General features: G+C 72.1%; 47 protein-coding genes (2 of these 47 cut by a window edge). 19 read left to right on the top strand and 28 right to left on the bottom strand.

Annotation, left to right across the window (positions count from 1 at the left end; all coding sequences use genetic code 11):
* The 4 genes from ruvB to AB0K08_RS09780 form a co-directional block, all read right to left on the bottom strand.
* Window positions 1-104, bottom strand: partial view of a Holliday junction branch migration DNA helicase RuvB gene (gene ruvB, locus AB0K08_RS09795; RefSeq protein WP_363353843.1) — the beginning only. 1,033 nt of this gene lie to the left of the window's left edge; 104 of the gene's 1,137 nt are visible here — the first part of the coding sequence; it begins with the start codon at window positions 102-104; the stop codon falls past the left edge of the window.
* A gap of 18 nt (window positions 105-122) precedes the next feature.
* Window positions 123-761 (bottom strand): Holliday junction branch migration protein RuvA, encoded by a 639-nt coding sequence (gene ruvA / locus AB0K08_RS09790; protein ID WP_363353841.1) that lies wholly within the window; start codon window positions 759-761, stop codon window positions 123-125.
* Window positions 762-830: 69 nt separating this feature from the next.
* The gene (ruvC, locus tag AB0K08_RS09785) at window positions 831-1,529 is read right to left on the bottom strand and encodes a crossover junction endodeoxyribonuclease RuvC (RefSeq protein WP_363353839.1); all 699 of its coding nucleotides are present in this window, start codon (window positions 1,527-1,529) and stop codon (window positions 831-833) included.
* Between the two features lie 8 nt (window positions 1,530-1,537).
* Entirely contained in the window at window positions 1,538-2,293 is a 756-nt protein-coding gene (locus AB0K08_RS09780; RefSeq protein WP_363353837.1) for a YebC/PmpR family DNA-binding transcriptional regulator, read from the bottom strand.
* Window positions 2,294-2,406: 113 nt separating this feature from the next.
* Here AB0K08_RS09780 and AB0K08_RS09775 point away from each other — a divergent pair, with 113 nt between their 5' ends.
* The gene (locus tag AB0K08_RS09775) at window positions 2,407-4,422 is read left to right on the top strand and encodes a M3 family metallopeptidase (RefSeq protein WP_363353835.1); all 2,016 of its coding nucleotides are present in this window, start codon (window positions 2,407-2,409) and stop codon (window positions 4,420-4,422) included.
* Here the strand turns inward: AB0K08_RS09775 and AB0K08_RS09770 are convergent.
* Window positions 4,419-5,762: an alpha/beta fold hydrolase gene (locus tag AB0K08_RS09770; protein ID WP_363353833.1), complete on the bottom strand. Its 1,344-nt coding sequence runs from the start codon at window positions 5,760-5,762 to the stop codon at window positions 4,419-4,421. The genes AB0K08_RS09775 and AB0K08_RS09770 overlap by 4 nt on opposite strands.
* An 88-nt stretch (window positions 5,763-5,850) precedes the next feature.
* Between AB0K08_RS09770 and msrB the strand changes: the two genes are divergently transcribed.
* From msrB to AB0K08_RS09740, 6 genes are all read left to right on the top strand, one after another.
* Window positions 5,851-6,306 carry a peptide-methionine (R)-S-oxide reductase MsrB gene (gene msrB / locus AB0K08_RS09765; protein WP_363353831.1) on the top strand — a complete coding sequence of 152 codons (456 nt, stop codon included), beginning with the start codon at window positions 5,851-5,853 and terminating at the stop codon, window positions 6,304-6,306.
* On the top strand, window positions 6,303-7,397 hold the full coding sequence (locus AB0K08_RS09760; protein WP_363353829.1) for a beta-eliminating lyase-related protein: 1,095 nt from the start codon (window positions 6,303-6,305) through the stop codon (window positions 7,395-7,397). The genes msrB and AB0K08_RS09760 overlap by 4 nt, the downstream gene beginning before the upstream one ends.
* A gap of 10 nt (window positions 7,398-7,407) precedes the next feature.
* Window positions 7,408-8,010 carry a DUF3000 domain-containing protein gene (locus AB0K08_RS09755; RefSeq protein WP_363353827.1) on the top strand — a complete coding sequence of 201 codons (603 nt, stop codon included), beginning with the start codon at window positions 7,408-7,410 and terminating at the stop codon, window positions 8,008-8,010.
* Window positions 8,011-8,041: 31 nt separating this feature from the next.
* On the top strand, window positions 8,042-9,265 hold the full coding sequence (locus AB0K08_RS09750) for an HRDC domain-containing protein (RefSeq protein WP_363353987.1): 1,224 nt from the start codon (window positions 8,042-8,044) through the stop codon (window positions 9,263-9,265).
* A gap of 88 nt (window positions 9,266-9,353) precedes the next feature.
* Window positions 9,354-11,513, top strand: coding sequence for a 3-hydroxyacyl-CoA dehydrogenase NAD-binding domain-containing protein (locus tag AB0K08_RS09745; protein ID WP_363353825.1), 2,160 nt, complete (start codon window positions 9,354-9,356; stop codon window positions 11,511-11,513).
* 34 nt (window positions 11,514-11,547) lie between these two features.
* Complete coding sequence (locus tag AB0K08_RS09740; RefSeq protein ID WP_363353823.1) at window positions 11,548-12,063, top strand: Rieske (2Fe-2S) protein; 516 nt, start codon at window positions 11,548-11,550, stop codon at window positions 12,061-12,063.
* Between the two features lie 7 nt (window positions 12,064-12,070).
* Here the strand turns inward: AB0K08_RS09740 and AB0K08_RS09735 are convergent, their stop codons facing one another.
* From AB0K08_RS09735 to AB0K08_RS09705, 7 genes are all read right to left on the bottom strand, one after another.
* Complete coding sequence (locus tag AB0K08_RS09735; protein ID WP_363353821.1) at window positions 12,071-12,346, bottom strand: PLD nuclease N-terminal domain-containing protein; 276 nt, start codon at window positions 12,344-12,346, stop codon at window positions 12,071-12,073.
* Complete coding sequence (locus AB0K08_RS09730; RefSeq protein ID WP_363353819.1) at window positions 12,346-13,320, bottom strand: aldo/keto reductase; 975 nt, start codon at window positions 13,318-13,320, stop codon at window positions 12,346-12,348. The genes AB0K08_RS09735 and AB0K08_RS09730 overlap by 1 nt, the downstream gene beginning before the upstream one ends.
* Before the next feature lie 14 nt (window positions 13,321-13,334).
* Complete coding sequence (locus tag AB0K08_RS09725; RefSeq protein WP_363353817.1) at window positions 13,335-13,832, bottom strand: hypothetical protein; 498 nt, start codon at window positions 13,830-13,832, stop codon at window positions 13,335-13,337.
* Window positions 13,829-15,826, bottom strand: coding sequence for a 1-deoxy-D-xylulose-5-phosphate synthase (gene dxs / locus AB0K08_RS09720; protein WP_363353815.1), 1,998 nt, complete (start codon window positions 15,824-15,826; stop codon window positions 13,829-13,831). The genes AB0K08_RS09725 and dxs overlap by 4 nt, the downstream gene beginning before the upstream one ends.
* Window positions 15,827-15,965: 139 nt before the next feature.
* Window positions 15,966-18,668: an aconitate hydratase AcnA gene (gene acnA / locus AB0K08_RS09715; protein ID WP_363353813.1), complete on the bottom strand. Its 2,703-nt coding sequence runs from the start codon at window positions 18,666-18,668 to the stop codon at window positions 15,966-15,968.
* Window positions 18,669-18,879: 211 nt separating this feature from the next.
* Window positions 18,880-20,337 (bottom strand): class I SAM-dependent RNA methyltransferase, encoded by a 1,458-nt coding sequence (locus tag AB0K08_RS09710; RefSeq protein ID WP_363353811.1) that lies wholly within the window; start codon window positions 20,335-20,337, stop codon window positions 18,880-18,882.
* Window positions 20,338-20,424: 87 nt separating this feature from the next.
* Window positions 20,425-22,431: an APC family permease gene (locus AB0K08_RS09705; protein ID WP_363353809.1), complete on the bottom strand. Its 2,007-nt coding sequence runs from the start codon at window positions 22,429-22,431 to the stop codon at window positions 20,425-20,427.
* A 124-nt stretch (window positions 22,432-22,555) separates the two neighbouring features.
* On the opposite strand from AB0K08_RS09705, the gene AB0K08_RS09700 reads away from it, so the two are divergent.
* The 3 genes from AB0K08_RS09700 to AB0K08_RS09690 all read left to right on the top strand — a co-directional run bounded on the left by AB0K08_RS09700 (window position 22,556) and on the right by AB0K08_RS09690 (window position 26,010).
* Window positions 22,556-23,311, top strand: a complete 756-nt coding sequence (locus AB0K08_RS09700) for a TrkA family potassium uptake protein (RefSeq protein WP_363353807.1) — start codon at window positions 22,556-22,558, stop codon at window positions 23,309-23,311.
* Window positions 23,308-23,982 carry a TrkA family potassium uptake protein gene (locus AB0K08_RS09695; RefSeq protein ID WP_363353805.1) on the top strand — a complete coding sequence of 225 codons (675 nt, stop codon included), beginning with the start codon at window positions 23,308-23,310 and terminating at the stop codon, window positions 23,980-23,982. Before AB0K08_RS09700 ends, AB0K08_RS09695 begins: the two co-directional genes overlap by 4 nt.
* Window positions 23,983-24,093: 111 nt before the next feature.
* A complete protein-coding gene (locus AB0K08_RS09690) occupies window positions 24,094-26,010 on the top strand; it encodes a DUF222 domain-containing protein (RefSeq protein ID WP_363353803.1) in 1,917 nt (638 codons plus the stop codon).
* A gap of 48 nt (window positions 26,011-26,058) precedes the next feature.
* Here the strand turns inward: AB0K08_RS09690 and AB0K08_RS09685 are convergent, their stop codons facing one another.
* The 4 genes from AB0K08_RS09685 to dut form a co-directional block, all read right to left on the bottom strand.
* Window positions 26,059-26,769: a DUF3159 domain-containing protein gene (locus AB0K08_RS09685; protein ID WP_363353801.1), complete on the bottom strand. Its 711-nt coding sequence runs from the start codon at window positions 26,767-26,769 to the stop codon at window positions 26,059-26,061.
* On the bottom strand, window positions 26,753-27,070 hold the full coding sequence (locus AB0K08_RS09680; protein ID WP_363353799.1) for a hypothetical protein: 318 nt from the start codon (window positions 27,068-27,070) through the stop codon (window positions 26,753-26,755). The genes AB0K08_RS09685 and AB0K08_RS09680 overlap by 17 nt, the downstream gene beginning before the upstream one ends.
* 7 nt (window positions 27,071-27,077) lie before the next feature.
* Window positions 27,078-27,836, bottom strand: a complete 759-nt coding sequence (locus AB0K08_RS09675) for a DUF3710 domain-containing protein (protein ID WP_363353797.1) — start codon at window positions 27,834-27,836, stop codon at window positions 27,078-27,080.
* Between the two features lie 75 nt (window positions 27,837-27,911).
* Window positions 27,912-28,364 (bottom strand): dUTP diphosphatase, encoded by a 453-nt coding sequence (gene dut / locus AB0K08_RS09670; protein ID WP_363353985.1) that lies wholly within the window; start codon window positions 28,362-28,364, stop codon window positions 27,912-27,914.
* Window positions 28,365-28,502: 138 nt separating this feature from the next.
* On the opposite strand from dut, the gene AB0K08_RS09665 reads away from it, so the two are divergent.
* A complete protein-coding gene (locus AB0K08_RS09665) occupies window positions 28,503-29,018 on the top strand; it encodes a DUF3093 domain-containing protein (protein WP_363353795.1) in 516 nt (171 codons plus the stop codon).
* A 123-nt stretch (window positions 29,019-29,141) separates the two neighbouring features.
* Here AB0K08_RS09665 and AB0K08_RS09660 read toward each other — a convergent pair whose 3' ends face one another.
* Entirely contained in the window at window positions 29,142-29,441 is a 300-nt protein-coding gene (locus tag AB0K08_RS09660) for a DUF4193 domain-containing protein (RefSeq protein WP_363353793.1), read from the bottom strand.
* 323 nt (window positions 29,442-29,764) lie between these two features.
* Between AB0K08_RS09660 and sepH the strand changes: the two genes are divergently transcribed.
* Window positions 29,765-31,072: a septation protein SepH gene (sepH, locus tag AB0K08_RS09655; protein WP_363353791.1), complete on the top strand. Its 1,308-nt coding sequence runs from the start codon at window positions 29,765-29,767 to the stop codon at window positions 31,070-31,072.
* Between the two features lie 23 nt (window positions 31,073-31,095).
* On the opposite strand, the gene AB0K08_RS09650 is transcribed toward sepH, so the two are convergent.
* Genes AB0K08_RS09650 through AB0K08_RS09640 form a run of 3 tightly spaced genes read right to left on the bottom strand, consistent with a single transcriptional unit; the run spans window position 31,096 to window position 35,797 of the window.
* The gene (locus tag AB0K08_RS09650) at window positions 31,096-32,313 is read right to left on the bottom strand and encodes a nucleotide pyrophosphatase/phosphodiesterase family protein (protein ID WP_363353789.1); all 1,218 of its coding nucleotides are present in this window, start codon (window positions 32,311-32,313) and stop codon (window positions 31,096-31,098) included.
* On the bottom strand, window positions 32,310-33,053 hold the full coding sequence (locus AB0K08_RS09645) for a DUF5998 family protein (protein WP_363353786.1): 744 nt from the start codon (window positions 33,051-33,053) through the stop codon (window positions 32,310-32,312). The genes AB0K08_RS09650 and AB0K08_RS09645 overlap by 4 nt, the downstream gene beginning before the upstream one ends.
* A 20-nt stretch (window positions 33,054-33,073) precedes the next feature.
* Window positions 33,074-35,797 carry a GNAT family N-acetyltransferase gene (locus AB0K08_RS09640; protein ID WP_363353784.1) on the bottom strand — a complete coding sequence of 908 codons (2,724 nt, stop codon included), beginning with the start codon at window positions 35,795-35,797 and terminating at the stop codon, window positions 33,074-33,076.
* Window positions 35,798-35,848: 51 nt separating this feature from the next.
* Here AB0K08_RS09640 and AB0K08_RS09635 point away from each other — a divergent pair, with 51 nt between their 5' ends.
* A complete protein-coding gene (locus AB0K08_RS09635) occupies window positions 35,849-38,545 on the top strand; it encodes a DNA topoisomerase (ATP-hydrolyzing) (protein WP_363353782.1) in 2,697 nt (898 codons plus the stop codon).
* Here the strand turns inward: AB0K08_RS09635 and cydC are convergent.
* The 3 genes from cydC to AB0K08_RS09620 are packed head-to-tail and all read right to left on the bottom strand — an operon-like array spanning window position 38,532 to window position 44,703.
* On the bottom strand, window positions 38,532-41,987 hold the full coding sequence (gene cydC / locus AB0K08_RS09630; RefSeq protein WP_363353780.1) for a thiol reductant ABC exporter subunit CydC: 3,456 nt from the start codon (window positions 41,985-41,987) through the stop codon (window positions 38,532-38,534). The two genes, AB0K08_RS09635 and cydC, sit on opposite strands and share 14 nt — an antisense overlap.
* A 44-nt stretch (window positions 41,988-42,031) precedes the next feature.
* Entirely contained in the window at window positions 42,032-43,069 is a 1,038-nt protein-coding gene (cydB, locus tag AB0K08_RS09625) for a cytochrome d ubiquinol oxidase subunit II (RefSeq protein ID WP_363353778.1), read from the bottom strand.
* 14 nt (window positions 43,070-43,083) lie between these two features.
* A complete protein-coding gene (locus AB0K08_RS09620) occupies window positions 43,084-44,703 on the bottom strand; it encodes a cytochrome ubiquinol oxidase subunit I (RefSeq protein WP_363353776.1) in 1,620 nt (539 codons plus the stop codon).
* Window positions 44,704-44,810: 107 nt separating this feature from the next.
* Between AB0K08_RS09620 and AB0K08_RS09615 the strand changes: the two genes are divergently transcribed.
* From AB0K08_RS09615 to AB0K08_RS09595, 5 genes are all read left to right on the top strand, one after another.
* On the top strand, window positions 44,811-45,149 hold the full coding sequence (locus AB0K08_RS09615; protein WP_363353774.1) for a BlaI/MecI/CopY family transcriptional regulator: 339 nt from the start codon (window positions 44,811-44,813) through the stop codon (window positions 45,147-45,149).
* Window positions 45,150-45,179: 30 nt separating this feature from the next.
* Window positions 45,180-46,181 carry a M56 family metallopeptidase gene (locus AB0K08_RS09610; protein ID WP_363353772.1) on the top strand — a complete coding sequence of 334 codons (1,002 nt, stop codon included), beginning with the start codon at window positions 45,180-45,182 and terminating at the stop codon, window positions 46,179-46,181.
* A gap of 145 nt (window positions 46,182-46,326) precedes the next feature.
* The gene (locus tag AB0K08_RS09605) at window positions 46,327-47,349 is read left to right on the top strand and encodes a 3-oxoacyl-ACP synthase III (RefSeq protein ID WP_363353770.1); all 1,023 of its coding nucleotides are present in this window, start codon (window positions 46,327-46,329) and stop codon (window positions 47,347-47,349) included.
* Entirely contained in the window at window positions 47,346-50,102 is a 2,757-nt protein-coding gene (locus AB0K08_RS09600) for an alpha/beta fold hydrolase (RefSeq protein ID WP_363353769.1), read from the top strand. The genes AB0K08_RS09605 and AB0K08_RS09600 overlap by 4 nt, the downstream gene beginning before the upstream one ends.
* Window positions 50,099-51,094: an NAD-dependent epimerase/dehydratase family protein gene (locus tag AB0K08_RS09595; RefSeq protein WP_363353768.1), complete on the top strand. Its 996-nt coding sequence runs from the start codon at window positions 50,099-50,101 to the stop codon at window positions 51,092-51,094. The genes AB0K08_RS09600 and AB0K08_RS09595 overlap by 4 nt, the downstream gene beginning before the upstream one ends.
* Before the next feature lie 26 nt (window positions 51,095-51,120).
* On the opposite strand, the gene AB0K08_RS09590 is transcribed toward AB0K08_RS09595, so the two are convergent.
* Both AB0K08_RS09590 and AB0K08_RS09585 read right to left on the bottom strand, forming a co-directional pair.
* A complete protein-coding gene (locus AB0K08_RS09590; RefSeq protein WP_363353767.1) occupies window positions 51,121-51,762 on the bottom strand; it encodes a class I SAM-dependent methyltransferase in 642 nt (213 codons plus the stop codon).
* The gene (locus AB0K08_RS09585) at window positions 51,743-53,863 is read right to left on the bottom strand and encodes a DNA topoisomerase IV subunit B (RefSeq protein ID WP_363353765.1); all 2,121 of its coding nucleotides are present in this window, start codon (window positions 53,861-53,863) and stop codon (window positions 51,743-51,745) included. The genes AB0K08_RS09590 and AB0K08_RS09585 overlap by 20 nt, the downstream gene beginning before the upstream one ends.
* Before the next feature lie 307 nt (window positions 53,864-54,170).
* Here AB0K08_RS09585 and AB0K08_RS09580 point away from each other — a divergent pair, with 307 nt between their 5' ends.
* The gene (locus AB0K08_RS09580; protein WP_363353764.1) at window positions 54,171-54,398 is read left to right on the top strand and encodes a hypothetical protein; all 228 of its coding nucleotides are present in this window, start codon (window positions 54,171-54,173) and stop codon (window positions 54,396-54,398) included.
* 98 nt (window positions 54,399-54,496) lie between these two features.
* Here the strand turns inward: AB0K08_RS09580 and AB0K08_RS09575 are convergent, their stop codons facing one another.
* The 3 genes from AB0K08_RS09575 to AB0K08_RS09565 all read right to left on the bottom strand — a co-directional run.
* Window positions 54,497-55,783, bottom strand: coding sequence for an RNA polymerase sigma factor (locus AB0K08_RS09575; protein ID WP_363353762.1), 1,287 nt, complete (start codon window positions 55,781-55,783; stop codon window positions 54,497-54,499).
* 289 nt (window positions 55,784-56,072) lie between these two features.
* Window positions 56,073-57,314 carry a DUF4192 family protein gene (locus AB0K08_RS09570; RefSeq protein ID WP_363353760.1) on the bottom strand — a complete coding sequence of 414 codons (1,242 nt, stop codon included), beginning with the start codon at window positions 57,312-57,314 and terminating at the stop codon, window positions 56,073-56,075.
* Window positions 57,315-57,420: 106 nt separating this feature from the next.
* Window positions 57,421-57,671 carry the end of a PAC2 family protein gene (locus AB0K08_RS09565; protein ID WP_363353758.1) on the bottom strand. Its footprint extends 763 nt past the window's final position, so only the last 251 of its 1,014 coding nucleotides appear in the window; the start codon falls outside the window, past its right edge — the gene reads right to left on this strand; it ends in the stop codon at window positions 57,421-57,423.

Here is a 57,671-nt window from a genome sequence, read left to right as displayed (position 1 = left end):
CCCACGAAGTCATCGAGGTTCTTGGGCCGCAGGGCAGCCTCGAGCTCGCGCTCCTCGCCCTCGGCCCCCCCGGCCACGATCCGGCCGTCCGGCTGTTCCGTCATGCGCCGTCCCCCCGCGTCCTAGCGGCCCGACCGGGAGGACTGCCCCTGGCCCAGGTGCCGCAGGGTCGCCTTCAGCACGCTGGCCACGTCACCGGCCTCCTCCAGCTCGGGCTCGTGCCGGACGGTGTCCCGCACGGCCTTCTCGGCATCCTTCTCGGTCCACCCGAGGCCGGTGAGGGCCTCGAGGACCCGGTCCATCCACGGCTGCTCCACGACGCCGCCACGGTCTCCGTCCGCCCCGGCCGTCGGGGCCCCGGTGGGGACGAGCTTGTCGGTCAGCTCCAGCACGATGCGCCGGGCCCCCTTGGGGCCGATGCCCGGGACCTTGGTGAAGGCCTTGTCATCCCCCGAGGAGGCCGCCACCCGCACCGCCTCGGGCTCGTGCACGGCCAGCACGGCCAGAGCGAGCCGCGGCCCCACGCCGGAGACCCCGAGCAGCACATCGAAGACCTCCCGCTCGTCCTGGCTGGCGAAGCCGAAGAGCGTCATGGAGTCCTCCCGCACCACCAGGGAGGTCAGGACCCGGCCCGCCTCCCCCGGGTGCAGCCCGGCGATGGTCTGCGGGGTGGCGGAGAACCGCATGCCGAATCCGGACACCGTGATGACGGCGTGGTTCAACCCCACGGATTCGACCGTGCCGGTCAGGGACGAAATCATGCTCAACTCGCTTGCCTGCTTGGTGATCAGTTCGAACGTATCTACGAACACCCTAGTCCATGGTGGCGCTCAGATGCGGGAGCCGCCGCCCCAGCCGTTGGAACCCCCGGCGCCACGGCTGCGCTGTTCGGCGGCCAGCCAGGCCTGCTGGGCCGCGGTGGTCGCGGCGCCCCGGGCACCCGGGCGCCCGGCCGCCGTCGGGAACCGGGAGGCGCGCTGCGGGCTGGTGAGGTTGCCGGTCTCCAGCCCACGGCCCATCAGCCCGCCGCGCCAGGCGTGGGTGATGGCCAGGGCCAGGGCGTCGGCGGCGTCTGCGGGCTTCGGGGGCGCCTCGAGGCGCAGGATCCGGGTGACCATGGCCGTGACCTGGTCCTTGCCGGCGGTGCCGCTGCCCGTGACCGCGGCCTTGACCTCGGAGGGCGTGTGCAGGGCCACGGGGATGCCGCGCCGGGCGGCCGCCGCGATCGCCACGCCGGAGGCCTGGGCGGTGCCCATGATGGTGGGCGTGTTGTGCTGGGCGAACATGCGCTCCACCGCCACGTGGTCCGGGGTGTGCCGGTCGAGCCACTCGTCCATGGCCTGGTCGATCGCCAGCAGGCGCCGGTCCAGGGACTCCTCGGCCCCCGTCCCGACCACGGTCACCCCCACGAGGGTGGCCGTGCGGTTGGGGGCCACGTCCACCACCGCGATGCCGCAGCGGGTCAGCCCGGGGTCCACCCCGAGCACCCGCAGCGGCCCCGGCTGCCGGCGCCCGGTCCGGCCGGTCACGGGAGCGGTCAGTCCTCGTCCAGCTGGGCGAGGACCTCGGGGGCGATGTCCACGTTGGAGTACACGCTCTGCACGTCGTCCAGGTCCTCGAGGGCGTCCTCGAGGCCGAAGTAGGTCTTGGCGCCCTTGACGTCCAGGTCCACCTTCATGGTGGCCACGAACTCCATCTCGTCCGTGTCGTACTCGATGCCGGCCTCCTCCAGGGCGGTGGCCACGGCGCGCAGGTCCGAGGGATCGCACATCACCTCGAAGACGTCACCGGACTGCACCACCTCCTCGGCCCCGGCGTCCAGGACGGCCATCAGGACGTCGTCCTCGGTCTGGCCCTCGGCGGGCAGGCGGACCACCCCGGTGCGGTTGAACAGGAAGGCCACCGAGCCGGAGTCGGCCATGGTGCCGCCGTGGCGGGTGACGGCCGTGCGGACGTCCGCCGCGGCACGGTTCTTGTTGTCCGTCAGGCACTCCACCATCAGGGCGGAGCCCTGGGGGCCGCGGACCTCGTAGATGATCTCGGTGTACTCGATGACCTCGCCGGTCAGCCCCGCCCCGCGCTTGATGGCACGGTCGATGTTGTCATTGGGCACGGACTGCTTCTTGGCCTTGGTCACCGCGACCTCGAGGGCCGGGTTGCCGTCCAGGTCCGGGCCGCCGGCGCGGGCGGCCACCTCGATGCCCTTGACGTACCTGGCGAAGGCCTTGGCGCGACGCGAGTCGATGATGGCCTTCTTGTGCTTGGTGGTCGCCCACTTGGAATGCCCTGCCACGTCTTCTCCCTAAATGGCTGTCGTCTGCTGGCTGTCGTCTGGCCTCGATTCTAACGGGACGGTCTGCAGCACCCCCTGTCCCCCGCCCGCCGACTGTGAAACAGTTGCTTGCTATGACCGAGAACCCCCTGCTGACGCCGTCCACCCTGCCGTACGGCCTGCCCGATTTCGCCGCGATCTCCGACGAGCACTTCCTGCCCGCCTTCCGCGCCGGCATGGCCGAACACCGCGCCGAGCTGGCGGCGATCGCGGCCGACACGGCCGAGGCCACGTTCGAGAACACGTTCCGCGCCTTCGAGCGCTCCGGGGCCCTGTTGCGGCGGGTCGAGATGGTCTTCTCGAACCTCGTGCCCGCGGACGGCACGGACGTACGCCAGGCGATCGACGAGGAGATCAGCCCGGAGCTGGCGGCTCACAGCGACGCCACCTACCTCGACGAGGCCCTCTACCGCCGGCTGGCCGGGCTGGACCTGGATGCGGTGCACGTGGACGCCGAGGACCGGCGGCTGGCGGAGGAGACCCTGAAGCGGTTCCGGCTGCTCGGCGCGGACCTGGACGCGGACTCCAAGGAGCGGTTGGCGGCCCTCAACGAACGGCTGGCCGTGCTGTCCTCCCAGTACAGCCGGCGGATGGTGGCGGAGAACGCGGCCTCGGCCGTCTGGTTCGCCACCGCCGAGGAACTGGCCGGACTCTCGGAACAGGACCTCGCCTCGGCCGCGGCGGCGGCCCAGGAGGCGGGGCACGACGGCGGCTACCTCCTGACGCTGTCCATGTTCACCTCCCAGCCCTGGCTGGCCGTGCTGGAGCACCGCGACTCGCGCCGGCGCGTGCACGAGGCCGCCTGGCGCCGGGGCACCACCCCGGGCGAGAACTACGCCCTGGACCTCGCCGTGGAGCAGGCCACCCTGCGCGCCGAGAAGGCGGGCCTGCTGGGCTACTCCAACTGGGCCGAGTACGCCCTGGTGGACCGGACCGCCCCTGGGCTGGCGGCCGTCCGGGAGCTGCTGGACCGCGTCATCCCCGCCGCCACCGCGAACGCGGCCCGTGAGCGGGAGACCGTTCAGGCGGTGGCGGGTCACCGGATCGAGCCCTGGGACTGGCCCTTCTACGCCGCCCGCGTGGAGCGGGAGCAGTACCGCGTGGACGCCGCGGCACTGCGGTCCTACTTCGAGCTGGACCGGGTGCTGCACCACGGCGTGTTCGCCGCCGCCAGCGCCCTCTACGGGCTCTCCTTCCGCGAGCGCGGGGACCTGGCCGGGTACGCCCCGGGGGTGCGCGTCTGGGAGGTCTTCTCCGACGGCACCGGCCTGGGACTGTTCGTGGGCGACTTCCTCACCCGCCCCACGAAGTCAGGCGGTGCGTGGATGAACTCCTTCCGCGAGGCCTCCACCTTCCTGGACGAGCAGCCCGTGGTCAGCAACAACCTGAACATCCCGCAACCGGCGGCGGGCGAGCCGGCCCTGCTGACCGTGGACCAGGTGAACACCCTGTTCCACGAGTTCGGCCACGCCCTGCACGGGCTGCTGTCCACCGCCCGGTACGCCACCCTGTCCGGCACGGCCGTGCCCCGGGACTTCGTGGAGTTCCCGTCCCAGGTCAATGAGATGTGGATGTACTGGCCGCAGATCGTCACCGGCTACGCGTGGCACGTTGACACCGGCGAGGTGATCGACCCGGAGCTGCTGGCGGCGATCGAGGCGTCCGCCCTGTGGGGCGAGGGCCACCGCACCACGGAGTACCTGGGGGCGGCCCTGCTGGACCTGGCGTGGCACGCGCTGGCCCCGGGCGAGAGGGTCGAGGACCCGGTGGCCTTCGAGGCCGAGCACCTCGCGGCGGCCGGGCTGGACCCGGCGCTGGTGCCGCCCCGCTACCGCTCCAGCTACTTCAAGCACATCTTCGCCGGCGGCTATGCGGCGGGGTACTACTCCTACCTCTGGTCCGAGGTGCTGGACGCGGACACCGTCCAGTGGTTCCGTGCCCACGGCGGGCTGACCCGGGACAACGGCGAGCGCTTCCGCAGCGAGCTGCTCGCCCGGGGCAACACGAGGGACCCGCTGGAGTCCTACCGTGCCTTCCGCGGCCAGGACGCGGATCCGGAGCACCTGCTGCGGCGCCGCGGCCTGCTCTAGGCCGTCAGCTGGGCCAGCCCCGGCCGGGGCGAGGTCAGCACGGCGTGCAGCCACACCCGCACGGCCCGGTCCCACTTCACCGGGTCCACGTTGAACTCGCGGGTGTGGCGGGCCAGGTGGAACCGGACGAAGCTCACGAGCTGGGGCACCTTGGCGGCCAGTTCCATGGAGGGGCCCACGGGGACGAAGTCGTCGTCCTCGGAGTGCAGGATCAGGGTGGGCACCCGCAACTGGTCGGCGCGGGCCAGCCAGTCCATGGCCTTCAGGTCCACGGGGGCGGCCAGCCCGGTGGCCCACCGCCCGGCCTTGTTGCTCATGAGCCACTGGCCCAGCCGGCCGATCGCATCCGGCAGCCGGTTGAGCCTGGCCTGGTGGGCCAGCACGTCGATCCAGTTGATGACGGGGCCGTCCAGGACCAAGGCGGCGACCATGGAGGACAGCTCGGAGCGGTCGGCCATCTGCAGGCACACCGCCCCGCCCATCGACCAGCCGAACAGGACCACCTCGCGGGCGCCCGACTCCAGGGCGTAGGCGACGGCGGCCTCCACGTCCTTCCACTCGGTGCTGCCCAGCCCGTAGCGGCCGTCCCCGGCGGCCGGGGCCTCACCGTCATTGCGGTAGGAGATCAACAGGGATGTCATCCCGAGGGCCCGCGCCGTGGCGATGGCGCGGATCCCCTCGGTGCGCTTGGAGCCACGGCCGTGCACCATCACGGCCCACACGCCCCGGCCCACCGGTCCGGTCTCCCCCACAGCCCCCTCGTCCGGGCGGATGAGCCACGCCGGCGCCGAGCCGTTCTCCACGGGGATCCGCACGTCCTCGGTCGCATAGCCCAGGGTGCGCGGGTCGGGGTGGATGAACCCGGTCCACCGGCCGCGGATCCCCCCGCGCAGCTCACCGGTGTAGACCTCCTCGACCTCCCGCTGGACGGTTCCGTCCCGCGGGTCGAACGAGGTCACCGCACCGATCCGCGCCACTCCCGCGCCGCCGTCGAACACCAGGGAGTACGTCCCGGGCACGGTGGTCTCCTCCGTCACGGGCAGGATGACCTCGGCCCCGGACTCCCCCTGCACCACGGCGAGGATCTCCAGCTCCTCGGCCGGCGTCCGGACGGGGGTGACCACCGTCCGGGCGAAGAGCCCCGCCAGCGTCGAGACGGTGCCCGCCGCCACCGAGCCGACCACGATCCCGCCGACCGCGGCGAAGGAGGACCACCGCATCACCGGCTCGGCCTGGCCGATGGACTTCTTCAGCCGTGCGCGCCGGTCGCCGGAGCGGGGTGAACGGGAAGAGCGGGAGGAGCGGGGTGGACGGGAGGCCCGGGACGAACGAGAGGTCATGCCCCATTCTGTCCATGTCCCTGCCGAGTCCGCCAGCGGCGGACTCGGGGCGCGCCGCGTGGGAATCATCACGGCGGTCCGTGGTGTTATGGCTGTCATGAGTGATCTCCCTACCCCCAATGACCCGGCGGCCCGAGGCCGTTCCGAGGACGAGTGGCGCCAGCGGCTGAGCCCCGAGGAGTTCCAGGTCCTGCGCCAGGCCGGCACCGAGCGACCCTTCACCGGCGAGTACTGGGATGCCCAGACCGAGGGCGTCTACGCCTGCCGAGCCTGTGGTTCCGAGCTGTTCCGCTCGGACACGAAGTTCGACGCCCAGTGCGGCTGGCCCTCCTTCTTCGCCCCGCTGGCCGAGGACCGGGTGGAGTACATCAGGGACGCCACCCTGGGCATGGAGCGGATCGAGGTCCGCTGCGCGAACTGCGGCTCGCACATGGGCCACGTCTTCCAGGGTGAGGGCTTCGACACGCCCACCGACCTGCGCTACTGCATGAACTCGGTGTCGCTGACCCTGCAGCCGCGGACCGGCGAGAGCACCGGCGCGTGAGGGGCTTCGCCTCGGACAACTACGCCGGCGTCCACCCCGAGGTCCTGGCGGCCGTGGCCGAGGCCAACACGGGCCACCAGCCGGCCTACGGCGACGACACCTGGACCGCCCGGCTCCAGGACCTGGTCCGCGCCGAGTTCGGTGACGCGGCGGAGGGCTTCCCCGTCTTCAACGGCACCGGCGCCAACGTGGTGGCCCTGCAGTCCCTGCTGCCGCCCTGGGGTGCCGTGATCTGCGCCGAGTCCGCGCACATCCACCAGGACGAGGGCGGGGCCCCGGAGCGGATCGCCCACACCAAGCTCCTCACGGTGCCCACGCCGGACGGCAAGCTGACCCCCGAGCTGATCGACCGGCAGGCCCACGGCGTCGGCTTCGTGCACCGGGCCCAGCCGGCCGTCGTCGAGATCGCCCAGGTCACCGAGCTCGGGACGGTCTACACCCCGGACGAGATCAGGGCCGTCACCGAGCACGCACATGCCCTGGGCATGGGCGTCTACCTGGACGGGGCGCGGCTGGCGAACGCCGCCGCCGCCCTGGGGACGGACCTGCGGTCCTTCACGGCCGACGTCGGGGTGGATGTCGTGTCCTTCGGCGGCACGAAGAACGGCGCCCTGGGCGCCGAGCTGGTGGTGGTGCTGAATCCCGACGCCGTGGCGTCCGGTCCCGGGGGCCGGCGCCCCGAGGGTGCCGGGCAGGCGGTGGGCTACCTGCGGAAGTCCTCCATGCAACTGGCCTCCAAGATGCGTTTCCTCTCCGCCCAGCTGGTGGCACTGCTCACCGACGGGTTGTGGCTGCGCTCGGCCCAGCACGCCAATGCGATGGCGGCCCGGCTGGCCGCGGGGGCCCGCCCCCTCGACGGGGTCACGCTCACCCAGGAGCCGCAGGCCAACCAAATCCTGGCCGTCCTCGATCCCGCCGTGGCCCAGGCCGTCCGTGCCGAGTACGCCTTCTACGACTGGGACGAGATGCGCCACGAGGTGCGCTGGATGACGTCCTGGGACACCACCGAGCAGGACGTGGACGGCTTCGTGGCGGCACTGGAGGACGCCCTCACGGCGCGCCGCCGCGGCATCCACCAGGTGCGGCTTTAACCTTGAGGCTGTGACTGCCCTTGGCCACCACCCCGCAGAGACGCCGCGCCTTCCCGGAGAGTTCCGCGAGGCGCTGGCCGGGCTGCGCCGGGCGCGGCACCGGCAGGAGATCACGCTCGACGAGATCCCAGCCCCTGCACGGCTGGCCCCCTTCGCCGTGGCGCTGGCCGCCGAGGTCCGGGATCCCACGTCGGCGGGCGGCCAGGAGCTCGCCACCGGCCGGTTCATCCTGTTGCACGATCCGGCCGGCTCCCCGGTCTGGAAGGGCACCTTCCGGGTGGTGACGTACATCCGCGCCTCGCTGGAATCCGACCTCGGCAACGATCCGATGGTCGGCGCCGTGGCGTGGACCTGGCTGGTGGAGGCCCTGGAGAACCACCACGCCGGCTACGCCGAGGCCGGCGGGACCGCCACCCGGGTGCTCTCGGAGAGCTTCGGGGGGCTGGCCGAACGCCCGGACACCATCGACATCGAGCTGCGGGCCTCCTGGACTCCGACCGGCCCGGACAGCACCGACCACCTGGAGGCCTGGGCAGACATGGTCTGTGCCTTCGCCGGCCTGCCGCCGGTCCCCGAGGGCGTCACGCCCCTGCCCCGCATCAGGAGGAACTGACATCACAGCGGACACCGCCGCCACCCCGGACCTGACCGACTCCGAACCGCCCCGGCTCCTCACCGAGCCGGAGGGCGGGGTCCCCTTCGTCACCAACTCCCGCCAGGAACTCGAGCGCTGTGCGCGGCTGCTGAGCGCCGGCAGCGGCCCGGTGGCCGTGGACGCCGAACGGGCCTCCGGGTTCCGGTACGGCCAGCGGGCGTTCCTGGTCCAGATCAAGCGCGAGGGCGCCGGGATCTGGCTGATCGATCCGGAGGCCTTCGAGGACCTGGCCATCATCCAGGACGCCCTGAGCGGGGTGGAGTGGATCCTGCACGCCTCCACCCAGGACCTGCCCTGCCTCGCCGAACTCGGGCTGTGGCCGGACCGGCTCTTCGACACGGAACTGGCGGGCCGGCTGCTGGGACTGCCCCGGGTGGGGCTGGCCTCCGTGCTGGAACAGCTGCTCGGCGTCACCCTGGCCAAGGAGCACTCCGCGGCGGACTGGTCCACCCGACCGCTGCCCGAGGACTGGGTCCGGTACGCGGCGCTGGACGTCGAACTGCTCGTGGAGTTGCGGGCGGCCATGCTCGAGATGCTCAAGGACGCCGGCAAGCTGGACTGGGCCGAGGAGGAGTTCGAGGCGATCCGCACCGCGCCGGTGCCCGGCCCCCGCAAGGAGCCGTGGCGGCGGACCTCCGGCATGCACCGGCTGCGCAGGCCCCAGCAGCTGGCCGTGGTCCGCGAGCTCTGGGAGACCCGCGAGGCGCTGGCGCGGAACCGCGACGTGGCCCCGGGGCGGTTGATCCCGGACTCCGCCATCGTGGCCGCCGCGGCCGCCCTGCCGAGCACCGTGCCGGCCCTGCTGAAGACCCAGGGCTTCCACGGCCGCGCCGCCAGCAAGGAGGGCCCCCGCTGGGTCCGCGCCATCCAGGCCGGTCAGGCCGCCGCCCAGTCCCCGGAGGGCCCGCCGCCGCTGCACCTGCCCCTGGACGGCCCCCCGCCGCCGCGGGCCTGGCGGGACCGCAACCCCCTGGCCGACCGGCGGCTGAAGACGGCCAAGGCGTGGATCGGCAACAAGGCCGAGGAGCTCTGCCTGCCCACGGAGAACCTGCTGACCCCGGACACCCTGCGGCGGCTGTGCTGGACCCCGCCGGAGCGCATCGACCCGGACTCGGTCGCGGACGCCCTCACCGGGCTCGGTGCCCGCGCCTGGCAGGTCTCCATCGTGGCCCCCATCCTGACCGTGGCACTCCTGGACCCCGACCCCGCCTGACACCGAGTCCCTGTGGCCCTGGTCACGAGTTCCGGCTTCGTCGGATATCGTGGGGATCGACTCCACCCGATCCCGACCCAGGAGCACCATGACCGACCGCTTCGCCCCCTACCGCGACCTCGCCGCCCTGTTCCCGGATGAGGTCATCACCCGGGCCGAGGTCAGCGACGTCGAGCTGCCCGGCGGTGCCGGCACCCTCGCGCTGATCACCCTGGACAACCACGCCGGGCCGAAGCGGCCGACCACGCTGGGGCCGAACACGCTCATCGGACTGGGCCGGGTGCTGGACGCCCAGGCCGAGCGCGCGCGCTCCGGCGAGCTGGCCGGCGTCGCGATCACCGGCAAACCGGGCTTCCTGGTGGCCGGCGCGGACCTGGGCTCCGTGAGCAGCCTCAAGGAAGGGGCGGAGGGCTCCCTGCTCGCCCGCCTGGGCCACGACGTCTACAACGTGCTGACCGACTTCCCGGTCCCCTCCTTCGCCTTCATCAACGGCGTGGCCCTCGGCGGCGGCCTGGAGATCGCGCTGGCCGCGAACTACCGGGCCGTGTCCTCCCAGGCGAGGGGACTGGGCCTGCCGGAGGCGTTCATCGGCCTGGTGCCCGGCTGGGGCGGGGTGTGGAAGACCCCGCGGATCACCGGCCCGCGGGACGCGCTGAGGCTGATGATCAAGAACCCCCTGGCCAACAACCGCAGCATCGACGGCCGCACGGCCCACTCGATCGGCCTGGCGGATGCGATCTTCGACCCGGCCCAGGACCCCGCGGACACCGGCGTCTTCGTGCGGGCCTGCGTGGACTGGGCGGCCCGGGTGATCGCCGGCGACGCCGAGACCCTGACCGCCCTGGCCGCCCAGCGGGACCGGGACACCTCGGATCAGGCCTGGGACGATGCCATCGCCGAGGGCCGGGCGCTCGTGGCGGCCAAGACCGGCGGTCACGTGCCGGCCCCGGCCAAGGTCATGGAACTCTTCGAGGCCGGGCGCCACCGGACGCGGGAGGAGTCGGCGGCCGCAGAGTGCGAGGCCCTGGCGGAGCTGATGCTCACCCACGAGTTCGCCAACACCGTCTACGCCTTCCTGGACGTGGTGCAGAAGCGCTCGAAGCAGCCCGCCGGCGCGCCCTCCGCCGAGCTGGCCCGCCCGGTGCGGAAGGTCGGCGTGGTGGGCGCCGGGCTGATGGCCGGTCAGCTGGCGATGGTCTACGCGCAGAAGTTGAAGGTGCCCGTGGTGATGACGGACATCGACCAGGAGCGGGTGGACCGCGGCGTGGGCCACGTCCACGCGGCCGTGGACAAGCTGGCCTCCAAGGGCACGCTGAGTCAGGAGGCCGGCGAACAGCTCAAGTCCCTGGTGACCGGGTCCGTGTCCAAGGACGTCTATGCGGACGCCGACTTCGTGATCGAGGCCGTCTTCGAGGAGATGGGCGTCAAGAAGACGGTCCTGGCTGAGCTCGAGCGGATCGTCTCCGACGAATGCATCCTGGCCACCAACACCTCCTCCCTGTCCGTCACCGAGATGGCCGCGGACCTTCGGCACCCGGAACGGCTGGTGGGCTTCCACTTCTTCAACCCGGTGGCCGTGATGCCCCTGGTGGAGATCGTGCGCGGGCCCTCCACCACGGACGAGGTCCTGGCCACGGCCTTCGCCACCGCGAAGGGCCTGGGCAAGACCGCCGTGCTGGTCCAGGACGCCGCCGCCTTCGTGGTGAACCGGATCCTGCTGCGCATGATGGGCGAGGTGCAGCACTCCTTCGATTCCGGCACGCCGGCCGAGGTGGCCGACCACGCCCTGGACCCGATGGCCCTGCCGATGACCCCCTTCACCCTGCTGGCCATGGTCGGCATCCCGGTGGCCCAGCACGTCACCGAGTCGCTCAACACGGCGTTCGGGGACGAGCGCTTCCCGGTGTCGACGAACCTGCAACGCCTGATCGACGCAGGGATCACCTCGCTGTGGGCCCCGGCGGGGAAGGACGCCGAGGACGGCGAGGTCATCCCGGCGCAGACGCGCGCGGTGCTCGAGACCGGGGACTCCCCCGAGAGCTCCGAGCAGCTGCTGGTCCGGGTCCAGGACGCCCTGGCCCAGGAGATCGGCCTGATGCTGGACGAGGGCGTGGTGGCGGACGCCGAGGACATCGACCTGTGCATGATCCTCGGCGCCGGCTGGCCCATGCACCTGGGCGGCATCACCCCCTACCTGGACCAGGTGGGCGCCTCCGAGCGGGTCAACGGCCGGCGCTTCCACGGCTGAGACGAGTCGGCGCAGGACAGCGGATAATGGAGGGATGACTCCCGCTTCCCCCACCGAACAGAACCAGCACGACGGCGGCGCCTCCTGCCGCGGTTGCGTCTCCTCCGGCCCGTCCCGGCGGGCCTTCCTGGAACGCGGAGCGCTGATCGGCGCCGTGGGCGTGGCCGGCGCGGTGGGGCTGACGGCGTGCACGGACGACATCCGTTCCGAGGACAGCGCCCCCTCGCACCACATCGGCGGCACGCCCACTCAGGCGGTGCAGCTGGCGGAGCTGCCGGTGGGAGGCATGACCACCGCGCAGGTGGAGGGGCGCACGCTGTTGATCAGCCGGCCGGGCCGCGACGAGGTGCACGCCTTCTCGGCGGTCTGCACGCATCAGGGCTGCACCGTGGCGCCGGGCGTGGAGAACGGGGAGGACGTCTTCGCCTGCCCCTGCCACGGCTCGCACTTCGACACCAGGACGGGCGAGCCCTACGCGGGTCCGGCGAAGAAGCCCCTGACCGGGTACACCGCCGCGATCGACGGTGACTGGGTGATGGTCACCCTCTAGAGTCCGGTCATCGTCCGGAGTTCGGCCGCCGCGGCGGGTTGACGATGACCCGGTTGCTGTTGGGGTCCCACTCCGGCTGCTCGGCCTTGCGCCGCTCGTAGTAGTGGAAGCGCCACCACATCCAGACGGCCGGGCCCAGCACGGGCAGCAGGAACATCGCGAAGGCCCACGGGATCCTCCGTCCGGGGCTCAGCGGCGAGTGCGAGAGCGAGACCAGGGACCACACCAGCAGCACCAGGATCGCGATCGCCAGGATCCACAGCAGGACTTGCACCGGATCCACTAGAACAGCGCGACCTTCGGCACGGCCGGGAAGATCTCGTCCATCTCGGCCCGCTCGGCGTCGGTGGGCACCCAGCGCACGGCGGCGGCGTTCTGGAGGACCTGCTCCGGGCGGGTGGCCCCGGCGATCACCGAGGTCACCGGCTCCTGGGCGGCCAGCCAGCTGAACGCGAGCTCCACCTCGGTCAGCCCGCGCTCGCGCGCGAACCCACCGAACCGGCGCAGCTGCTCCAGGTCCGCGTCCTCGACCATGTGCTGACGCGTGTGGGACAGCCGCGAGCCCTCGGGGGCCGTGCCGGCGGAGTACTTGCCGGTCAGCATGCCGTTGGCCAGCGGGAAGAAGGGCAGCACGCCCAGCCCATAGGCCGCCGATGCCGGGAGCACCTCGAGCTCGGCGCGGCGGTCCAGCAGGTTGTAGTGGTTCTGTGCCGAGATGAAGCGCTCGGTGCCCAACTCACGGGCCACGAACTCGGCCTCCGCGATCTGCCAGCCGGCCCGGTTGGAGTGCCCGATGTACCGCACCTTGCCGGAGCGCACCAGCTCGTCCAGGGCGGAGAGCGTCTCCTCGATCGGCGTCTTTCCGTCCGGGGTGTGGAACTGGTAGAGGTCGATCCAGTCCGTCCCGAGCCGCCGCAGGGAGGCCTCCACGGCCTTCACGATGTACCTCCGGGAACCGCGGGCGGAGAAGTCGTTGCCGTTGGCGCCCTTCATGTCCATGCCGAACTTGGTGGCCAGCACGATCTCCTCGCGGCGGTCCCCCAGCGCGCGGCCCAGTCGCTCCTCGCTGAGCCCCGGGGTGGCCCCGTAGGTGTCCGCCACGTCGAAGAGCGTCACCCCGGCGTCCAGGGCGGCGTGCACGACGGCGTCCGTGCCCTCCTGCTGGAGCGTGGCCGTCCCGGGGCGGCCCAGGTTGTTGCAGCCCAGCCCGACGACGGAGACGGACAGGCCGGAGCGGCCGAGGCGGCGGTGTTCCATGCTCAGCGGTCCCTTCAGAGTGAGGTGGTCACGCGCGAGGGCTGCACCTGCGCGAACTTGGCGGCTGCCGGGATCTCGGCGGCGGCCTTGCGGGGGTGCACCGTGGCGACCTCGAAGAGCACCCGGCCGGATTCCTGCTGCTCCCCCACGACCTCGCCGAGGCCCCGCCAGGCCAGCTGGTTGGTGATCTCGCCGCGCAGCCGGTCCACGAGGGACGTCTCCACGGTGGTCGGAGCCGCGCCCTTGAGCCGGTAGGCGACCTGCAGGGTCTTCACCTCATCGCCGGTGAGCTCGGCGAAGCCGTCCTCGGCGCACTGCGCCGCGAAGCCGGCGAGCAGCTGATCACCGGCGGCGTCGTCCGCGACCTTCTCGGCCGTCGTCGTGCCGGTGGTCCCGAGGCGCCCGTGGTGGACGATCACCTCGCCGCTGCCCGGTGCGAACCAGGCCTCGCGGTAGTCCACCCGCTGCTGGCCGTCCTGCTCGGAACGCCGGTAGGTCCGTACAATGCTCACTTCTTGCCCTCCGTGGTGGGGGTCGTGGGGATCTGGCTCATCTGGCCGGTCAGCGGCCGGGCGAAGGGGACCTTGGTGCCGAGCACCTGGGCCACCGTGTCCTGCGCCACCTGACGCGCGGTCAGCCCGCTGCGCTCCAGCACCTGCTCACGGGTCCCATGGGCGAGGTACTCCACGGGCAGGCCGACCTCGTTCAGGGCGGTGTCCACGCCGGCCGCACGCATCTCCTGGCGGATCCGGGAGCCGACGCCGCCGGCCTTCACCCCGTCCTCCAGGCACACCACGATCCGGTGGCGGGCGGCCAGGGCGATCACGGAGCCCCGCACGGGCAGCACCCAGCGCGGGTCGACCACGGTGGCGGAGATGCCCTGGTCCGACAGCCGCGCGGCCACGTCCAGGCCCAGTTCGGCCAGGGATCCGACGGCGACGACCAGCACGTCCCGCTCGGCCCCGGGCTCCTCGGAGGCGGCGCCGAGGCGCAGCAGCACGTCCACCCCGTCCGGCAGGCGCTCCAGGGCCGCGATCTCCGGGCCCACGGAACCCTTGGAGAAGCGCACCACGGTGGGGGCGTCCTCCACGACCACGGCCTCCCGCAGCTCCTCGCGCAGCCGCTGGGCGTCCCGGGGTGCGGCGATGCGCAGGGTGGGTACGGACTGCAGCAGGGCCAGGTCCCACATGCCGTGGTGGCTGGGTCCGTCCGGGCCGGTGACGCCGGCGCGGTCCAGCACGAAGGTGACCCCGGCCCGGTGCAGGCCCACGTCCATGAGCACCTGGTCGAAGGCGCGGTTGAGGAAGGTGGCGTAGACGGCCACCACGGGGTGCAGACCGCCGAAGGCCATGCCGGCGGCCGAGGTGACGGCGTGCTGCTCGGCGATGCCGACGTCGTACACGCGGTCCGGGTGGCGTTCGGCCATCAGGCCCAGGCCCACCGGGATCCGCATGGCGGCGGTGATGGCCACGATGTCCTCGCGCTCGTCCGCGATCGCGGCGATCTCCTCGCCGAACGCGGACGTCCACGAGGGGCCCGATCTGGAGGCCACCGGGTCGCCCGTCTCCGGGTCGATCTTCCCGATGGCGTGGAACTGGTCGTCCTGGTGGGCCACCGCGGGCGCGTAGCCGTGGCCCTTCTCCGTCATGGCGTGCACGATCACGGGGCCGGCGTAGTTCTTGGCGTCCGCCAGCGCCTCCTCGAGCTCGGCCTGGTCGTGGCCGTTGACGGGGCCGATGTACTTCATCCCCAGGTCTTCGAACAGGCCCTGGGGCGCCCACCAGTCCTTGATGCCCTTCTTGGTGGCGTGCAGGGACTTGTAGACGAAGCGCCCGGCGGTCCCCGTTCTCTGCAGCCGTGACTTCCAGTAGTCGAGGGTGTCCTCGTAGCTGCGATGGGTGCGGAGCTTGTCCAGGAAGGCCCGGCGCAGGCCGGAGAGCTGGTTGGCGAGCCCGCCGACGGTGGGGGCGTAGGAGCGGCCGTTGTCATTGACCACGATCACCACGCGGCGGTCCCGGTCCGCGGCGATGTTGTTGATGGCCTCCCAGGCCATGCCGCCGGTCAGCGCGCCGTCCCCGATCACGGCCACCACGGTGCGGTCGCCCTCACCGCGCAGGGCCCAGGCCCGGGAGATCCCGTCCGCCCAGGACAGGGACGAGGAGGCGTGGGAGGACTCGACCACGTCATGCACGGACTCGGCGCGGTCCCCGTACCCGGAGAGACCGCCCTCCTGGCGCAGCGTGGAGAAGTCCTGGCGGCCGGTGACGAGCTTGTGCACGTAGGACTGGTGGCCCGTGTCGAAGATGACGGCGTCCCGCGGCGAGTCGAAGCTCCGGTGGATCGCCAGGGTCAGCTCCACCACCCCGAGGTTCGGCCCCAGGTGCCCGCCGGTGCGCGAGACGTTCGCGATCAGGAAGGCCCGGACCTCCTGCGCCAATTGCCGTGTCTGGCCCCGGGTGAGGCGGTGCAGGTCCTGCGGGGTGCGGATCGATTCGAGAAGGCCCACGGGCTGGCGGTCCTTTCGGCCGGAGGGTGAAGAGGAGAACAGCTCCCCCCAGAATACCGCGCGGCGGAAAGCCTGGGGCACGACGCCGGCGGGCCGGGTCCCCCGTGAGGGGAACCCGGCCCGTGGCGGAGGCGGCTGCCTACTTCTTCGCGGCGATCTGGCGCAGCACGTACTGCAGGATGCCGCCGTTGCGGTAGTAGTCGGCCTCACCGGGGGTGTCGATGCGGACGACCGCGTCGAACTCGGTGACCTTGCCGCTCTCATGGGTGGCGGTGACCTTGACGGTCTTCGGGGTGGAGCCCTCGTTCAGGGCGGTCACGCCGGAGACGTCGAAGGTCTCGGTGCCGTCCAGGCCCAGCGAGTCCGCGGACTCGCCCTCGGGGAACTGGAGCGGCAGCACACCCATGCCGATCAGGTTCGAGCGGTGGATGCGCTCGAAGGACTCCGTGATGACGGCCTCGACGCCCAGCAGCGCGGTGCCCTTGGCGGCCCAGTCGCGGGACGATCCGGTGCCGTACTCCTTGCCGGCCAGCACCACGAGGGGGGTGCCGGCGGCCTGGTAGTTCTGCGCCGCGTCGTAGACGTAGGCCTGCGGGGATCCGTCCTGGGTGAAGTCGCGGGTGAAGCCGCCCTCCACACCGTCCAGCAGCTGGTTCTTGATCCGGATGTTGGCGAAGGTGCCGCGGATCATGACCTCGTGGTTGCCACGGCGGGAGCCGTAGGAGTTGAAGTCCTTGCGCTCCACGCCGTTCTCCAGCAGGTACTTGCCGGCCGGGGTGTCCGACTTGAAGGAACCGGCCGGGGAGATGTGGTCCGTGGTCACGGAGTCGCCCAGCTTGAGCAGCACGCGGGCGCCCGAGATGTCCTTCACCGGGGTCGGCTCGGCCGGCATGCCCTCGAAGTACGGGGGCTTCCGGACGTAGGTGGACTCCGCGTCCCACTCGAAGGTGTCGCCCTCGGGGGTCTCCAGGGCCTGCCAGCGGTGATCGCCGTCGAAGATGGTCCCGTACTCACGGGTGAACATCTCGGTGTCGATCGAGCGGTCGATGATCTGCTGGACCTCGGTCGGCTCCGGCCAGATGTCCTTGAGGAACACGTCGTTGCCCGCGGAGTCCTGGCCCAGCGGATCGTTCTCGAAGTCGAAGTCCATGGTGCCGGCCAGGGCGTAGGCGACCACCAGCGGCGGGGAGGCCAGGTAGTTCATCTTCACGTCCGGGTTGATGCGACCCTCGAAGTTGCGGTTGCCGGAGAGCACCGAGGTCACGGACAGGTCGTTGTCCTGGATGGCCTGGGAGATCTCGGACTCCAGCGGGCCCGAGTTGCCGATGCAGGTGGTGCAGCCGTAGCCCACGATGTTGAAGCCCAGGGCGTCCAGCGAGGGGATCAGGCCGGACTTCTCGTAGTACTCGGTGACCACGCGGGAGCCGGGGGCCACGGAGGTCTTGACCCAGGGCTTCGAGGTGAGGCCCTTCTCCACGGCGTTGCGGGCCAGCACGGCGGCCGCCATCATCACCGAGGGGTTCGAGGTGTTGGTGCAGGAGGTGATCGAGGCGATCGAGACCGCACCGTGGTCCAGCTGGAACTCACGGCCGTCCTCCATGGCCACGCCCACGGACTTGGACGGGCGGCCGGCGCCGGCCTCGTCCTCGGTGGCGTAGTTGTGGATGTCCTTGCGGAACTGGTCCTTGGCGTCGGTGAGCTCGATGCGGTCCTGCGGACGCTTCGGGCCCGAGATCGAGGGGACCACGGTGCCCAGGTCCAGTTCGAGGTACTCCGAGAACTGGATCTCCTTGGAGGGATCGTGCCAGAGGCCCTGCTCCTTGGCATAGGCCTCCACCAGCGCGATGCTCTCCTCGGAGCGGCCGGTCAGGCGCAGGTAGTCCAGGGTGACGTCGTCGATCGGGAACATGGCGGCGGTGGAGCCGAACTCCGGGGACATGTTGCCGATGGTGGCGCGGTTGGCCAGCGGCACGGAGCCGACGCCCTCACCGTAGAACTCCACGAACTTGCCGACCGCGCCGTGCTGGCGCAGCTGCTCGGTGATGGTGAGCACCACGTCCGTGGCGGTGGCGCCGGCCGGGATGGACCCGGTCAGCTTGAAGCCGACCACGCGCGGGATGAGCATGGAGACCGGCTGGCCCAGCATGGCCGCCTCGGCCTCGATGCCGCCGACGCCCCAGCCCAGCACGCCCAGGCCGTTGACCATGGTGGTGTGGGAGTCGGTGCCGACGCAGGAGTCCGGGTAGGCGCGCAGCACGCCGTCCACCTCGCGGGTCATGACGGTGCGGGCCAGGTTCTCGATGTTGACCTGGTGCACGATGCCCATGCCCGGGGGGACGACCTTGAAGTCGTTGAACGCGGACTGGCCCCAGCGCAGGAACTGGTACCGCTCGCCGTTGCGCTGGTACTCGATGTCCATGTTGCGCTCGATGGCCTGGTCGTTGCCGAAGGAGTCGATCTGCACGGAGTGGTCGATCACGAGCTCGGCGGGGGCCAGCGGGTTCACGCGGGAGGCGTCGCCGCCGAGGTCCTCGATGGCCTCACGCATGGTCGCGAGGTCCACGATGCAGGGCACACCGGTGAAGTCCTGCATGATGACGCGGGCGGGGGTGAACTGGATCTCGGTGTCCGGCTGGGCGTTGGGGTCCCAGGAGCCCAAGGCCTTGATGGTCTCGGCGGTCACGTTCGCCCCGTCCTCGGTGCGGAGCAGGTTCTCCAGGAGGACCTTCAAGGAGTACGGGAGCTTCTCGGCGCCCTCCACCTTGTTCAGCCGGAAAATCTCGTACTCAGCGCCATTGACGTCCAGGACGCCTTTGGAGCCGAAGCTGTCAACAGTAGTCACGGGGGACTCCTCATTCCCGCCCTGGGTCAGGGCGATTGGCCGGTCTGTCAGTGCCATAGCCGGTCCACCGGTTGCTCCGGGACCGCGTGCGGGCGATCCCCGGCCGATGGTGGCAGCCACATGCCGATCCTGGGCCGGTGGTCTGACGACACCGTCACAGGGGGCTCGCCTCCCATCCTAGCCCGATGGTCGGCAGGATCACGTTCATGCGTCAGGGGCGCGTGAGCACCGCCACGGACTCCATGTGGTGCGTGTCCGGGTAGAGGTCGAAGACCTGGACCGACTCGGCCGCCCACCCTGCCTGGGCGAGTAGCCCCAGGTCCCGGGCGAAGGAGGCCGGGTCGCAGGAGACGTAGACGATCCGCCCGGGGTCCAGCCGGTGGATCCGCTCCACGGCGGCCTTACCGGCGCCGGCCCGTGGCGGGTCCAGGACCACCGTGTCCACGGAGCGGCCGTCCAGCCCGCAATCGGCCACGGGCTTCTCGGGCTGGCTCAGCCAGCCGCCGAGCACCCGGTCCGTCATGCCGTTGAGGACGGCGGCCTGGGTGACGCCGTGCAGGTTGCGGCGGGCGTCCCGGCTGGCCCCCGGGGAGGCCTCCACGGACAGCACCAGGCCCTCGGGGCCGACGGCCTTCGCCAGGAAGGCGGAGAACAGCCCGGCTCCGGCGTAGAGGTCGGCGATCACCTGGCCCGGCTGCGGCGCGGCGGCCTGCAGCACGGCGTCCACCAGCATCTGGGGGGCCGAGCGGTGGACCTGCCAGAAGCCGTCACCGGTGATCCGGAACGGGTGGTGGTCCCCGCGGGCGCTGGTGACCTCCTCCTGCGTCCAGGTCCGCCCCCGCAGCCGGTGCACCTCGGGGCGGTCGTCCGGGGTCCGGCCCGGCACGGTCAGCGCCACCGAGGTGCCCTCCGGCAGGCGGGCCGTCTGGCGGTGCATGCGCCCACCGAGGCTGGACGGGTCCACGCCCTCGGCCGGGGTCAGCAGCACGAGGGACGGTTCGCCGGTGCCGGGGGTGGCCACATCCACCCGGGCGATCCCGGTGAAGTCGAGTTCCCAGAGCTTCAGGGCGTCCAGCCCGTAGACCCCGAGGGGCATGTTCCGGACCGGGACCAGCACGTTGGAGCGGTGGGCGTGCATGGCCAGCCGGCCCGTGGGGGTCACGGCGAAGGCGTTGCGGGTGCGCCAGTGCAGACCGGAGGGCTCGTCCCCCTCGGCGCCGGTGACGTGGACGTCCAGCTGGATCCCGGCGATCCGCGCCACGGTGTCCCGGAACACCTGGGCCTTGAGCCGCCGCTGGTGCGGCAGCACGATGTGCCCGTACTCGGCCCCGCCCACGGGCAGGCGGCCGGCGGCGTGGGCCCGCAGGGAATCGGCCAGCTTCCACTGGTGGGTCCGGCGGAATTCGGAGCCGTGCAGGACCTCGATGGTGTCCGCCCGCCAGAAGCGGGCCCCCTCGCCCGCCTCGGTGACCACGGCACGGACCACCTCGCTGGGGATGGCATGCCGGACGAACACCACCCGGCCCTCGTGACGGGCCACGCAGTGGCCGCCGTGGGCCATGGGACCGATCTCCAGTTCGAGGACCCGTGGGGCCTCCGGCGCCCCCGGCATCTCCCGAACCGGCGGGCGGGTCCTCTCGGCCTTGCTGGTCTCCCGGGTGGGCGTCATCCTGGCCGGCCTCCTTCAGGGGTCATGGTCTCCGGAATCCATCCGGTCCGTTTGTCCGGCAGAGATCCGCACACCTTTGACCCGACTCTACTGGTCCGGCCCCGTTCTCGTCTGGCCCAGCGGAGATTCGGGTAGGCGATGCGTACCTCCACCCGCGCCGGAGAGCTGCCACGGCACCGAGGCGACCATCACCCCGGGCTCGCGGTGCAGCCGGTCCTTGAGGCGTGTGGTGGTCCGGTTGTGCAGCAGGCGCTGCCAGCCGCGGGCGACCACATACTCCGGGATGTACACCACCACCAGGTCCCGCGGCGAGGTCCTGCGGTGGGCCCGCAGATGGCGGATCAGGGGTTCGGAAATCTCCCGGTAGGGCGAGGCCAGCACAGTCACCGGCACCGGCAGCTCCAGGCGGTCCCAGGCCGTCAGCACCTCCTGCGTCGACCCCTTGTCCAGGTCCACCACCACGGCCTCCAGGCTAGAGGGGCGGGAGGCCCGCGCATAGGCGACGGCCCGCAACGTGGGCCGTTGGACGGACATCACGAGGATGACGGCATGGACGCGGGACGGCAGGGCCCGGGCGTCCTCCGCGGGGGTCAGGTCGAGTTCGGAGGCCACCGCGTCATAGTGGCTGCGGATGCGGGACATCACGAACACCATGGCCGCGATGGCCAGCAGCGCGACCCACGCCCCCTGGCCGAACCGGGTCACGAGCACCACGAGCGCCACCAGGCCCGTGACCACGAACCCCACCAGGTTCACCAGCCGGCGGGTCCGGACCGCCTGCCGGGCCCGCGTCCCCGGGGTGTGGGCCAGCTGCCGGCCCCAATGCCGCACCATGCCCAGCTGACTCACGGTGAAGGAGAGGAACACCCCGATCACGTAGAGCTGGACCAGCAGGGCCGTCTGGGCCTGGAACACCCACACGAGCCCCAGCGCGGCCAGGGTCAGCAGCACCACCCCGTTGGTGTACCCCAGCCGGTCGCCGCGGGTGAGGAGCTGGCGTGGCAGGTAGCCGTCCGCGGCGAGCCGGGACGCCAGTTCGGGGAAGGACTTGAAGGCCGAGTGCCCGGCCAGCAGCAGCAGCGCGGCCACCAGCAGCATCAGGGCCCCGCTCATCAGGCTGCCCGTCCCGAGGACCGCGTTCGCCAGCTGCGCCAGGACGGGGTGCTGCACGTAGTCCGCCGGCACCGCTCCCCCACCGGCGGCCTGCAGGGCCGCCGGGTCCAGCACGAAGACCACGTCGGTGCGGTCCGCCAGATACATCACCCCGAGGGTGGAGGCCGCGGCGATCAGGCCCATGGCCAGCATGACGGCCCGGGCCGTGCGGATGCGGGGCCGGGCCATGGCCCCCACGTTCGAGGCCGGGACCTCCACGCCGGTCGCCAGCGCCGAGCCGGAGGCGAAGGCCCGCAGGACGAGCACGGCCATCGCCAGAGGACCCAGCCCCTCCGCGAAGGCGGGATCGGGCACCGGTTCCAGCCCGGCCGACGTCGCCGGCTCCAGCAGGCCCAGGGCATCCTGGACGAGCCCGGTGACGATCATGCCGAAGAGCAGGACGAGCAGGGCGAAGGCCAGCAGGGCAGGGGTCCGGCGGCCCCGTCCGGCGCCGCGGATGCTCGCCAGCGCCAGGAGCACGACGCCGGCCACCGCCACCGCGGTCTGGCCGCCTCCCAGCCGGGGGAAGACGGCCGTCAGGTAGTGGGACATCGCCGCCATGGACACGGCCACCGTGAACACGAAGTCGAGCATCTGCGCCGCCCCGACCGTCACGCCGGCCCACGGGCCGAGGTTCGCCCGGGAGATGGCGTAGTCGCCGCCCTCCGGGTAGGCGCGGATGGACACCCGGTAGGACAGCACGATCAGCAGCATGACGGCCACCACGGCCACGCCGATCTCGGGGCCCAGGGACAGCGCGGCGGTGCCGCCGAGGGCGAGCGTCAGCAGGATCTCGTCCGGGGCGTAGGCGACGGACGACCAGGCGTTGGCGGAGAACACGGGCAGCGCCGTGAACCGGCCGAGGGGCCGGCGGTTCAGCCGTTCCGTGTCGTAGGGCCGGCCCACCACGAGCCGACGGACGGATTCCAGGACCCTTGCCACGCCCCCACGGTACCCCCGGCGTAGCGCATCCACCCGCGCGTGGCACACTGGACTCGCTGGCCGAGCTGGCCGAGCTGGTCGAGCTGGTCGAGCTGGCCGCACCGCCGGACCGGGAGGGATACGGATGGCCCACTTCGTGATCATGGGCTGCGGCCGCGTGGGATCCTCCCTCGCGCTGACCCTGGAGCAGGGCGGCCACTCAGTGGCCGTGGTCGATCAGGACGAGCAGGCCTTCCGGCGCCTCGGACGGCACTTCGGCGGGCAGCGGGTGACCGGCGTCGGGTTCGACCGCGATGCCCTGACCAGGGCCCGCATCCAGGAGGCCTATGCCTTCGCCGCCGTGTCCTCCGGGGACAACTCGAACATCATCGCGGCACGGGTGGCGCGGGAGACCTTCGGGGTGGAGCATGTGGTCGCCCGGATCTATGACCCCGGCCGCGCGGAGATCTACCAGCGGCTCGGGATCCCCACCGTGGCGGCCGTGCGCTGGTCCACGGACCAGGTGCTGCGCCGCATCCTGCCGGACGCCGACCTGGCCGGCGACTTCCGAGACGCCTCGGGTCGGATCGTGATGGCCGAGGTCCGGGTCGCGCCCGGGTGGATCGGCCGTCCCCTGGCCGAGATGGAGGCCGAGGCCGGCGTCCGGGTCGCCTTCCTCACGAGGATGGGCGAGGGGATGGTGCCCCGCGCGGACACCCTGTACCAGCAGGGAGACATCGTGCATGCCGTCCTGGCCGTGGCCGGGCAGGACGAGGCCGAACGCATCCTGGCCACCGATCCGCAGACCGGCACGGAGCGCTGGGACGAGACGGGGCACGAAGGAGATGCCAGCGGGGACGACGAACGGGACGGCGCGGCGGGCGGGGTGGTCCGGAGGTGAGGGTCGTCATCGCCGGGTCCGGTTCCGTCGGTTCCTCGATCGCCCGGGAGCTGCTCGCCAACGGGCACGAGATCCTGCTCGTGGACACCAAGCCCGAGGTGGTCTCCCGGTCCGGCCTGCGGGGCGTCAAGTGGCTCATCGGGGATGCCTGTGAGCTCGCGGTGCTGCAGGAGGCCCACCTCGAGACGGCGGACGTGCTCGTGTCCGCCACGGGTGACGACAAGGCCAACCTGGTGGTCTCCCTGCTGGCGAAGTCCGAGTTCGGGGTCGGACGGACGGTGGCCCGGGTCAACAACCCGAAGAACGACTGGCTCTTCGACGAGTCGTGGGGCGTGGACGTGGCCGTGTCCACCCCGCGGATCATGACCGCGCTGGTGGAGGAGGCCGTGGAGACCGGCGACCTGGTGCGCCTGCTGACCCTGAAGTCCGGGCAGACCACCCTCGTGGAGTTCACCGTCCCCACCAGCCACTGGACCGACGGGCGGCGGCTGGGATCGGTGTCCTGGCCGGCGGATGTCTCCGTGGTGTCCATCATCCGGGACACCCGGCCCATCACCCCCAGCGATGACGACGTCCTCGAGGCCGCCGACGAGGTGTTCTTCCTGACCACCGTGGAGTCGGAGGAACGCCTGCGTGGCCTTCTCGTCCCCGAGGACGGCGCCCAGACCTAGACAAGGAGTTCGTCCCCGTTCCGGCCCGGGTGGGCCAGCCTGCTCAGAACGTATCCACAGGTGGGCTGGCAACCCTTTACGGCGTCCGTGCCGGGCCATAGTATAGTACACATGTTCGAAGACGCGGATCGTGCTTCAGGGGTCACCTCCCCGCACGGTGCCGCGTCACCTGTTCCCGCGTTGACGGATGCCCAGGCCATCATCGGACTACGGGACTGTCTGGCCGGCATGGTCCCGGCCGCCTCCGTGGCCGCCCTCCAGACCAGCACTGCCGGCGGCGTGGATGGCGTGGGCGACCGGTACGCCGCAGGCCGCTTCGGACCCAGCGAACACGAAAGGGCCGTGCTGAGCCGTGAGGCCGAGGCCATCCACCGGATCCGCGCCCTCGAAGACCTCAAGGCCGCCTGCGCCGCCGCCCAAGCCCGCGAAACCGCAGCCCTGCACCACCACCGGATCCTGGACGAGGCCGCCCGCGGCATCCCCGCCACCCGGAGAGGACTCGGCCTGGGCAGCGAGATCGGACTGGCCCGCCGCCAGAGCCCCCAACGCGGCAGCACCCACCTACGCCAAGCCCGCCACCTCACCGACGACCTCCCGAACACCCTCACCGCCCTGCAGACCGGCCAGATCAGCGAAGACCACGCCGCCACCGTCGAACGCCACACCCACTGGCTGGACGCCCCCGGACGCCGCACCGTCGACACCACCCTGGCCGACCGACTCCCCAGCCTGGGCCTCCGCGAGCTCACCCACGAAGTCCAAGCCGCCGCCCACCGCCACGACCCCGACGCCGCCGCCGCCAAATACGACGAAGCCGTCACCGACCGACACGTCCGCATCAAAGCCACCGACCACGGCATGGCCTACCTCACCGCCCTACTGCCCGCCCTCCAGGCAGCAGCCTGCTACACCGCGATCACCGACCAGGCCGCCACCACCCTCGTCCTCGGCGACGCCGACGGACGCACACCCCAACAAGTCCTCTCCGACACCTTCACCGAACGCCTCACCGGCACCACCCCCGACCACCCCTCCCCCGTGGAGATCCAACTCATCATGACCGACACCACCCTCCTCGGCGCCAGCACTGACAGCAGCGGCAGCACCGGCAGTGACACCGGCCGTGAACCGGCCTGGATCCCCGGCCACGGCCCCCTCCCCGCCACCATCGCCCGCAAACTGATCGCCGGAGGCACCAGCACCAGTGACCCGGACACCATCAGCCAGAGTCCCGAAGCCCGCGTGTTCCTGCGTCGGCTCTTCACCTGCCCCGAGACCGGCCAGCTGGTGGCGATGGACGCCCAACGCCGCGAGTTCACCGGCAACCTGCGCCGGATGATCATGCTCCGGGACAACATCTGCCGCACCCCCTACTGCGGGGCCCCGATCCGGCACGTCGACCACGCCACCCCCTACCGACAGGGCGGGCCCACCAGCTACGCCAACGGCTCCGGACTCTGCGAACGCTGCAACTACACCAAGGAACACCCCGGCTGGACACACCAGACCACGCCCCACGACCTCGAGGTCACCACCCCCACCGGCCACCACTACACCAGCCACGCAAGACCCCTCACCCCACCACCCCTCCACGCAGCAGCCCCACCCGGCACACCACAGGCAGCGGCCCCACCCGGCACACCCCAGGCAGCACCGCCCACCGGAACGTCTTCAGCCGCGTCGACGACCCCTGGCGCCCACGAACCCGGATCACATCGTGGACCCAGAGATGAGCCCGTCCAGACGCCCGGCCAGACGCCCGGCCAGCCAGCGGTGCCCTGCACCACGGACACCACCACGGTCACGGTGAGACTGCTCCCGCCCCCGGGGGCAACGGCGAAGGTAACGGCCGCGGCAAGCCTGGCAGCACAACCCGGCTCCACGGCCCACCAGCCCAATCAAGCAGTGCCGCCACGTCCAGCAGGACCGCCCCGTCCCGCAGCGCAACACCGAGGCTTCGATCTGGCCTGGCCCCTACACCGACACAGGACTCCGGGGACTCACGTGGAGTACGCGCGGGCCGCGTAGATTCACCGGGCCCCGTTCCGCACCACGTCGACAGAGGATCCCGTCCATTCAGGTGCGGGGTTTGCTCGCGGACACCAGCCAACCGAGCCACAGGGCCAGCGCGTAGAGGGGCAAGCCCATGACCAACCGGGCCGTCCCCAACGCTGTCAGCAGATCAGCCAGGTACAGGGGCACCTGGACCACCAGGCGCAGTCCCAGGGCGGCCACCAGGATCCAGGTGGCCAGCGCATACCGGCGCCGCCTCCCAGCCTGCTGCCGCCACTGCAGCCCCTCGTTGCGGACCATCCCGAACACCAGGCCCAGCAGCGGCCAGCCGACGAACACGGACACCGAGAGCGCCAGGATGTAGGCCGCGTTGGTGACGAATCCCCACAGGTAGTAGTCCCGGGCCTCGCCGGTGTTCAGGGCGACCACCACGCACAGGGCCACGGCGGCCAAGCCGGCCAGCGCCTGCACCGGGCTCTGGCGTTGGATCAACCGGACCACGCTGAACACGGCCGCCACCGCCACCGCGGCGATGCCTGCACCCCACAGATGCTGGGTGGTGATGAACGCCACGAGGAACACGGCCGACGGCAGGACAGACTCCGCCAGCCCCCGCCAGCCCCCGACCGTGGCCAGGACGTCGATCTGACCTGTATCCGTCACCGCCGTGCCGGAGCCGACGCGCCGCAATGCCGCGTCCAACTGGGACCCGGTGTCTTCCGGAGCCGTCCCCCGGGGCGTCGGGTCGTCGGCAGACTCAGGGTCGGTGCTCATGCGGTGCTCCTGCCAGCAGTTCATATCGGGGGTTGTAGACCGTGGGAAGGTCCTGGTGGACCGAGAGGAATCCCTCGATGCGGAGCCACCGACCGGCGGTGATCCCCGGGACCCGGCGTTGGCCGATCCAGACGAGGCGGATCCGCTCACCACCGGTGGAGATCCGGCCGGGCCGCGGCGCCTGCGTCACCAGGTCCACCGCGAACCGCGCTGACTCCCCCCGGCCCTGCAGTCGCACCGACGCCACCATGCCCTCCCGGCGGACCGTGGCCCCATGGGCGCCCGTCGGCGGCGTGATCACGACCGACTCAGCGGACTTCCGTGATTTCCGGTCCGCGCTCTGGTGCCGGCGTGGCACGCCCGGGCTGTCCGGGCTGCCCCGGCTGGTTGGCCTGCCCCGGCTGGTTGGCCTGGCCCGGCTGCGGCACGGGACGCATGTTCTCCGGCGGAGTGAGCGGCAGCAACTCCCGCGGCGGGTGGGGATCATCGCCGCGCCGGACCACGATGCGGGAGAACAAGTCGTTGATGGCACTGGCCGCCTCATCCTTGAAAGCGGCCTCGCCGCCCACCACGCCACGCAGGAACCAGCGCGGGCCGTCGACGCCCACGAACCGGGCCACCCGCCATCCGGGCGAGCCGTCCGGCATGGCGGCGGGGATGCGGGCGGCGACCTCGGTGCCGAACCTCCCCTCCTGCTCACCCACCTGGGCCCCTTCGGTGGCCGCCACCGAGTCGAGGATCTCGGCTCGGATCTCATCCCACAGGCCGCCGGAGCGCGGGGCGGCGAAGGCCTGGGCCTGGATCGAGGACTGGCCGAGCTGGAGGGTGACACCGATGATGCGCTTGGTCGAGTCCTCCAGGTCCAGACGGATCTTCAGGTCCTGGACCATCGGGATGCGCAACGATCCCAGGTCGAGGTAGCCGTCCGCCTCGGGGCGCTCGGTGATATCGAAGGGCCCGGTCGCCTCGGGGACCGGTTCCACCCCGTCACGGTCCCGGGCGTCCTGGAGTTCCTCCGGAAGCACAACCGTTTCGGTCTTGACGTTCCGGTTACGTCCGAAGATCATGAGCCTGCCTGCCAATCCGTGTCGCGCATAGAAAGTAGTCGTTCAAAGCCATCAGAGCGGCCAGTCCAGCTTAGGTCAGTGCGACGCCCTCGCTGAACCGTCCTGCCCCGGGCCGAACCCGCCCGTCGATCCGAAGCCCGCGGCCCCGCGATCCGAGGCCGGCAGCGCGTCCACCACCACGAAGTCGGCCTGGGCGACCCGTTGGATGACCAGCTGGGCAATCCGGTCCCCCCGGCTGAGATGGACGGACTCGTTGCGGTCCGTGTTCAGCAGGGGCACCTTGATCTCGCCTCGATAGCCGGCGTCGATGGTCCCGGGGGCGTTCACGAGGCTGAGGCCGTGCCGCACGGCCAGTCCGGAGCGAGGATGCACCAGCCCGACGAACCCCTCGGGGAGTGCCAGTGCCACCCCGGTCGGCACCAGGGCCCGCGCGCCCGGCTCCAGCACCACGTCCACGGTGGTCCGCAGGTCCGCACCGGCATCGCCCGGCAGGGCATAGCCGGGAGGCTCGATGCCGTCGTCGAGCATGGTCAGGGCCACCAGGGGTCGTTCGACGGGGGCGGGGGCGGCGGGGAGGTCCTGGGGAACTGCTGGCTGATTCACGCGGCCACTGTACTAGCAGATCCCCGATTCACCCTGCCCGGCCAAACATGGGATTCTAGAGGTATGCATGATTCCTCCCCGGCCTCAGCCCCGGCAGCCCCAGTCCTGTACGAGGAGAAGCTCCGCCCCTCCCCCTGGATCTGGTTGATCGCCGTGATGATCTCCAGCCTGTCCATCCTGGTCTTCGTCCCGATCGGGGTGGAGATCGGACTGATCGCCGCCGTGGTGGTGTTCGCCATCATCGCCCTGCTGCTGACCGTCTCCACGCCGAAGATCGTGGTCACCGAGAGCACCGTGCAGGTGGGCCGCGCCGGCATCGAGCGCGAGCACGTGGGGCTCGTGACCGGCTACCGCGGAGATGACGCCACCCACCAGCGGGGTCCCGCGTTGCACGGGCTCGCCTTCATGTGCCTGCGCGGATGGATCGACCCGGTGGTCCGCATCCAGATCGAGGACCTGCGGGACCGGACCCCGTACTGGCTGACCAGCACGAGGAATCCGGAACGGCTGGCCGAGGTGCTGGGCGGCACCATGGCCCGTGAGGCGGGCACCGAGGACCGCCCGGGGGCCCCTGCCTAGACGGCCCCGCCTAGACGTCCCCCGCCTAGTCGAGCCGAACACTCCAGCTCAGACACCACGGGCCGGCCAGGTTGCCCTGGCCGGCCCGTGGTGTCCGAGGTGTTGCCGGTGCTGAGGCTGGTCTCAGCCTTCGCAGTCGGTGCAGAACAGCAGGCCGTTCTTCTCCTTGGCGACCTGCGAGCGGTGGCGCACGAGGAAACAGGAGGCACAGGTGAACTCGTCGGCCTGGGCTGGAAGCACCCGGACCATCAGCTCCTCACCGGAGAGGTCGGCGCCGGGAAGCTCGAATCCCTCGGCCGCCTCCGCCTCGTCCTCGTCCACCACGGCGGACTGCGTGTCCGTGCGGCGGTTCTTCAACTCCTCGATGGAGCTCTCGCTGAGCTCGTCGTCGTTCTTGCGTGGCGCGTCGTAATCGGTGGCCATAAGGGGTGTGTTCACGCTCCGCTGGTGTGGCCGGAGGGGACCGACCGTGGGTGGGATGTTGCCAAGATGACGCCGGATTCCTCGGGGGACAACTGGGGAAACCGGCCGCGAAAACCAGCCGCAACGGGCCCGTTGGGCCCATCTGTGGTCTGCGCGTCGTGGAGATTGTTCCCCACGCGCGGACAAAAGCCAAATCGCTGAGAGCGTACACGAAGCACGGATCCACGCCACACCGGGGGCGCGTGGTGCACACCGACCCCTAATCGTGGCAAAGTCGGGGAGAGAGTGGGTCACCGGGCCCTAGTCGACCGTGGAGGACAGACATGCAGGAACTCCGTCTCGTTGGTGTCCAGGAGGATGGTGGACACCTGCTGCTCAGCAACGAGGCCGGTGAGGAGTTCTCCCTGCCGGTGACCGAGGCCTTGCGGTCCGCGGCGACCCGCCCCATCGGACGCCCCTCCGCCCAGGCTGCGGACGCCGCCGAAGGCGTGCTGACCCCCCGGGACATCCAGGCCCGCATCCGTGCCGGGGCGACGGCCGAGCAGGTGTCCGCCGAGTCCGGCGTGGATCTGGACCGTGTGCGCAAGTATGAGGGCCCGGTGCTGGCGGAGCGCGATTGGATGGCACACCAGGCCCGCCGGGTGGAGGTGGCGGCCCCGCAGCCCGGTCACGACCTGTACCGCAGCACCTTCGGTGAGGATCCTGCCCTGCTCGGCGACATGGTTCGCCATCGGCTGACCTCACTCGGCATGGACCCCGCCACGGCCCACTGGGATGCCTGGCGCAACCCGGAGGGTTCGTGGACCATCACCCTCGATTTCTCCACCGAGGGCCTGGAGGGCTCCGCCTCCTCGATCGGTGACCGGCCGCCGGCCCGCTGGTCCTTCCGTCCCTCCAGCCAGCACCTGGACAACCAGAACCGCTGGGCCCAGGTGCTCTCGGAGCTCGATCCACTGGACGGCCCGTTCGGCGGCCGCCGGCTCTCCGCCGTCGGGGACCGCCCCTTCAACGTGGAGGAGGACGAGGACCCGGTCCCGCCCGCGAACCCCCGCACCCCGCGGGCGGCCCTGGACCAGGACTCCCAGGATGAGCTACTGGACGTGCTGCGAGCCCGCCGCGGGCAGCGCCTCGGCGTGGACGAGGACGGCGACGACGAGCTGGCCCTCATGCTGACGCGGGACGAACAGCCGACCCGGGACCAGGCCCGGCCACGGCTGACCGTCGCAGCGGCCCCCGCAGACAGCGCCGACGGCACGGATGGCATCGACGGCACGGACGGCCCCGACGGGGACGACGCCGAGGCCGATCGTGAGGACTGGACGGCCGCCGAGGTGGAGTACACCGATCCCTCGGCGGACCGGGACGGCGAGGACGAACCGGATACCGGACACGCCGAGGGCACGGGGGTCTCCGAGGAGTCCGACGGCAGCGAGGCGGCGGCCGAGGACACGGTCCCGGAGACCCTCCCGGGGCAGACCGCGCTGGACCTCGGGGAATCAGACACCGCGGCGGGCTCGGACAAGGGCCGCGGCAGGTCCCGCAAACCGGCCGGCCGCACCGCCGGTGCCAAGTCGAAGCGTCCGTCCGTGCCCAGCTGGGACGAGATCGTCTTCGGCCGCAAGGGCGACTGAGTCCTCGCCGGGGCGGTGCGGCGCTACCGCCGCGGCCGCTGCAGGAACAACAGCGGGACCTCGCGTTCGGCGCGGGTGGGCGAGCCGTGATGCCCCACCATCTCGAAGGCGGCCGGCGCCACCCGCCGGCCGTCGTACAGGGCCACCGGGCCGTGGGCGGCCACGATCAGGTCTCCCAGCCGCGGGGCCACCCGCGCCTCCACGTCCCCGAACCAGCCGGCCTCGATGGCCTCGCGGCGCGTCAGGATCCACGTCTGGTCCCCGAACGCGGAGCGCCAGGCCTGGGTGGTCCGCTCGCGCACGGCCGCCGAGGCATCCGCGGCCCAGTGCAGCTGGACGAACCGCGGTTCACCGGCGGTGTGCCGGATCCCGTCCACCAGTCCCGGCAGCTCGGCGTAGTCGATGCGGCCGGCCTCGGGCACGTCCACCATCCCGTGGTCTCCCGTGAGCAGCAGCACGGTGTCCTTCGGCACGGAGGTGCTGAGGCGGCGGGCGGCTCCGTCGATCTCCTCGAGGGCGTGGAGCCACTGCTCCGAGCCGAGCCCGTGCTGGTGACCGGCCTTGTCCAGCTCGTTGAGGTACAGGTAGAGCAGCACGGGCCCGGTGGCGGCGTGCAGCTCCTCCTTGGCCTTCTGGAACCGCGCCTGCAGGGTCCTCGCCCCCACGAACCGGGAGCCGCGCAGGGATGCCGTGGTCAGGGCCGAGGACTCGAAGGCCGGCAGGGACACGGTCACGGCCTCCACCCCCGGGTCATCGAAGGCGGAGACCGGCCGGTCAGCCGGGCCGGGGGCCGGACGGGTGGCGGCGAGCCGCTCGAAGACCGTGGGGTGCGGCTGCCAGGCCGCAGGCTCCGTCTGCGGGTCCCAGCCGCCGAGCTGGTTGATGACGGTGTCCCGGTCCGGGTCCAGCACGTCGTAGCCCACCAGTCCGTGGCGCCCCGGCGCGAGACCGGTGCCGAGGCTGGACAGGGAGGCGGCCGTCGTCGTGGGATAGGGCACCTGCAGGGTGGAGGAGTCCTTCTCCAGGACGGATCTCAGGAACGGCGCGTGGCCGGCGTAGCGCTTCAGCAGCGCCTTGCCCAGGCCGTCCACCATCACGACGGCGGCGCGCCGGGTCCGCGGCAACGTCAAGGTGTTCGTGAAGCCGGCGGCGCCCAGGGCGGCGGCGGCTGAGGTCAGGACCCCGGCGAGGTTCCGACCGGCGTAGCCGGGGGCCGCGGGGATCGGTGCTGCGGAGCTCACCGAGCGGACCGGGCCCCGGGTCCCTGGGCGGTGGCGCGGCGCAGCTCGCGGTAGAACGCCAGGGCCTGGTTGACGGCCTGCTGCCCCTCGGCCTCTGCCGCCACCCGCAACACGAGGTCCTCACGCGTGGAGGTCCCGGTGTAGCCGTGGTCGGCCTCGCAGTTCGGGTCGCCGCAGGCGGCCGGGGCCAGGTCCAGGCGCTGTCCACCGGCCCAGGTCACGGAGAGGGTGACCTCGGCGACGGGGTCACCGCGGCGGAAGGTCTGCGGCTGCGGGTGCATGGTGGTGGCCACCACCGAGTCGATCCGCCACAGCGGGACCATCTCGGTGGAGACCTGGGCCATCACCTGCTCGCCGGCCTCATCCATGGCGTGGTCGTCCAGGTGGAGGGCGGCCATGACGTCCCCGGCCAGGGCGAGGACGGTGATGTGGCGGTGGATCTCGTCGTAGTCGAAGTGGGTGTCCACGTGCACCAGGTGGCTGGTGACCTCCCGGCCGTCCAGCGCCGAGTCCAGGACGTCGGCCACGAGCTCCGGGTAGAACCCGGCCCGTTCGATGTCCGCTCCGAGGGTGGGTCCGGCGCCGTCCGGGGTGGTGGGCGCGGGGGCGGCCCGCCGGCGGGCGGCATCCTGTTCGGCCTGCTCAGCCTGTTCGGCACCGGAGGCGGAGTCGGCGTTCCCCGAGGAGTGCGGCCCCGAGGGGTGCGGGCCCGAACCGGGGTTCCTGCGCAGTGGAGTCATGACTCCATGGTATCGGCCCGTCAATCGCGCATGGCCCGGCGGGCGGAGTCCGTCCGCCGGGCCGCATTGGCCACGTCCACCTCGACCGAGAGCACCGTGACCGACCGGTCCGAGGCCAGCACCGGGTTGAAGCGCAGCCGGGCCACCTGCGGGTGGTCGTCCTTCAGCGCGGCCACCCGGGCCAGCAGGTCCTGCAGGGCCCCGGTGTCCACCGAGGGCAGGCCCCCGTAGCCGAAGAGCTTGGCGGCGGCCCGCGGGGCGTGGATCATCCGGTCCAGGTCCTGGTTGGTCAGCGGCGGAACGCGGTGCACCCAGTCGTCCAGCAGGTCCACCGCGTCACCGGCGATCCCGAAGGACACCACCGGGCCCAGTAGCGGGTCCTCGAGGGCGGTGATCGTGCAGGCCTGTCCGGGCCGCGCCATGGACTGCACCTCGAGGTCCGGGCTGCCGTAGGGTTCCAGCACCCGCCGCATCTGGGCCACGTTGCGCCGCAGGGACTCCGCGTCCACGATGTTCAGCCGCACCCCGCCCAGGTCCAGCCGGTGCCGCAGGTAGGTGTCGACGGCCTTGACGGCCACCGGCCAGCCGAGCTGTTCGGCCGCCTGCACGGCCTCGTCCTCCGTGCTGAAGCGGACCGAGGGCAGCACCGAGATGCCGTAGCACCCCAGCAGCTGACCCGCCTCGTCCGGGGAGAGCCGGAGCAGGTCGGTCCCCTCGGCCCGGGAGGTGTACCCCTCGATCAGGCCCTCGGCGCGGTCCCGGTCGATGCCCTCCGGCTCCACGGGAACGCCCGCCTCCGCCTCCCGCCAGCGGCGGTACCAGACCAGCCGGGACAGGACCCGGGCAGCCTGCTCGGGCGAGGAGAAGACGGGGACGCCCTGCTGGAGGCCGCCGTCCTGCGAGGCGGGCCCGGACCGGCGGATGGCCGTGGACCGGTAGCCGGGGTCCAGGACCCCTGTCAGGGAGGTCAGCACGGTGACGCCGCTGCCCTGCGTGGCCTCCTGGATCGCGGCGGCCAGCTGGTCGGCATCTCCGGGCTGCTGGTGCATGCCGGTCTGGGTGATCACCAGCAACGCGTCCACCTCGCCGGAGTCGATGATCGCGCTGACGGCCCGGCCCACCGCGTGCGCTGCCTCATCCGCCGTGTGCTCGGCGTCCAGGTCCGGGACGAACTGCGTGCGCGCCACCGTCAACCCGTGGCGCTCCGCGGCGTCCACCACCACCCGGTTCAAGGCCAGCGAGTTGCCCACCACGCCCACGCGGGGCCCCGCCGGCAGCGGCTGGCAGGAGAGCAGCTGCATCAGGTCCATGAGGTCGTCGTGGTTCTCCACCTGGATGACGCCGGTCTGCTCCAGCATCGAGTCGACCGCGCCGAGGGGCGCCTGCGTGGTGCGCGTCTCGTGCCCCGGGGGCAGCCGGCGGCCCATGACGTCCGAGCGTGCCACCACCACCGGCTTGGAGCGGGACAGCCGCCGGGTGATGCGGGAGAACTTGCGGGGGTTGCCGAAGGACTCGAGGTAGACGCCCACGGCGACCGTGGCCGCGTCATCCTCGAAGTACTGCATCGCGTCGTTGCCGGAGACGTCCGCGCGGTTGCCCGCCGAGAGCATCGAGGACAGCCCGATCCCCCGGCGGTGGGCCGCCGCGAACAGGGTCACCCCGATCACCGCCGACTGGGAGAACAGCCCCACCGGTCCGCGCAGCGGCAGGAACGGCGAGACGGAGGCGTTGAGGCTGACCCCGGGCGCCGTGTTGACCAGGCCGGCCGAGGCCGGGCCGATCACGCGCATGCCGTTGGCCCGGGCCTGACGGACCAGGGCGCGCTGGCGTACCAGGCCGTCCTGGCCGGCGTCGGCGTATCCGGTGGTGACCACCAACAGGCCCTTGACCCCGTGGCGGGCGCAGTCCTCCACCACCGCCGGGACCTCGGCCGCCGGCACGGCGATGACGGCGAGGTCCACCGGGCCGGGGACCTCGGCCAGGGTGCCCCGGGAGATCATCCCGGCCACCTCCATGGCCTCCGGGTTGATGCCGTAGACCGGCCCCGTGAACCCGCCCTCGATGATGTTCTCCAGCAGGGCGAAGCCCACGGAACCCCACTGCCGGCTGGCCCCGATGACGGCCACGGACTCCGGGGCGAGCAGCTCGGCCACGGACCGCGCCTCGGCCCGGTGCTCCCGGGACTCCATCACGGCCCGGACCTTTGCGGTGGGGTCGATGGAGAAGGCGACCGCCACCACGCCGTCGTCGAAGTGGCGGGAGACCTCGAACCCGGACTCCTGGAACACCGAGAGCATCTTGCGGTTCTCCGGCAGCACCTCGGCGGTGAACCGGCGGATCCCGTTCTCGCGGGCGGCCACCGCCAGGTGCTCCATGAGGATGGAGCCGATCCCCTTGCCCTGGGAGGCATCCGAGATGTTGAAGGCGACCTCGGCCTCCAGCGGATCGTCCAGCCGGTCATAGCGGCCGATCCCGAGGATCTCCGTGCCGAGCAGCACCACGAACGCCACCCGGTCGCGGTAGTCCACATGCGTGAACCGCTCCATCTCCTTCCGGGACAGGGAGGACTTGAAGGTGAAGAACCGCAGGTAGATGGAGTTCTGCGACTGGGACTCGTGCATCCGGGCCAGCCCCTCGGAGTCCTCGGGCCGCACCGGGCGCAGATGCGCCGTGGTGCCGTCCCTCAGGACGACATCGGCTTCCCAGTAGGCCGGATATTCGAGGGATTTCGGCGTCTCACCCATAGGATCACACTAGACAATTCCCACCCGCCAGCAAGGACCCCCGGCAGACCCATGGCCCGTACCCCCAAGAAATCCTCCGTCCCGGCGACCCAGGCGATCCCGTTGGAGCAGGAGAACATCGTGGACATCGACGTCTCCTCGGAGATGGAGACGTCCTTCCTCGAGTACGCCTACTCGGTGATCTACTCCCGGGCCCTGCCGGACGCCCGGGACGGGATGAAGCCCGTCCAGCGGCGCATCCTGTACATGATGAGCCAGATGGGACTGCGCCCCGACCGCGGGCACGTGAAGTCCGCCCGCGTGGTCGGCGAGGTGATGGGCAAGCTGCACCCCCACGGCGACACCGCCATCTACGACGCCATGGTGCGCCTGGCCCAGCCGTTCTCCCAGCGCCTGCCGCTGGTGGACGGCCACGGCAACTTCGGCTCCCTCGACGACGGCCCCGCCGCCCCGCGCTACACGGAGGCCCGGCTCGCCCCGGCCGCGCTGGCCATGACGACCTCGCTGGACGAGGACGTGGTGGACTTCGTCCCGAACTACGACAACCAGTTCACCCAGCCCGCCGTGTTGCCGGCCGCCTTCCCCAACCTGCTGGTCAACGGCGCCTCGGGGATCGCCGTGGGCATGGCCACCAACATGGCCCCCCACAACCTGCGGGAGGTGATCTCGGCGGCCCGGCACCTGTTGGACCATCCCGAGGCCACCCTCGAGGAGCTCATGCGGCATGTGCCCGGGCCGGACCTGCCCTCCGGGGGTCGCATCGTCGGCCTGGACGGGGTGCGGGACGCCTACGCGTCCGGACGCGGCTCCTTCAAGATGCGCGCCAAGGTGGCGGTGGAACAGGTGACGGCCCGCAAGACGGGGCTCGTGGTCACCGAGCTGCCCTACGGGGTCGGGCCGGAGAAGGTGATCGAGAAGATCAAGGACGCCGTCAACGCCAAGAAGCTCACCGGCATCGCCGATGTGCTCGACCTCACGGACCGCAAGAACGGGCTGAAGCTCGTGATCGAGCTCAAGAGCGGCTTCAACCCCCAGGGCGTGCTGGCCCAGCTGTACAAGACCACCCCGCTGGAGGAGTCCTTCGGCATCAACAACGTGGCCCTGGTGGACGGCCAGCCCCGCACCCTCGGGCTGGTCGAGCTGCTCCGGGTCTACGTGGACCACCGGCTGGACGTGGTCCGCCGGCGCAGCACCCACCGCCTGAACAAGAAGAAGGACCGCCTGCACCTGGTCGAGGGCCTGCTGCTGGCCCTCGTGGACATCGACGAGGTCATCCAGATCATCCGGACCTCGGATGACACCGCCGCGGCCCGCACCCGGCTCATGGGCGTCTTCGACCTGACCGAGATCCAGGCCAACCACATCCTGGAGCTGCGCCTGCGTCAGCTGACGAAGTACTCCCGGCTCGACCTGGAGACGGAGCGGGAGGAGCTGCAGCAGGCCATCGCGGAGCTGGAGGCCGTCCTCGCCTCCGACCAGCGGCTACGGGGCCTCGTCTCCGACGAGCTGGCGGAGGTGGCCGCCGAGCACGGGGACGAGCGCCGCACCGTGCTGCTCGAATCCGAGAACCTCGCCCCCGTCAGCGCCACGGCGGGGGCCTCCCCCGCCGCAGGCCGGGGCCGCGCCGCCCAGGCGACCCTGCCCGGGACCGCCGGCGCGGAGGGCCTGATGGTGGCGGACACCGCCTGCTTCGTGGTCCTGACCACGGCGGGCCAGCTGGCCCGGACGGCCGATGACACGCCGCTGGCCACGGCCGGACGCCGCCAGCGCCACGACGCCTACCGCTCGGTGGTGCCGACGACGGCGCGCGGGGAGATCGGCGCCCTCACCTCCTCCGGGCGCATTCAGCGCGTCCAGGTCGTGGACATCCCCGCCCTGGCGGACGCCTCCCCCACCCCGAACCTCGCCGCGGGGGTGAAGGTCAGGGACTTCCTCACGCTGCAGCGCGGCGAGGTGCTGGTCGACCTCGTCCCGCTGGGGACCGTGCTGGCCCTGGGCACCCGGAACGGCGTGGTCAAGCGGGTCACCCCGGACTGGCCGCTGAACCGGGACGACTTCGACGCGATCACCCTGAAGGACTCGGACGTGGTGGTCGGGGCCGGTCCCGCCGGGGACGAGGACACGCTGGTCTTCATCACCCGCACGGGCCAGCTGCTGCGCTACGCCGCCTCGCTGGTGCGTCCGCAGGGCCGCACGGCCGGCGGCATGGCCGGCATCAAGCTCGCCGCCGGCGACTCCGTCATCGCCTTCTCGGCCGTCCCGGCCGCCTCCCTCGAGGGCGAGCACCGGGCGGTCGTCGTCACCGTGACGTCCGGCGAGGACACCCTGCCGGGCACCGTCCCGGGGTCCATGAAGAAGACCCCCCTGGACGACTACCCGGCCAAGGGCCGCGCCACCGGTGGGGTCCGCGCCCACCGCCTGCTCAAGGGCGAGACGGAGTTGGCGCTGGCCTGGGCGGGGGCGCAGCCGGCGCTCGGGGCCTCGGCCAACGGCGTGGCCCGTCCCCTGCCGGCGGAGTTCGGGACCCGGGACGGATCCGGGCTGGCCATGGACCAGCTGGTGGAGGCGGTCGGCGCCGGGGCCTCCCCGGAGCCGGCTTCCCTGGAGCCGGCCTCCCTGGAACGGGCCTCCCTGGAACAGGCCTCCCCCGAGGCGTCGCCGGCCCCCGAGCCGCGGGGCCTGGCCGAGGCGCCCTCGGACGCGAACCCCTTCGACGACGGCTCCGACGCCGTGATCACCGGGGACTGAGCAGCTCCAGGTGTACCGCCCCGCTGGCGGCGAAGCGGCGGTCGTGGGTGACCATGACGGTGGTCTTCCCCGCCAGGGCGGCCCGCAGGTCCGCCACGAGCGCGGCGGCCTCGTCCGCCCCCAGGTGCGCGGTCGGCTCGTCCAGGAGCACGACGTCGGCCCGGGCCAGGAGCGCTCGGGCCACCGCCACCCGCTGGCGCTGGCCGCCCGAGAGGTGGTGCCCGGCCGGTCCGATGCGCGTGTCCAGTCCCCGGGGCGTGCCGTGCAGCCAGTCCCCCAGCCCCACGAGGTCCAGCACGCCCAGCAGCTCCCGCTCCGTGGGCCGGTCGTGCGGGTCGCGGGCGAGGTTGAGGTTGGCCCGGAGCGTGGAGTCGAACAGGTAGGCGTCCTGGGGGCACCAGGCCACGGAGCCCAGGGACCCGCTGAGTGAGTAGTTGCCGTGCCGCAGCGGCAGGAAGCCCAGCAGCACGGCCAGCAGGGTGGACTTCCCGGCGCCCGAGGGGCCGGTGACCACGGCGAACTCGCCGCGATCCACGGCCAGGTCCAGACCCGTGAAGACGTCCCGAGTGGTACCCGGGTAGCGCACGGACGCGCCGGTGAGTTCCAGGGCCGGCCCGGTGCCGGGGCCGGGTGCCGGCGCACCGCCGTCGATGCCGTCGCCGGCACCGGCCGTGAGCAGGGGTGCCGTCTTGGCCAGTTGACGCCGCAGCACGGCCACCTCCTGGCACGCGGTGCCGTGCAGCCCGAGCGGTTCGGCCAGGGCCAGCATCAGGAACACCAGCATGGCCGTGACGGGTGCGGTCACGCCCTGCTGGACGCACAGCACCAGGGTCTGCACCGCCGCCCACCCCGAGAGCAGCGAGGTGAGGCCCTGCCCCAGCCCCGCCGCGGCGGCCTGGCGTCTCAGGGGCCGGTGGGCCGCCCGGTCGGCGGCGGCGAACCGGTCCGCGGCGAGGGTGGCCGCCGCGTTGCCGGCGAGGTCCGGTGCGGCGGCGAACAGGGCTGAGGTGCGCTTCAGCAGCCCCGTGCGGTGGTCGGTCAGCGCCCGCGTGGTGTTCCGGTCCACGGCGGCCACCGCGAGGGGCACCAGCACGAGGCCGGCCAACCCCGCCACCACGGCGGGCCACCACGCCGCCGGGGCCATCAGGACCACGATCAGCACCGTGACCAGCCAGCTGATCACCGCGGCGGGGATGGGGACGATCACCCGGGGGACGGCGTCGCGCAGCTCGTCCACGTCCGCCACGAGCACGGACAGGGCGCCTCCGGAGCGGGTCAGCCGCCCCCAGTGGGCCGCCCGGGTGCCCAGCGCGTCCCAGAGCCGCAGCCGGATCCGGTTGGCCCAGCCCAGCACCGCGTCGTGGGTGTCCACCCGTTCGAGGTAGCGGAACAGCGCCCGGCCGATCCCGAAGAAGCGCACCATGACGATCACGGACAGCAGGTACAGCACCGGCGGCTGGTAGGCCGCCTGCACGATCAGCCAGCCGGACAGGGCGGACAGCAGGGCCGCCGCCAGGGTCGCCGCCGCTGCCCAGAGCACCCCGGTGATGAACCTCCGTTCGGTCAGCGGCAACAGGCGCAGCCAGTCCCGCCAGCCGCTCGCGGCCCCAGTGGCCGTCTCGGCGGTCGCCCCCGCCCCGCCCTGACTGTGAGGCCGGCTTTGATTTTGAGGCCGGCCCTGACTGTGAGGGCAGTTCGAACGGGTTGTCTTTGCCCTCAAATCGGGAGTGGTGCCGGGGGTGGCGCCGAGGACCGTGTCGGCGTGGGCCTGGAGCGCGCGGTCGTGGGAGGCGGCCACCACGATGACCTCCACCGCCTGCCCGTCCGGCAGCCGGCCGGCGTGCAGCCGGCCGATCACCTCACGGATCCGCTGGGCGTTGCCGTGGTCCAGGTGCGCGGTCGGCTCGTCGAGCACCACGAGCCAGGCGGGTCCGGCCTCGGTCCCGGGCGCCGCCATGAGGCGGACCAGCACGCGGGCCAGGCCGAGCCGACGTCGTTCCCCGGGGCTGAGCTCGTCCGGGTGGCGCGCGTCGAATCCGTCCAGGCCGCAGGCGGCGAGCGCCTGACCGGCCCGCCCCTCGGCAAGGGCCGGGCCGGCGGCCGAGGCATACAGCCCCAGCTCCTCGCGGACCGTGGGCTCGCTGAAGGAGGGGTGCTGGCCGAGCCAGGCCACGGGGCGGGACGCCAGTCCGGACACCTGCCCGGAGAACGCGGCCTCGCCCTCGCGCAGGACACCGGCGAGCGCGGCGAGCGCCGTGGTCTTGCCGGTCCCGCTGGGCCCGCCGAGCACGGTCAGCTGCCCCGGGGCCAGGTCCAGGTCCAGGGGCCCGACGGCGGCGGCGCCGGTGCCGCCGTCCGGGTCCCGGTACGCGATGGCCAGGTCCCGCACCGTGACGCCGCGGGCGGACGGCTCGGCGGCGGGCTCGGTGGTGTGCTCCAGCGCCTGGGCCAGCGTGGCCGGGACGGGCCGCCCGGTCTGGGCGCGGGCGCGGCGCAGGGCCTCCACCCCGTCCTCGGAGGCGTGATGGGCGGAGCCGATCTCCCGGAACGGCAGGTAGACCTCGGGGGCCAGGGTGAGCACGAGCAGCCCCGTGTAGAGGTCCAGCTCCCCGTAGACCAGGCGTACCCCGATGAAGACGGCCACGACGGCCACGGACAGGGTGCTGATGAGTTCGAGGGCGAAACCGGACATGAAGGCGGTCTTCAGGGTGGTCATGGTGGTGGTGCGGTACCGCTCGGAGACCCCGGCGAGAGCCTGTCGCTGGGTGCCGGCCCGGCGCAGGCCCACGAGCACCGGCAGCCCCCGGGCGAGTTCCAGCACGTGGTGGGACAGCCGGTCCAGCCCGGCCGCGGCCTGCTCCACGCGGTCCTCGGTGTGCTGGCCGATCAGGATCATGAACACGGGGATGAGCGGCAGGGTCAGGGCCAGCACGAGGGCCGAGACCCAGTCGTGGCCCAGGATCCACAGCCCCAGCACGAGGGGCATGATGGCGGCGGTCAACAGGGCTGGCAGGTACTGGGTGAAGTACTTGTCCAGGCCGTCGAGACCGGTGGCCGCCAGCACGGAGTCCTCCCCGGCGCGGTCCGCTTCCGCGCCGGCCGCGGCCAGCCGGTGGGCCACCATCCGGTGCCGCAGCTCCTCCTTGGCGCCGAGCGCGGCGCGGCGGGCGAAGACCTGCTGTCCCCAGGTGGCCGCGGCCCGGGCCAGCACCCCCGCCATCCCCAGGGCGGTGGCGGAGGCGAGGGTGGCCCCGGCCAGATCCGAGGTCAGGCCGTGGGCCACCGGGTCGTAGGCGGCCGGGTCCGGTCGGAACAGCAGGCCGACGAGGTTGGCGCTCTCGGGCGCCGGGAGCTGCTGGGCCAGCCAGGCGAGCCCGCGGGCCAGCGCCGTGGCCAGCAGGATCCAGCCGGCGGCCTTGAGACCGGCCAGCAGGGCCAACACGGCCAGGGCGGTCCGGCCCGAGCGGGAGGTGGGGAGTTCGGGTCTCAGACCGGCGTCACCACATGGGATTCCGGGATGTGGGTCTCCGCGAGCCGGCGCCGGAACACCCAGTACACGTAGGCCGAGTAGGCCAGGATCAGGGGCACGAACACCACGGCCACCCAGGACATCACGGTCAGGGTGTAGGCGGAGGAGGAGGCGTTCTGGGCCGTCAGGTGGAAGGCCGGGTCCAGGGTGGAGGGCAGCACCACGGGGAACACCGCCACGAAGACGCCGGCGGCCCCGGAGACGAGGGAGGCGGCCAGCGCCACGAAGGTCCAGCCCTCGCGGCGGTACCGGGCCGCGGTCCCGGCCCCGAGGGCGGCCAGCAGGGCCACCGCGAGCAGGACCCAGGCCAGCATGCTGCCGTCGCGGGAGACCACCACGGCTCCCCAGGCGCCCATCGGCAGCAGGTACAGCGGCAGCCAGCGGGTGAGGTGACGGTGGGCGGCGTGCCGCGGGCCGCCGTCGGTCTTCAGGCCGATGTACGCCCAGCCCATGGCCAGGGCGAAGCCCACCACGGCGAAGCCGCCGAGGACGCCCTCCCAGGTGAACCAGGCGAACGCCCCGCCCACGCGGTCCCCGTTGGCGTCCAGCGGCAGCCCGGTGGTGCACACGGCCAGCAGCAGGCCCACGCTGAAGGCGGCCACGGCGGACCCGCCCGCCAGGCACCAGTCCCACAGCCGGCGGGTGCTCGCCGTGCGGGACTTGCCCCGGTACTCGATGGAGACGGCCCGGAGGATCAGCGCCAGCAGGGCGATGGTCAGCGGCAGGTAGAGCCCGGCGAACAGGGAGGCATACCAGAGCGGGAAGGCGGCGAAGGTGGCGCCGGCGGCGGTGATCAGCCACACCTCGTTGCCGTCCCAGACGGGGCCGATGGTGTTCAGCAGGACCCGGCGCTGGCTCTCGTTGCGGGCCCAGCCCCGCATCAGCATGCCGACGCCGAGGTCGAAGCCGTCGAGGACGAGGTAGCCGGTCCACAACACGGCGACCAGGACGAACCAGAAGGCCGGCAGGAACTCGGTGGTCATCTCAGCAGTCATCGTTCTCCTGCTCCTCAGTAGGCGAAGGCGAGCACGTCGGCGTCGTCCCGGCGGGCACCCGGGCCATCCGGGCCGCCGTCGGGCCCCTCATCGTCGTCGTGGTCGTCATGCTCGTCGGCCGTGAGCTCCGGCATCCCGGCCGGCACGCCCCCCTTGACGTAGCGGGTGAGCAGGACGACCTCCACGACCATCAGCACGGCGTAGACGGTGGTCAACGCGATCAGGGAGAACAGCAGCTCCCCGGCGCCGACGCCCGGGGAGACCGCCGCGGCCGTGTACATCCAGACCTGGTCGATCCCGGTGGGGTCCGGGTTGGGGACCACCACGAAGGGCTGGCGGCCCATCTCGGTGAAGATCCAGCCGGCCGCGTTGGCGCCGAAGGGGGCCAGGATGCCGAACACGGCCAGGCGCATCAGCGGCTTCGAGGCCGGCACGGTCCCCTTCCGGGTCAACCACAGGGCGATCGCCGCCGCCAGGGCCGCCAGCCCGCCGAAGGTGATCATGATGCGGAAGCCCCAGTAGGTGACCTCCATGACCGGCAGGTAGTCGATCTCCATCCCCGCGCGCTCGCCGTACATCGGCTCGTCCGGCAGGTGGGTGCCGTAGGCCTCCTGGTACTGCGGGATCAGGGTGTTCACTCCCGGGACGTCCGTGGTGAAGTCGTTGTGGGCCAGGAAGGACAGCAGGCCGGGGATCTCGAAGACCCCCACGACGTCCGAGCAGTCCGTGGCGCCCTCGGTGCGGGGGTTGGCCACCGAGAGTACGGAGAACGCCGTCCCGTCATGGCAGGCCGCCTCCGCAGCCGCCATCTTCAGGGGCTGCTGGTGGATCATCAGCTGGGCCTGGGCGTGGCCCGTGAAGGCGGTGCCGAGGAAGGCGACGAGGGCGATCCACGCGCCCCAGCGCAGCGACCTGTACCAGACGCGGTAGTCGGTCTCGTCCCGGGCCCTGGACCCGGTGGTGCCCACCACCACGGTGCCGTCGGCCGTCACCGTGTCGATTCCGTCCCGCCGCCGCTTCCACAGGTGGAACCAGGCGATGCCCAGCAGGAAACCGCCGGCCACGGACAGGGCCCCGGCCAGGGTGTGCGGGAAGTGCACGAGCAGGGTGTTGTTGGTCAGCACGGCCCAGATGTCGTTCATCACGGGGCGGCCGTCCACCATCTCGACGCCCACCGGGTGCTGCATCCACGCGTTGGCGGCCAGGATGAAGTAGGCGGAGAAGACGGAGCCGATCACGGCGCACCAGATCGCCGCCAGGTGGACCCTGCGCGGCAGCCGCTTCCACCCGAAGATCCACAGTCCCAGGAACACGGATTCCATGAAGAACGCCACGAGGGCCTCCATGGCCAGGGGCGCGCCGAAGACGTCCCCGACGAAGCGGGAGTACTCGGACCAGGCCATGCCGAACTGGAACTCCTGGACGATCCCCGTGGCCACGCCCATGATGAAGTTGATCAGGAAGAGCTTGCCCCAGAACTTGGTCATCCGCAGGTATTCCTCGCGGCCCGTGCGGTGCCACATGGTCTGCAGGGTGGCGACCACGAGCCCGAGCCCGATGGTCAGCGGCACCATCATGAAGTGATAGACGGTGGTGATGCCGAATTGCCACCGGGCGATGTCCAAGGGATCCATGCGCCTGCCTTCCCTGCCGACTTCTACAACGTGTAGAAGACAGCGTAGCCGGAACTTCTACATCCTGTAGAATAAGAGCCACATCATCGGCATCAGGGAGGCACCCCATGGCATTGGGAGATCTGGAACGGTCCGTCATGGACCTGCTGTGGGACCGACCGGGACCCCACACCGCCAACGACGTCCGCGACGCCCTGACCGGAGACCTGGCCGTCACCACCGTGCTGACCGTGCTGTCCCGGCTGGAGAAGAAGGGACTGGTCCGCCGCGACGGCGGCCGCCGCCCCCACCGCTACGCCGCCGCCTCCTCCCGCGAGGAGCACACCGTCGGCCTGTTGAACGACGTCCTGGGCTCCGTCCCGGACCGCGAGGCCGTGCTGGCCCGCTTCATCGGCGGCATCGGCCCCGACGAGGCCGCCGCGGTGCGCCGCCTGCTCGGCTCCTGACACCCCGGGCGGCAGGCCTAGACTTTCCCCGTGTCCGTCCTGCTGCTCGCCGCGCTGGCCGTGATCCTGGCCTGGCCGGTTCCGGTCCTGCTCGGACGCGCCCGCTGGGTCCGCCGGGCCCCGGCCGCCGCGATGGCGCTCTGGCAGGCCGTGGCGCTGGCCGGCGGGCTCTCCCTCATCGGCTTCCCGCTGCTGTGGGGGCTGGCGCCCTTCGGTGACACGGTGGCGGAGGCGGCACCGGCCTTCCTCGCCGACCTGGCCGACGGCTCCTGGATCCCCCGGCTGGAGCACGACCCCTGGCTGCCCACCCGCATCGCCGCGGCCACCGTGGCGCTGGCGCTCTTCGCCCACCTGGTGCTGACCCTCGCGGTCACCGCCGTGAAGACCGTGGCCAACCGCCGCCGGCACCGCCAGATGGTGGAGCTGCTGGCCACCCCGCCCTCGGAACGCAGCCGGCTGGCGGAGCGGACCGCCGGGACACCCACGCGGGTGCTGCCCCACGATGTCCCGTTGGCCTATTGCCTGCCCGGGCTGACCGGATCCCTGACGGTCCTCTCGCGCGGCCTGCTGGAGCAGCTCTCCGCCGACGAGGTGGCCGCGGTCCTCACCCATGAACGAGCTCACCTGCGCCAGCGCCACGACCTGCTCCGGCTGGCGTTCGAGGCGTGGCACCGGGCCGTGGCCTGGCTGCCGACCACCGCGATCGCCCAGCGGGCCGTGGCCGGGCTGACCGAGATGATGGCGGACGACTCCGCGCTGGCCGCGCACGGGCGCGAGGACCTGATCCGGGCCATCGTCCTGACCGGTGAGGCCGGCGCCTCCCCGTCCGACCCGTCCGACCGCGAACAGGCCCCGGACACCCCGGCCCCCCGACCCCCCAACATCCAGGACGACGGCGCGGTGCCCCTGACGTTGCGCCTGTACCGGCTGCTGTCCCCCACCGACCCCCTGGCCGTCTCGGCCCGGCTGGCCGTGGTGCTCGCCGCCCTGTGCCTCGCCGCCGTCCCCCTGGCGCTGCTGCTGTGGCCCTGAGGGCACTCAGGTCTCTCCCAGCGGACACCCGGCGTGCCATCGGCTGGGTTTCGATAAGCTGGTGCGTTGGTGGTGTCCGCCGACTCCGCCGCACCCCTCGACTCCCACGAAACCCTCGACCCCCACGAACGGACCAGGCCCCATAGTGCAAGGCAATGCGATCTTCCGCCACTCCAACGCTTCCCTCCTCTCCGTGACGGAAGTCCTGGCCCCCGTCACCGTGACGAGTGCGCAGATCGACGAGGAGCTGGCCGAGGTGTTGAAGCGCCTGCGCCTGCCCCAGGGACTGCTGCCACGCGTGGCCGGCGTGACGGCCCGCCGCAACTGGGAGCACCCGGGCCACTTCCAGGAGGGCGCCGCCGAGGCCGGACGCCGGGCCCTGCAGCAGGCGGGCGTGCAGCCCGGGCAGATCGGGCTCATGGTCAACACCTCCGTCACCCGGGAGTCCCTCGAGCCCTCCGTGGCGGTGCGGATCCACCACGAGATGGGGCTGCCGACCTCCGCCACGAACTTCGACATCACCAACGCCTGCCTGGGCTTCGTCAACGGGATGAGCCTGGCCGCCTCGATGATCGACGCCGGCCAGATCGACTACGCGATCGTGGTGGCCGGCGAGGACTCCGTCAAGGTCCAGCAGGCCACCCTGGAGAACCTCAAGGCACAGGACGTGGACCGGGCCTCCTTCATGGAGCAGTTCGCCTCACTGACCCTCGGCTCCGGCGCCGCCGCCGCCGTCATCGGCCGCACGGACCGGCACCCGGATGGCCACCGGATCGTCCGGGGCGTCACCCGCGCCGGCACGGACCACCACGACCTGTGCGTGGGAGACCACAAGGGCATGTTCACGGACTCCACCGCCCTGCTCAACGACGGACTCGAGCTCGTCATGGACGCCTGGAACGACGTCCCGGCGGACTGGGGCTGGTCCGGCATGGACCGCTACGTCACCCACCAGGTCTCCCGCCTGCACACCGATTCCATCACGGAGGCGACGGGGCTGGACCCCGCCCGGTTCCCCGTCACCTACCCCGAGCTCGGCAATGTGGGGCCGGCGTCCCTCCCGATCACCCTGGCCCGGGAGGCGGACACGCTCTCGCCCGGGGACAAGGTGCTGTGCATGGGCGTGGGATCCGGCCTGAACACGGCCATGCTGGAGCTCTCCTGGTGAGGATCCCGGCCGCCCCCGCCACCCTCCCCGCCGAGACCTCGCCCGTCCCCCTGCCCGGTTGGGACCCCGCCTGGAGCCGGCTGGTGCCGATCCAGACGGACGGCGGCACCCGGACCCTGCACGTGCTGGACACCGCCGCGGTGCTGGACGCGGCCGGCCTGGAACCGGACGGCACCATCCTGGCCGTCCACGGCAACCCCACCTGGTCCTATCTGTGGCGCTCCCTCGCGCGCGCCACGCTGGACCTGGCCCGCGCCGGCGGGCCCGTGTGGCGCCTTCTCGCCCCGGACCAGCTGGACATGGGCTTCTCCGAACGGATCGCCCACCCCGGTCTGCCGCACCCGGCCCAGGCGGACGACGACGGCTACCGCACCCTGGGCGGCCGGCTCACCGACCTCGACGCCCTGGTCTCCGCCCTCGGACTGGACACCGCCGCCCGTGCCGGCCACCCGCTGCTGACCCTCGGCCATGACTGGGGCGGCGTGATCTCCCTGGGCTGGGCCGGACGGAACGAGGACCTCGTGGCGGGGTCGATCACGCTGAACACCGCGGTGCACCACCCCGCCTCCGCGCCGCTGCCGGCCCCCCTGCGGGCGGCCCTCGCCGGTCCCCTGCTGCCCGGATCCACCGTGCTGACCGACGCCTTCCTGCGGGTCACCACGGCCCTGGGCCACCCCCGGCTGTCACCCGGGATCAGGGCCGCCTACCACGCGCCCTACGGCTCGGCGGCCCGCCGCGGAGGGATCGGCGGCTTCGTGGCGGACATCCCCGTGGGGCCGCAGCACGCCTCCCACCCCGAGCTGCTGCGCGTGTCCTCCGCCCTGTCCGGATTCGGCAAGCCCGCGCTGCTGCTGTGGGGACCGAGGGACCCGGTGTTCCTCGACGGCTACCTGGCCGACCTGTTGGAACGGCTGCCGCAGGCCGACCTGCATCGCTACGAGACCGCCGGGCACCTGCTCGCCGAGGACGTACAGATCGCCGAGCCGATCCTGGCCTGGGCCGGGCAGGTCCTGGACGGCACCGCCCGGGACCGGGCCGCGGCCACCGCCGTGGGCCCCACCGGCTGGGACGCGGAGGCCTCCTCGCCCCTGTGGTCGTTCCTCGATCAGTGGCGCGACTCGGCCGCCCCCGCCCTCGTGGACATGGCCGGGGACGACCCGGCACCGGTGGGGTGGGACCGACTCGCCGCCGTGGTGGACGCGGTCGCCACCGGGCTGGTCGCCCAGGGCGTGCGCCCCGGCGACCGGATCTCCCTGATGGTCACGCCCGGCCGCGACCTGACCGCCGCGCTCTACGCGGCCCTGAAGATCGGCGCGGTCGTGGTGGTGGCCGATGCCGGGCTCGGCGTGGCGGGGATGACCCGCGCCGTGCGCGCGGCACGGCCGGACTGGGTCATCGGCAGGCTGCCCGGGCTCAGCGTGGCCCGCACCCAGGGCTGGCCGGGGCGGCGGCTGTCCGTCGAGACGCTGCCCGCACCGCTCGCCCGGGTGCTCGGGGTCCAGGACAGCCTGTACCGGATGGCCCTCGCCCATGACGGGGCGTCCTTCACGCCGGTCCCCGGCCCCTCCGATCCGGCGGCGATCCTCTACACCTCCGGGTCCACCGGCCCGGCCAAGGGCGTGCTCTACACCCACGGGCGGCTGGGAGCCCTGGCGGGACTCCTGCAGGAGGTCTTCGAGGTCCGCCCCGGGTCCTCCCTGCTGGCGGGCTTCGCACCCTTCGCGCTGCTCGGACCGGCCATCGGAGCCACCTCGGTCACCCCGGACATGTCCGTGACCCGACCGGCCACCCTGACGGCCGCCGCGGTCGCCGACGCCGCGCGGACCGGCCGGGCCACCATCCTCTTCGCCTCCCCCGCGGCCCTGCGCAACGTGGTGGAGACCGCGGCGGCCCTCGGCCCGGAGGACCACGCCGTCCTGGCCGGCATCGAGCTCGTGCTCTCCGCCGGGGCCCCCGTCCACCCGCAGCTCATGCGGCAGGTCTCGGCGCTCTTCCCGGCGGCGCAGTTCCACTCGCCCTACGGCATGACGGAGGCCCTGCTGCTGGCGGACATCGACGGCCGGACGGTCCTGGAGCTCGATGAGCGGGGCTCCGGTGGGCCGGTCGCCGACGACGGGGTCTGCGTGGGCGGTCCCGTGGGGCCCGTCCGGATCGCGATCGCACCGCTGGGCGCCGACGGGGCCGCCGCCGACGCCCTCCTCGAAGGCCCCGAGGCCGCCGGGGTCCTCGGCGAGGTCGTGGTCTCGGCACCGCACCAGAAGGCAGGCTACGACCGGCTCTGGCTCACGGACGAGCGTAGCAAGCAGGACACCCTCCACGGCCGGCAGTGGCATCGCACGCAGGACGTGGGGCACCTCGATGCCGCCGGCCGCCTGTGGATCGAGGGCAGGCTGCAGCACGTGGCCACCACCCCGGACGGTCCCGTCGCCCCGGGCGGGCCGGAGGCACGCATCGACGCGCTGCCGACCGTCTCCCGGTCCGCCGTGGTGGGCGTGGGCCCGCGGGGCACGCAGGCCGTGGTGGCCGTGGTCGAGCCCGCGGCGCACCCCGGCACGCGCACGCCACGCCCCGGGCTGGCCCCCACGGAGCTGACCGCGCAGGTACGCCGGGCGGCAGCCCCGGTGCCCGTCGCCGCCGTGCTCGTGACCGACCGGGTCCCCGTCGACATCCGGCACAACTCGAAGATCGACCGCACCCGGTTGGCCCGCTGGGCGGACGGCGTGCTGTCCGGCGGCTCCGTGGGGGCCCCGTGAGCGCCCGGCGGGACCTCCGCGTGCTGGTCACCGGGGCCTCGGGCCTGCTCGGCGCCGGGGTGGCGCGCCGACTGGTGGCCGAGGGGGCCGACGTCGTGACCCTGCAGCGCCGCGCCTCCGGGGTGCCCGGCGTGCGGGACGTGATCGGCTCGGTGGCCGATCCGGCGGCCGTGGACCGGGCCATGGCCGGACGCGACACGGTGGTCCATGTGGCCGCGAAGGTCTCGGTGTCCGGGCCGGCCGCGGCCTACGAGAAGGTCAACGTCGCCGGGACACGGACCGTGCTTCAGGCGGCGCGCCGGACCGGAGTGGAACGGTTCGTGCACCTCTCCTCCCCGTCCGTGGCCCATGCCGGCGCCTCGATCGTCGGGGACGGGGCGGGGCCGGCCGACCCGGCGCGGGCCCGCGGACACTACGCCCGGACCAAGGCCGCCGGCGAGCTGCTGGCCCTGGCGGCCGATGCGCGGGATTTCCGGGTGCTCGTGCTGCGGCCGCACCTGATGTGGGGTCCCGGGGACACCCAGCTGACGGAGCGGATCATCGAGCGGGCCCGGGCCGGCCGGATGCCCCTGCTGGGTCCCTCCGCCGCGCTGATCGACTCGCTGTACTCGACGAACGCCGTGGACGCCGTGGTGGCCGCCGTGGACGCGGTGGACCGGGTCCACGGGGAGGCGCTCGTGGTGACCAACGGTGAGCCGCGTCCGGTGGGCGAGCTGGTCCGGGGCCTCGCCCTGGCCGGTGGGGCGCCCGAACCACGGATGCGGATCCCCGCCGGGCCGGCCCGCGGGGCAGGTGCCCTGATCGAGCGTCTCTGGGAGGCGGGCGGCTTCGGACGGGACGGCGACGAGCCCCCGCTGACGCGTTTCCTGGCCGAGCAGCTCTCCACGGCCCACTGGTTCGACCAGCGGCGCACGCGCGAGGTCCTGCGCTGGGCGCCGGCGGTCTCGGTCGACCGTGGTCTCGAACTGCTCGCGGGTCACTACCGTGGCTAGATCCAGTTAGATCCAGCTAGATCCAGCTAGACCCGAACCGCGCTGAGGTGGCACTCGGGGTAGGGATGCTCGCCGTCCGGGCAGACGATCACCCGCCAGGTCTCGCTGAAGCCGGCCTCGTCCAGGACCCTGGCCAGCGACGAGGGGTTCCAGCGCCAGGCCGGCGCGACGACGTGAGGGAACTCCTCGACGTCCCGGTCCGAGTCCAACAGGGCCTGGAACGCCAGCAGCACCTGACAGCCCGGCTCCACGTGCGCCGCCCATGAGGCCAACACCCCCGGGACCTGCTGCGGCGGGACGTGGATCAGGCTGAACCGGGCCAGGATCCCGCTGACGGGCCCGGCCTCGCGGACCGCCGGCTCGGCGGCGGGATAGTACGCGTCCCCGGCGATCCAGGTGCGCCGTGGGTACCGCCGGCGGGCGATCTGCAGCATCCTGGCCGAGGGGTCCACCCCGATTGTGCGGAAGCCCCGGAAGGCCAGCTCCACCGTCACGTGTCCCGTCCCGCAGCCCAGGTCCAGGATGGTCCCGCCCTGCGGCAGTCCGTCCGCGAAGGCATCCAGCGCATGCCGGTCCAGGGGCCGCTGCCACGGCCCCGGGAAGGTGCGGTCGTAGAGCTCCGCCAGCGCGTCGTAGCCGGGCTGCCCCTCAGGTGTCGATGCGCTCAAGGTCCAGGTCCTGGGCGCCGGAGATGATGAAGTCCTTGCGCGGGGCGACGTTGGAGCCCATCAGCAGGTCGAAGACGTGCTCGGCCCGCTGCAGCGCCTCCTCCGCCTCGGGGATGGTCACCCGGCGCAGCATGCGCTGGCGCGGGTCCATGGTGGTGTCCGCCAGTTGGTCGGCGTCCATCTCCCCCAGGCCCTTGTAGCGCTGGATCGGCTCCTTGTAGTTCTTGCCGTCCTTCTCCAGGCGCGCCAACAGCCGGTGCAGTTCCTGCTCCGAATAGGTGTAGACCACCTCGTTGGGCTTGGACCCGGCGTGGACGACCTCCACCCGGTGCAGCGGTGGCACGGCGGCGAACACGCGTCCCTCCTCCACCATCGGACGCATGTAGCGGAAGAACAGGGTGAGCAGCAGCGTGCGGATGTGCGCGCCGTCCACGTCCGCGTCCGTCATGAGGATGACCTTGCCGTACCGCGCCGTGGACAGGTCGAAGCTGCGCCCGGCCCCACCCCCGACCACCTGGATGAGGGCCGCGCACTCGGCGTTGGAGAGCATGTCCCCCACGGAGGCCTTCTGCACGTTGAGGATCTTGCCGCGGATCGGGAACAGGGCCTGGAAATCCGAGGAGCGGGCCAGTTTGGCCGTGCCGAGGGCGGAATCGCCCTCCACGATGAACAGCTCGGAGGAGGCCACGTCCGTGGACCGGCAGTCGGCGAGTTTGGCCGGCATGGTGGAGGTCTCGAGCGCGTTCTTGCGCCGCTGGTTCTCCTTGTGCGTCCGGGCCGAGATGCGGGACTTCATCTCCGCGACGACCTTCTCGAGCAGCACCGAGACCTGGGTCTTGTCATGCTTCCGGGTGGACTTGAAGATCGCCCCGAGCTGCTGCTCGACCACCTTGGCCACGATCTGGCGGACGGCCGAGGTGCCCAGGACCTCCTTGGTCTGGCCCTCGAACTGCGGCTCGGCCAGGCGCACCGTCAGCACCGCCGTCATGCCGGCCAGCACATCGTCCTTCTCCAACTTGTCGTTGCCGGCCTTGAGCTTGCGGGCGTTGGCCTCCACCGTCTTGCGGAAGGTCTTCAGCACCGACGCCTCGAAGCCCGCCTGGTGGGTGCCGCCCTTCGGGGTGGCGATGATGTTGACGAAGGAGCGCAGGTGGGTGTCGTAGCCCACGTCCCAGCGCAGCGCGATGTCCACCGCGCACTCGCGTTCCACGTCCTGCATGGCCGAGCGGCCGTCCTCGCCCAGCACGGGCACCCGCTCGGTGAAGGTGCCGGCCCCCTGCAGCCGCCACACGTCCGTCACCGGGCTGACGGAGGAGAGGTGGTCCACGAACTCGGAGATGCCGCCGTCGTAGTGGAAGACCTCCTCGTACGGACCGGATTCCCCCGGCGTGCCGGGCAGCCGCCGCTCGTCCCGCAGGGTGATCTTGAGCCCCGGGATGAGGTAGGCGGTCTGGCGGGCCCGCTGCTGCAGGTCCTCATAGGAGAACCGCGCGTCCGGGGTGAAGATCTGCTCGTCGGCCCAGTAGCGCACGCGGGTGCCGGTCTGGCCCCGCTTGGCCTTGCCGACGATTTCCATGGGCGACTGGTTGGCCGAGGGGGTGAAGGGGGCGTCCGGCCGGGCGACGCTCCCGGTGTCCTGGAACTGCCCGGGCTCGCCCCGGTGGAAGGACAGCTGGTGGATCTTGCCGCCTCGGAACACCTGCACGTCCAGCCGGGAGGACAGCGCGTTGACCACGGAGGCGCCCACGCCGTGCAGGCCGCCCGAGGCGCCGTAGGAGCCACCGCCGAACTTGCCGCCGGCGTGCAGCTTGGTGAAGACCACCTCGACGCCGGACAGTCCGGTCCTCGGCTCGATGTCCACCGGGATGCCGCGGCCGTTGTCCTCGACCTCCACGGCGCCCCCGGCGTGCAGGGTGACCGCGATCGACTGGCCGTACCCGCCCAGGGCCTCATCCACGGAGTTGTCGATGATCTCCCACAGGCAGTGCATCAGCCCGCGCGAGTCGGTGGACCCGATGTACATGCCGGGTCTCTTGCGGACGGCCTCGAGGCCTTCCAGCACGGAGAGGTGCCGGGCGTTGTACTCACTGCTGCTGGACATGCGTGTGCCTTACTTCCTGGACGGCGGGCGGTTCCCGCCATCCCCTGCGCCGCGTGGCGTCTTCTCGTCCCTGAAGGCTATCGGCCGGGGCGTCCAATCCGCTGGAACCCCGCCGGGCGGCCGGCGTGATCGCCGGTGCTGCCGTGGTACGCAATCAGCGAACACGGCGTCCTTCCCCTCGAGGGTGCGAACAAAAATGACAAGATGGTGGTTCCCTAGGTGTACGCAGTACCCCGAACAGTACCGACCCCCCGGTCACGAGCTACCGATCCTTGAGGGATCAGGGGCACCAGATGAGGAGGCCATCATGACCACCACCGCCACAACGATTGAATCGCCCGTGTTGACCGGCGCAGACCGTTGCGACCGTTGCGGGGCCCAGGCCTATGTGCGGGCCGTGCTCACCAGCGGCGGGGAGCTGCTCTTCTGCGGCCACCACTCCCGTGCCGTGGAAGGCACCCTCCGGCCCCAGACCACCGTCTGGCAGGACGAGACGGACAAGCTGCACGAGAAGCAGCCGGTCGACGTCGACTGATCCGCCGCCACACTCCGAAGAAAGGCCCGGCCCCCGCAAGGGGACCGGGCCTTTCTCCTCTTCCGTCCCCCCGCGGTGGGCGGGCCGGCTCAGTCAGCTCAGTCCAGGTAGTCCCGCAGGACCTGCGACCGGGAGGGGTGGCGCAGCTTCGACATGGTCTTGGACTCTATCTGGCGGATCCGTTCGCGCGTCACGCCGTAGACCTTGCCGATCTCGTCCAGGGTCTTCGGCTGGCCGTCCGTCAGCCCGTAGCGCATGGCCACCACGCCGGCCTCGCGCTCGGCCAGGGTGTCCAGCACCGAGTGCAGCTGCTCCTGCAGCAGCGTGAAGCTCACGGCGTCGGCGGGCACCACGGCCTCGGAGTCCTCGATCAGGTCGCCGAACTCGGAGTCGCCGTCCTCACCCAGGGGGGTGTGCAGCGAGATGGGCTCGCGGCCGTACTTCTGGACCTCGACCACCTTCTCCGGGGTCATGTCCAGCTCCTTGGCCAGCTCCTCCGGGGTGGGCTCGCGGCCCAGGTCCTGGAGCATCTGGCGCTGCACCCGGGCCAGCTTGTTGATGACCTCCACCATGTGCACGGGGATCCGGATGGTCCGTGCCTGGTCTGCCATGGCACGGGTGATGGCCTGGCGGATCCACCAGGTCGCATAGGTCGAGAACTTGAAGCCCTTGGTGTAGTCGAACTTCTCCACCGCGCGGATCAGGCCCAGGTTGCCCTCCTGGATCAGGTCCAGGAACAGCATGCCACGCCCGGTGTAGCGCTTGGCGAGGGACACCACGAGGCGCAGGTTGGCCTCGAGCAGGTGGTTCTTCGCCCGGCGGCCGTCCGCCACGACCAGCTCCATGTCCCGGCGCAGGCGGGCGTCCTTGATGGGGTCGTCCTTCATCTTCTGCTCGGCATAGAGCCCGGCCTCGATGCGCAGGGCGAGGTCGACCTCCTGTTCCGCGTTGAGCAGTGCCACCTTGCCGATCTGCTTCAGGTAGTCCTTGACCGGGTCGGCGGTCGCCCCGGCTGAGACGACCTGCTGGACCGGGGCATCGTCCTCGGCGTCGGAGACCACGAAGCCGCCGGAGGTGGATTCCTCCTCGGCCTTCTCGGCGCCGGCCGGGGTCTCGGTGCCCTCGTCCTCCTCGGCCTCCGCCTCGATCTCACTCGAGGCCTTCACGGCCACCGACGGGGTGGCCGCGGCCTGGCCGACGGTCGGGGACTTGGCGGCGGTCTTCTTGGCCGCGGCCTTCTTGGTCGCCGTGGTCTTCGTGGCGCGCGACGTCGGGGTGGACTTCCGAGCGGACGTGGCGGCCGGGACAGCCCCCTGGTCCTCTGCGACGGCGTCCTCGACGGCCGTGCTGCCTTGTGTCTCGGTCTTCTTGGAAGAAGTAGTCACTCATTACCTTTCGTACGGGCATCCCGAAGGACCCCTGACGGTCAACACCACTATGACCCTGTCAAATCCGCGGTGAACTGCACCCGGACGGCACGGGAGGTCGTCCCGTGTTCTCCGGATCCCGCGGACGCAGGGTCTTCAAGTGGTCAACGACCCATCACGCGCATTTGTTCCCGCGGGCCTGGGATCCAGGGCGGGAGACGGCAAGCGTCCGGGTCAGCCTTCCCGATTATGCCATGGAGGGAGCCGGCCGGGCCCATCCCGGCCCCGCGCGCCGGAGACGGGATCGTCATCCCAGCCGGCGGGCGGTGGCGGACCAGGCGGTCTCGCGCCGGCTGGCCCACCCGGAGAGCATCCCCCGGTCCACGATCTCCCCCAGGAGCTGTCCCAGGGGGTACTCGGGGTCGTCCCGGTGGACCTCCTCGAGGATGCGTCCCGCGACCGAACCACGCCCCCGGGCCCACTCGAGCCAGGCCGCCAGGCACCGCAGGACGGAGGCCCCGTGGCCCGCGACCTCCGGCAGGAGGGCGGCGCAGGCGGACCGCAGGTGGGCGATGCGCTGCCAGTCCGGTCCGCGCTGGCTGGCAGCCAGGATGACGGAGGTGAACAGCACGCCGTTGACCTCGCACGGTTCCGCGTCCAGCCGTTCTGCGACCCCCGGCGGGACGGTGCCCAGCCAGACGGCTCCGGAGACGGAGCGGCCCAGCGAGAAGCTCGCCGAGGCGAGGAGGCAGTCGCGCCACTGGACCCGGATCAGCCCGGCGGCCAGCAGGGCCCGTGCGTACGGGTCCGCCGGCAGGACGCCGGAGGCGAGGACGTGCTCCCACCCCGTCAGCCACGTCACCAGGGCGGTCGCCATCTCGTCCCCGTCGGGGCCAGCCACCCCCAGTTCGGCGATGTGCACCACGGCGGCCAAGAGATCGGGGGTGTAGTCCTCCGCGGGGGCGGGCAGACCGCTGTCCTCCGGCTCCGCCGAGACCAGGGAGCCCTCCAGGATCAGGGAGGCGTTGATCACGCTGGTCTCCACGAGGGACACCGGTGTCCCATGGTCGGAGCAGGCGGCGGGGCGGGGGCAGCCCACGTGCCACACCCTCCCGCCGGCCACCAGCCACAGCTCCATCATGGGCAGCCCGACGTCGGCGAACTCACGCTCCAGGGCCACCGCGAGCAGGCGGTCCGACTCCGTGGTGGGGTCCTCGTGGGGCCCGGCCTCCGCCGCGCCGGCGGCACCGTCCCGGAACAGCACGGCGACGCACCCGTCCGCGCGGCGGTCGTTGGCCAGGTGGGCGGCGAACTGCCGGGCATAGGCACTGTGGGCCGGCCAGGTCATCACGGCCGCCGGATCCCAGTCGCAGCGCAGGACCGCGCCGAGGCTGCTGCCGGCCAGGCTGATGGCCGTGAGGCTGTTGCGGGGCGGGTACCCCATCGTGTGGTGGATGTAGCTGATCAGGTCCGTCACGTCCACGGCCTTGACCGTGGCTCGGGGAGACGGGCTGGGGAGGACGGCGTCGCCGGGGAGGTCTGTCTGCATGACTCCACGGTTCCGCCTCCATCACGGCCGCGGAACCGCCCCCACTCCCGGTTGTGGGGCGGTGGGGGCATCCGGTCACCTGTGCAGGAGTGCCTCCCGCACCGGCCTATCGGCCGTCCGGGTCCTCCCCGGCGTCGTGCGAGCCGTCCTCCGGGGCCTCGGCATCGCCGTCCCGACCGGCATCCAGCGCGTGCCGCGGCTGGCTCTGCAGGTACTCCTCGACGGCGGCCCCCAGCTCCTCGGCGTCGGGAACCTGCTCGTCCGGTCCCACCAGCAGCGACCTGCCGGCGCCCGGGGAGTTCTGGTCGAAGTTCTTCTCCAGCCCCTCCACCATGGCGGTGACCTCATGCGAGGCGC

Origin of the sequence: Citricoccus sp. NPDC055426, from assembly GCF_040677445.1 — a bacterium.
Lineage (GTDB): Bacteria > Actinomycetota > Actinomycetes > Actinomycetales > Micrococcaceae > Citricoccus.
This window is presented reverse-complemented; position numbering and strand designations above follow the sequence as displayed.

Bases quoted from the DNA above. Each gene is read 5' to 3' on its own strand.
- ruvA (WP_363353841.1), bottom strand. From the start codon at position 761: ATGATTTCGTCCCTGACCGGCACGGTCGAATCCGTGGGGTTGAACCAC.
- AB0K08_RS09775 (WP_363353835.1), top strand. From the start codon at position 2,407: ATGACCGAGAACCCCCTGCTGACGCCGTCCACCCTGCCGTACGGCCTG.
- AB0K08_RS09770 (WP_363353833.1), bottom strand. From the start codon at position 5,762: ATGACCTCTCGTTCGTCCCGGGCCTCCCGTCCACCCCGCTCCTCCCGC.
- msrB (WP_363353831.1), top strand. From the start codon at position 5,851: ATGGCTGTCATGAGTGATCTCCCTACCCCCAATGACCCGGCGGCCCGA.
- AB0K08_RS09745 (WP_363353825.1), top strand. From the start codon at position 9,354: ATGACCGACCGCTTCGCCCCCTACCGCGACCTCGCCGCCCTGTTCCCG.
- AB0K08_RS09740 (WP_363353823.1), top strand. From the start codon at position 11,548: ATGACTCCCGCTTCCCCCACCGAACAGAACCAGCACGACGGCGGCGCC.
- AB0K08_RS09730 (WP_363353819.1), bottom strand. From the start codon at position 13,320: ATGGAACACCGCCGCCTCGGCCGCTCCGGCCTGTCCGTCTCCGTCGTC.
- AB0K08_RS09710 (WP_363353811.1), bottom strand. From the start codon at position 20,337: ATGACGCCCACCCGGGAGACCAGCAAGGCCGAGAGGACCCGCCCGCCG.
- AB0K08_RS09700 (WP_363353807.1), top strand. From the start codon at position 22,556: ATGGCCCACTTCGTGATCATGGGCTGCGGCCGCGTGGGATCCTCCCTC.
- AB0K08_RS09690 (WP_363353803.1), top strand. From the start codon at position 24,094: ATGTTCGAAGACGCGGATCGTGCTTCAGGGGTCACCTCCCCGCACGGT.
- AB0K08_RS09685 (WP_363353801.1), bottom strand. From the start codon at position 26,769: ATGAGCACCGACCCTGAGTCTGCCGACGACCCGACGCCCCGGGGGACG.
- AB0K08_RS09675 (WP_363353797.1), bottom strand. From the start codon at position 27,836: ATGATCTTCGGACGTAACCGGAACGTCAAGACCGAAACGGTTGTGCTT.
- dut (WP_363353985.1), bottom strand. From the start codon at position 28,364: ATGCTCGACGACGGCATCGAGCCTCCCGGCTATGCCCTGCCGGGCGAT.
- AB0K08_RS09665 (WP_363353795.1), top strand. From the start codon at position 28,503: ATGCATGATTCCTCCCCGGCCTCAGCCCCGGCAGCCCCAGTCCTGTAC.
- AB0K08_RS09660 (WP_363353793.1), bottom strand. From the start codon at position 29,441: ATGGCCACCGATTACGACGCGCCACGCAAGAACGACGACGAGCTCAGC.
- sepH (WP_363353791.1), top strand. From the start codon at position 29,765: ATGCAGGAACTCCGTCTCGTTGGTGTCCAGGAGGATGGTGGACACCTG.
- AB0K08_RS09645 (WP_363353786.1), bottom strand. From the start codon at position 33,053: ATGACTCCACTGCGCAGGAACCCCGGTTCGGGCCCGCACCCCTCGGGG.
- AB0K08_RS09640 (WP_363353784.1), bottom strand. From the start codon at position 35,797: ATGGGTGAGACGCCGAAATCCCTCGAATATCCGGCCTACTGGGAAGCC.
- AB0K08_RS09635 (WP_363353782.1), top strand. From the start codon at position 35,849: ATGGCCCGTACCCCCAAGAAATCCTCCGTCCCGGCGACCCAGGCGATC.
- cydB (WP_363353778.1), bottom strand. From the start codon at position 43,069: ATGACTGCTGAGATGACCACCGAGTTCCTGCCGGCCTTCTGGTTCGTC.
- AB0K08_RS09620 (WP_363353776.1), bottom strand. From the start codon at position 44,703: ATGGATCCCTTGGACATCGCCCGGTGGCAATTCGGCATCACCACCGTC.
- AB0K08_RS09615 (WP_363353774.1), top strand. From the start codon at position 44,811: ATGGCATTGGGAGATCTGGAACGGTCCGTCATGGACCTGCTGTGGGAC.
- AB0K08_RS09585 (WP_363353765.1), bottom strand. From the start codon at position 53,863: ATGTCCAGCAGCAGTGAGTACAACGCCCGGCACCTCTCCGTGCTGGAA.
- AB0K08_RS09580 (WP_363353764.1), top strand. From the start codon at position 54,171: ATGACCACCACCGCCACAACGATTGAATCGCCCGTGTTGACCGGCGCA.
- AB0K08_RS09570 (WP_363353760.1), bottom strand. From the start codon at position 57,314: ATGCAGACAGACCTCCCCGGCGACGCCGTCCTCCCCAGCCCGTCTCCC.